General features: G+C 71.6%; 40 protein-coding genes (1 of these 40 only partly in view). 16 read left to right on the forward strand and 24 right to left on the reverse strand.

Annotated features, from left to right (window positions below; all coding sequences use genetic code 11):
* The 3 genes in view from purH to ACFVSU_RS13870 are tightly spaced (at most 26 nt apart) and all read right to left on the reverse strand, a layout consistent with a single transcriptional unit that may run on beyond the window.
* Nucleotides 1-1,245 carry the 5' portion of a bifunctional phosphoribosylaminoimidazolecarboxamide formyltransferase/IMP cyclohydrolase gene (gene purH / locus ACFVSU_RS13860; protein ID WP_387143819.1) on the reverse strand. The gene continues 360 nt to the left of window position 1, outside the view, so 1,245 of the gene's 1,605 nt are visible here — the first part of the coding sequence; its start codon is at nucleotides 1,243-1,245; the stop codon falls past the left edge of the window.
* A 26-nt stretch (nucleotides 1,246-1,271) separates the two neighbouring features.
* Entirely contained in the window at nucleotides 1,272-1,874 is a 603-nt protein-coding gene (gene purN / locus ACFVSU_RS13865; RefSeq protein ID WP_310288985.1) for a phosphoribosylglycinamide formyltransferase, read from the reverse strand.
* A gap of 4 nt (nucleotides 1,875-1,878) precedes the next feature.
* Complete coding sequence (locus ACFVSU_RS13870; RefSeq protein WP_387143823.1) at nucleotides 1,879-3,519, reverse strand: DUF6350 family protein; 1,641 nt, start codon at nucleotides 3,517-3,519, stop codon at nucleotides 1,879-1,881.
* Between the two features lie 128 nt (nucleotides 3,520-3,647).
* Here ACFVSU_RS13870 and ACFVSU_RS13875 point away from each other — a divergent pair, with 128 nt between their 5' ends.
* Nucleotides 3,648-5,132 (forward strand): NCS2 family permease, encoded by a 1,485-nt coding sequence (locus tag ACFVSU_RS13875; RefSeq protein ID WP_387143826.1) that lies wholly within the window; start codon nucleotides 3,648-3,650, stop codon nucleotides 5,130-5,132.
* Nucleotides 5,133-5,189: 57 nt separating this feature from the next.
* On the opposite strand, the gene ACFVSU_RS13880 is transcribed toward ACFVSU_RS13875, so the two are convergent.
* The 4 genes from ACFVSU_RS13880 to ACFVSU_RS13895 all read right to left on the reverse strand — a co-directional run bounded on the left by ACFVSU_RS13880 (nucleotide 5,190) and on the right by ACFVSU_RS13895 (nucleotide 8,579).
* Entirely contained in the window at nucleotides 5,190-5,933 is a 744-nt protein-coding gene (locus ACFVSU_RS13880; protein WP_387143829.1) for a formylglycine-generating enzyme family protein, read from the reverse strand.
* A gap of 37 nt (nucleotides 5,934-5,970) precedes the next feature.
* Nucleotides 5,971-7,539, reverse strand: coding sequence for a polysaccharide deacetylase family protein (locus ACFVSU_RS13885; RefSeq protein WP_387143832.1), 1,569 nt, complete (start codon nucleotides 7,537-7,539; stop codon nucleotides 5,971-5,973).
* A complete protein-coding gene (locus tag ACFVSU_RS13890; RefSeq protein ID WP_387143835.1) occupies nucleotides 7,536-8,063 on the reverse strand; it encodes a hypothetical protein in 528 nt (175 codons plus the stop codon). The genes ACFVSU_RS13885 and ACFVSU_RS13890 overlap by 4 nt, the downstream gene beginning before the upstream one ends.
* A 75-nt stretch (nucleotides 8,064-8,138) precedes the next feature.
* Nucleotides 8,139-8,579: a nitroreductase family deazaflavin-dependent oxidoreductase gene (locus ACFVSU_RS13895; protein WP_387143838.1), complete on the reverse strand. Its 441-nt coding sequence runs from the start codon at nucleotides 8,577-8,579 to the stop codon at nucleotides 8,139-8,141.
* A gap of 85 nt (nucleotides 8,580-8,664) precedes the next feature.
* On the opposite strand from ACFVSU_RS13895, the gene ACFVSU_RS13900 reads away from it, so the two are divergent.
* Nucleotides 8,665-8,898, forward strand: a complete 234-nt coding sequence (locus ACFVSU_RS13900) for a tautomerase family protein (protein WP_387143841.1) — start codon at nucleotides 8,665-8,667, stop codon at nucleotides 8,896-8,898.
* Between the two features lie 59 nt (nucleotides 8,899-8,957).
* Here the strand turns inward: ACFVSU_RS13900 and sucD are convergent, their stop codons facing one another.
* From sucD to ACFVSU_RS13915, 3 genes are all read right to left on the reverse strand, one after another.
* Nucleotides 8,958-9,860: a succinate--CoA ligase subunit alpha gene (sucD, locus tag ACFVSU_RS13905; RefSeq protein WP_387143844.1), complete on the reverse strand. Its 903-nt coding sequence runs from the start codon at nucleotides 9,858-9,860 to the stop codon at nucleotides 8,958-8,960.
* A gap of 34 nt (nucleotides 9,861-9,894) precedes the next feature.
* On the reverse strand, nucleotides 9,895-11,058 hold the full coding sequence (gene sucC / locus ACFVSU_RS13910) for an ADP-forming succinate--CoA ligase subunit beta (protein ID WP_376009514.1): 1,164 nt from the start codon (nucleotides 11,056-11,058) through the stop codon (nucleotides 9,895-9,897).
* An 88-nt stretch (nucleotides 11,059-11,146) separates the two neighbouring features.
* Nucleotides 11,147-12,745 (reverse strand): FAD-dependent oxidoreductase, encoded by a 1,599-nt coding sequence (locus ACFVSU_RS13915; protein ID WP_387143847.1) that lies wholly within the window; start codon nucleotides 12,743-12,745, stop codon nucleotides 11,147-11,149.
* Nucleotides 12,746-12,872: 127 nt separating this feature from the next.
* Here ACFVSU_RS13915 and ACFVSU_RS13920 point away from each other — a divergent pair, with 127 nt between their 5' ends.
* The 4 genes from ACFVSU_RS13920 to ACFVSU_RS13935 all read left to right on the forward strand — a co-directional run bounded on the left by ACFVSU_RS13920 (nucleotide 12,873) and on the right by ACFVSU_RS13935 (nucleotide 17,983).
* Entirely contained in the window at nucleotides 12,873-13,562 is a 690-nt protein-coding gene (locus tag ACFVSU_RS13920) for a TetR family transcriptional regulator (protein WP_311292706.1), read from the forward strand.
* A gap of 63 nt (nucleotides 13,563-13,625) precedes the next feature.
* Nucleotides 13,626-16,346, forward strand: coding sequence for a cation-translocating P-type ATPase (locus ACFVSU_RS13925; RefSeq protein ID WP_387143851.1), 2,721 nt, complete (start codon nucleotides 13,626-13,628; stop codon nucleotides 16,344-16,346).
* A gap of 81 nt (nucleotides 16,347-16,427) precedes the next feature.
* The gene (locus ACFVSU_RS13930; RefSeq protein ID WP_387143854.1) at nucleotides 16,428-17,540 is read left to right on the forward strand and encodes an alcohol dehydrogenase catalytic domain-containing protein; all 1,113 of its coding nucleotides are present in this window, start codon (nucleotides 16,428-16,430) and stop codon (nucleotides 17,538-17,540) included.
* Between the two features lie 53 nt (nucleotides 17,541-17,593).
* The gene (locus tag ACFVSU_RS13935) at nucleotides 17,594-17,983 is read left to right on the forward strand and encodes an MmcQ/YjbR family DNA-binding protein (protein ID WP_387143857.1); all 390 of its coding nucleotides are present in this window, start codon (nucleotides 17,594-17,596) and stop codon (nucleotides 17,981-17,983) included.
* Here ACFVSU_RS13935 and ACFVSU_RS13940 read toward each other — a convergent pair.
* Genes ACFVSU_RS13940 through ACFVSU_RS13955 form a run of 4 tightly spaced genes read right to left on the reverse strand, consistent with a single transcriptional unit; the run spans nucleotide 17,980 to nucleotide 21,538 of the window.
* The gene (locus tag ACFVSU_RS13940; protein ID WP_387143860.1) at nucleotides 17,980-18,402 is read right to left on the reverse strand and encodes a DUF1801 domain-containing protein; all 423 of its coding nucleotides are present in this window, start codon (nucleotides 18,400-18,402) and stop codon (nucleotides 17,980-17,982) included. The genes ACFVSU_RS13935 and ACFVSU_RS13940 overlap by 4 nt on opposite strands.
* 43 nt (nucleotides 18,403-18,445) lie before the next feature.
* Complete coding sequence (locus ACFVSU_RS13945) at nucleotides 18,446-18,853, reverse strand: ester cyclase (protein ID WP_387143863.1); 408 nt, start codon at nucleotides 18,851-18,853, stop codon at nucleotides 18,446-18,448.
* Between the two features lie 7 nt (nucleotides 18,854-18,860).
* Complete coding sequence (locus ACFVSU_RS13950; RefSeq protein ID WP_387143866.1) at nucleotides 18,861-20,603, reverse strand: Dyp-type peroxidase; 1,743 nt, start codon at nucleotides 20,601-20,603, stop codon at nucleotides 18,861-18,863.
* The gene (locus tag ACFVSU_RS13955) at nucleotides 20,600-21,538 is read right to left on the reverse strand and encodes a hypothetical protein (protein WP_387143869.1); all 939 of its coding nucleotides are present in this window, start codon (nucleotides 21,536-21,538) and stop codon (nucleotides 20,600-20,602) included. The genes ACFVSU_RS13950 and ACFVSU_RS13955 overlap by 4 nt, the downstream gene beginning before the upstream one ends.
* A gap of 147 nt (nucleotides 21,539-21,685) precedes the next feature.
* Here ACFVSU_RS13955 and ACFVSU_RS13960 point away from each other — a divergent pair, with 147 nt between their 5' ends.
* The 6 genes from ACFVSU_RS13960 to ACFVSU_RS13985 all read left to right on the forward strand — a co-directional run bounded on the left by ACFVSU_RS13960 (nucleotide 21,686) and on the right by ACFVSU_RS13985 (nucleotide 29,108).
* The gene (locus ACFVSU_RS13960) at nucleotides 21,686-22,924 is read left to right on the forward strand and encodes an acyl-CoA dehydrogenase family protein (protein ID WP_387143872.1); all 1,239 of its coding nucleotides are present in this window, start codon (nucleotides 21,686-21,688) and stop codon (nucleotides 22,922-22,924) included.
* Nucleotides 22,925-23,087: 163 nt separating this feature from the next.
* Nucleotides 23,088-23,282: a hypothetical protein gene (locus ACFVSU_RS13965; protein ID WP_387143875.1), complete on the forward strand. Its 195-nt coding sequence runs from the start codon at nucleotides 23,088-23,090 to the stop codon at nucleotides 23,280-23,282.
* 127 nt (nucleotides 23,283-23,409) lie between these two features.
* The gene (locus tag ACFVSU_RS13970) at nucleotides 23,410-23,625 is read left to right on the forward strand and encodes a hypothetical protein (protein WP_387143879.1); all 216 of its coding nucleotides are present in this window, start codon (nucleotides 23,410-23,412) and stop codon (nucleotides 23,623-23,625) included.
* Nucleotides 23,626-23,662: 37 nt separating this feature from the next.
* Nucleotides 23,663-26,620 carry an AAA family ATPase gene (locus ACFVSU_RS13975; protein ID WP_387143882.1) on the forward strand — a complete coding sequence of 986 codons (2,958 nt, stop codon included), beginning with the start codon at nucleotides 23,663-23,665 and terminating at the stop codon, nucleotides 26,618-26,620.
* Nucleotides 26,621-26,787: 167 nt separating this feature from the next.
* Nucleotides 26,788-27,834: an ATP-dependent DNA ligase gene (locus ACFVSU_RS13980; protein ID WP_387143885.1), complete on the forward strand. Its 1,047-nt coding sequence runs from the start codon at nucleotides 26,788-26,790 to the stop codon at nucleotides 27,832-27,834.
* Nucleotides 27,835-27,932: 98 nt separating this feature from the next.
* Nucleotides 27,933-29,108, forward strand: coding sequence for a serine hydrolase domain-containing protein (locus ACFVSU_RS13985; protein ID WP_387143888.1), 1,176 nt, complete (start codon nucleotides 27,933-27,935; stop codon nucleotides 29,106-29,108).
* Between the two features lie 40 nt (nucleotides 29,109-29,148).
* Here ACFVSU_RS13985 and ligD read toward each other — a convergent pair whose 3' ends face one another.
* The 6 genes from ligD to ACFVSU_RS14015 all read right to left on the reverse strand — a co-directional run bounded on the left by ligD (nucleotide 29,149) and on the right by ACFVSU_RS14015 (nucleotide 33,437).
* On the reverse strand, nucleotides 29,149-30,192 hold the full coding sequence (gene ligD, locus ACFVSU_RS13990; RefSeq protein WP_387143891.1) for a non-homologous end-joining DNA ligase: 1,044 nt from the start codon (nucleotides 30,190-30,192) through the stop codon (nucleotides 29,149-29,151).
* Between the two features lie 42 nt (nucleotides 30,193-30,234).
* Complete coding sequence (locus ACFVSU_RS13995) at nucleotides 30,235-30,831, reverse strand: dihydrofolate reductase family protein (protein WP_387143894.1); 597 nt, start codon at nucleotides 30,829-30,831, stop codon at nucleotides 30,235-30,237.
* Nucleotides 30,832-30,834: 3 nt separating this feature from the next.
* Nucleotides 30,835-31,311, reverse strand: a complete 477-nt coding sequence (locus ACFVSU_RS14000) for an SRPBCC family protein (RefSeq protein ID WP_387143897.1) — start codon at nucleotides 31,309-31,311, stop codon at nucleotides 30,835-30,837.
* Nucleotides 31,308-31,679, reverse strand: coding sequence for an ArsR/SmtB family transcription factor (locus ACFVSU_RS14005; RefSeq protein ID WP_387143900.1), 372 nt, complete (start codon nucleotides 31,677-31,679; stop codon nucleotides 31,308-31,310). The genes ACFVSU_RS14000 and ACFVSU_RS14005 overlap by 4 nt, the downstream gene beginning before the upstream one ends.
* Before the next feature lie 86 nt (nucleotides 31,680-31,765).
* On the reverse strand, nucleotides 31,766-32,953 hold the full coding sequence (locus tag ACFVSU_RS14010) for an SseB family protein (RefSeq protein ID WP_387143903.1): 1,188 nt from the start codon (nucleotides 32,951-32,953) through the stop codon (nucleotides 31,766-31,768).
* Between the two features lie 67 nt (nucleotides 32,954-33,020).
* Nucleotides 33,021-33,437, reverse strand: coding sequence for a hypothetical protein (locus tag ACFVSU_RS14015; RefSeq protein WP_387143906.1), 417 nt, complete (start codon nucleotides 33,435-33,437; stop codon nucleotides 33,021-33,023).
* Nucleotides 33,438-33,516: 79 nt separating this feature from the next.
* On the opposite strand from ACFVSU_RS14015, the gene ACFVSU_RS14020 reads away from it, so the two are divergent.
* On the forward strand, nucleotides 33,517-34,125 hold the full coding sequence (locus tag ACFVSU_RS14020; RefSeq protein ID WP_387143909.1) for a MerR family transcriptional regulator: 609 nt from the start codon (nucleotides 33,517-33,519) through the stop codon (nucleotides 34,123-34,125).
* A gap of 40 nt (nucleotides 34,126-34,165) precedes the next feature.
* Here the strand turns inward: ACFVSU_RS14020 and ACFVSU_RS14025 are convergent, their stop codons facing one another.
* Entirely contained in the window at nucleotides 34,166-36,619 is a 2,454-nt protein-coding gene (locus ACFVSU_RS14025) for an ATP-dependent helicase (RefSeq protein ID WP_387143912.1), read from the reverse strand.
* Nucleotides 36,620-36,696: 77 nt separating this feature from the next.
* On the reverse strand, nucleotides 36,697-37,578 hold the full coding sequence (locus ACFVSU_RS14030; RefSeq protein ID WP_387143915.1) for a CHAD domain-containing protein: 882 nt from the start codon (nucleotides 37,576-37,578) through the stop codon (nucleotides 36,697-36,699).
* Between the two features lie 68 nt (nucleotides 37,579-37,646).
* Here ACFVSU_RS14030 and ACFVSU_RS14035 point away from each other — a divergent pair, with 68 nt between their 5' ends.
* Together ACFVSU_RS14035 and ACFVSU_RS14040 are read left to right on the forward strand one after the other, a co-directional pair.
* A complete protein-coding gene (locus ACFVSU_RS14035) occupies nucleotides 37,647-38,036 on the forward strand; it encodes a YccF domain-containing protein (protein ID WP_387143917.1) in 390 nt (129 codons plus the stop codon).
* Nucleotides 38,037-38,044: 8 nt separating this feature from the next.
* Nucleotides 38,045-38,734 carry a GntR family transcriptional regulator gene (locus ACFVSU_RS14040; RefSeq protein WP_387143919.1) on the forward strand — a complete coding sequence of 230 codons (690 nt, stop codon included), beginning with the start codon at nucleotides 38,045-38,047 and terminating at the stop codon, nucleotides 38,732-38,734.
* Nucleotides 38,735-38,779: 45 nt separating this feature from the next.
* Here the strand turns inward: ACFVSU_RS14040 and ACFVSU_RS14045 are convergent, their stop codons facing one another.
* Nucleotides 38,780-39,460 (reverse strand): LuxR C-terminal-related transcriptional regulator, encoded by a 681-nt coding sequence (locus ACFVSU_RS14045; RefSeq protein WP_387143921.1) that lies wholly within the window; start codon nucleotides 39,458-39,460, stop codon nucleotides 38,780-38,782.
* Nucleotides 39,453-40,745: a PspC domain-containing protein gene (locus ACFVSU_RS14050; RefSeq protein WP_387143924.1), complete on the reverse strand. Its 1,293-nt coding sequence runs from the start codon at nucleotides 40,743-40,745 to the stop codon at nucleotides 39,453-39,455. Before ACFVSU_RS14050 ends, ACFVSU_RS14045 begins: the two co-directional genes overlap by 8 nt.
* A gap of 116 nt (nucleotides 40,746-40,861) precedes the next feature.
* Here ACFVSU_RS14050 and ACFVSU_RS14055 point away from each other — a divergent pair, with 116 nt between their 5' ends.
* On the forward strand, nucleotides 40,862-41,647 hold the full coding sequence (locus ACFVSU_RS14055; protein WP_387143927.1) for a PspC domain-containing protein: 786 nt from the start codon (nucleotides 40,862-40,864) through the stop codon (nucleotides 41,645-41,647).
* The last annotated feature ends 4 nt before the right edge of the window (nucleotides 41,648-41,651 follow it).

Consider the following 41,651-nt stretch of genomic DNA (forward strand, 5'->3'; position numbering starts at 1 on the left):
CTCGCCCGACACCAGCTGCCAGTCCTTCGCGACGGACTCGATGTCGTCGGGGAAGCGGTCGGCGTCCTGCAGCAGCAGACCGCCCGAGACCAGGCGCACGTCCATCCGCTCCTGCTGCCAGTCGGCGGGCAGCTGCAGCAGACGCAGGTTCTTCTTCGCCTTGAAGACCTCGAGGGCGGCCGGCTCGAACGACGGCGCCACGATGACCTCGGTGAAGATGTCCTTGAGGTTCTCGGCCATCTTGAGGGTCACGGTGCCGTTGGCGGCGATCACGCCGCCGTACGCCGACACGGGGTCGCATTCGTGGGCGCGCAGGTGTGCGCTCGCGATGGGGTCGAGGGCGTTGGGCGCCGTCACCGCGATCCCGCAGGGGTTCGCGTGCTTGATGATCGCGACGGCGGGCTTGACCATGTCGAAGGCGGCGCGGAGGGCGGCGTCGGCGTCGACGTAGTTGTTGTACGACATCTCCTTGCCCTGGAGCTGGATCGCCTGGGCGATGCCGTGGCCGCCGTTGCGGGTGTAGATCGCCGCACGCTGGTGCGAGTTCTCGCCGTAGCGGAGGGTCGCGAGGCGCTCGGCCTTGATCGTGAGGTGCGCCGGCAGGGCCTCTTCGAGGAGCGTGCCCTCGGTGAACCAGGTCGCGACCGCGCGGTCGTACTCGGCCGTGTGCGCGAAGGCACGGGCCGCGAGCTCACGGCGCTGCACCAGCGTCGTGCCGCCCGCGCGGACGGCGTCGATGACCGCCGGGTACGACGACGGCGAGACGACGATCGCGACGTTGGCGTAGTTCTTCGCCGACGCGCGCACCATCGCGGGGCCGCCGATGTCGATCTGCTCGACGACGTCGTCGCCCTGTGCGCCCGAGCGCACGGTCTCGACGAACGGGTAGAGGTTCACCACGACGAGCTCGAAGGGGGCGATGTCGAGCTCGGCGAGCTGACGCTCGTGGTCCTCGAGGCGGAGGTCGGCGAGGAGGCCCGCGTGCACGCCCGGGTGGAGCGTCTTCACGCGGCCGTCGAGCGACTCGGGGAAGCCCGTCACGCTCGACACGTCGGTCACGGTGTAGCCGGCCTCGCGCAGCAGCGTGGCGGAACCGCCCGTCGACACGATCTCGACACCGGCCGCCGCGAGCGCCTCGCCGAGCGCCAACAGGTCGGTCTTGTCGCTCACCGACACGAGTGCGCGGCGCACCGGGACGACGTCGCGGTGGCGGTACAGGGCGGGGTCGTGGCTCGGTCCGGCCATGCGGGTCTCCTCGGTGGGGTGGGGGGTCAGAGCTGGGCGCTCGCGGACACCGCCGCGAGGTCGAGGTCGCCGGTCGCGACGCGGCGCACCACGTCGATCAGGAGGCGGCGTTCGACGGGCTTGATGCGCTCGTGCAGGGCGTGCTCGTCGTCGCCGGGGAGCACGGGCACGCGCTCCTGGGCGAGGATCGGCCCCGAGTCGACCCCGTTGTCGACGATGATGACGCTGGCCCCGGTCTGCGCGACGTCGGCGGCGAGCGCGTCGCGCACGCCGTGCGCACCGGGGAACTCCGGCAGGTACGCCGGGTGGGTGTTGATGATGCGGGGCGACCACGCGTCGACGAGGTCGGCGGGCAGCAGGCGCATGAGGCCGCTCAAGACGACGAGGTCGGGCTGCCAGACGTCGAGCTGGGTGGCGAGCTCGGCGCCCCACTCCTCGCGGCTCGCGAACTGCGCGAACGGCACCATGAACGTGGGGATGCCGTACTCCTCGGCGTGCGCGAATCCGTCGGCCTCGCGGTCGGCGCCGACGACGACGATGCGGGCGGGGAACTCGGGATCGGCCGCCGCGTCGAGCAGAGCGCGCAGGTTGGAGCCTGTACCCGAGATGAGAACAGCGACCGTCAGCACCGCATCAGTCTAGCCGCGGGAGTTCGATCGGCTCGGTCGTCGCTTCCGATGTGACGCCGCCGGCGGCGTCCGGCAGCGGTGTCGGCCGCGCTCCACGCACGGGAGGGGACGGATGCCGCTCCTCGGCGTCCTCGGCGGGCACCGCGCCCGATCGCCGGGCCGTGAACGCCGCGACCGCGGCGAAGGCCGCAGCCTCCGGCGGTTCGGGGTTCGGCTCGTCGTCCGCCACCGGCTCGACCCCGGCCGTCGCGGGCGCGGAGTCCTGCGCGGCGGAGTTCCCGCCCCCCGCCGACCGCGGCGACAGCAGCAGGATCGCCGCGCCGAGCAGCACCTCGAGGCCGACCGCCAGCGCGACGGGCCCGGCATCCGGTCCGAACTCGGCCAGCCGCCCCGGTCCGATGGACCCCGACGCCGCCCAGGCCAGCAGCGCGGCGGCCCCGCCCGAGAGCAGCGCGATGCCTGCGGTGACGACGAGACGTGCCGCGATCGGATCCTCCGGCGCCTCGACGGGCTCGTCGACGTGCGCCTCGGCGCCGGGCTCCTCCGAGGGGGCGCCCGACAGCAGTCCGCTGAGCGCCGCGGTCTTCCCCGCATCGAACCGTGACGACGCCGGGCCGCCCGCGGGCGCGGGCTGCAGCATCCGCTCGCGGAAAGATCCACGGGCGTGCAGGAGCCGCGACCGCGCGATCCACCCGGCCAGCGCGCCGAGCGCGATCGGCAGCAGGGCGAGCAGCAGCAGCCACGACGTCGTCGATTCGGGAACGGCACCGAGCGCCGGCAGACCCGGGATGACGCCGACCTGGGTTCCGGCGGGCGAGACCGCCGTGCCCGTGCCGACGGCGAAGCCGGGGCCGGCGACGAAGCTCATCCCCCACACCGCGAGCGTCGGCACGTAGGCGAGCTGGACGAGGGTGATGACGGTGGCGCCGATGGGGTCGACGTCGCCCGCCTGGAACAGCGCGACGATCTGCCCCGCGCGGGCGAACAGCGCGACGGCAGCCACCGCGGCGCCGATGCCGACGACCCCGACCACGACGACGGCGGTCCCGCGCGCGACGAGCGCGGGCACCTCTCCCCAGCCGTGCGGCGCCGCCTCGACGCGGTCGCGCAGGCGCGCGATCGCGCCGGATCCCGCCTCGGACCACTCCGTCACGACCGCCGCGACCAGGGCGGGAAGGGCGAACACGAGCGTCGGCACGAGGATCGCCTGCCACGTCTCGGCGCGCGCGACGTCATTCGCGCCGGTCAGCGCGGCGCCGGTGGTCAAGAGGGCGAACACGGCGCTCGAGGTGAGCACGCCAGTGAGCCACGCGTCGGCGTGCGAGGCGCGGGCACCGGAGCGCGCGGCGAAGATGGCCGTGAACCCGGCGAAGGCCAGCGGGGCGAGCGAGAGGACGAAGGATGCCGCGCCCGCATCGATCCCCGTCGCGGCGAGGTAGTCGGGCGGCAGCGTGATGCTGAGCGGCACGAGGTTGCCGAGCTGCCACACCGACACCGCCGACGGCCACAGCACTCCCCAGTCCGCACCGCCGCCGAATCCGAGCACCCACAGCAGGGTGAGCGGAGCGAGCGTCACGGCAAGGCCGACGGCCGCCGCGATGACGGCGTCGACGGAGGCGAGAAGGGCGACGATGAGGCGATGCATGCGCCATCGACCCTACTTCGGCGCACCGCCCCGGCCGAGGCGCCCGCGCGCGGGGCCGAGGCATCCGTCCAGCGAATCCTCAGGTTGGGGCAGGAGCGACTAACGTTTCACCTCGGAGGTCCCCCCACATGAGCACAGCCGAGTCCACGGCGCCCAACGCCCCCGACGAGACCGAGAACACCGAGACCCCGGAGCCGAAGAACGGCTTCGACAGGTTCTTCGAGATCACCAAGCGCGGATCGACGATCCCCGCCGAGATCCGCGGCGGTGTCGTCACATTCGTGACGATGGCGTACATCGTCATCCTGAACCCGATCATCCTGTCGAGCGGCACGGATGTCGCCGGCGACACCCTCGGGTTCACGCAGGTCGCCGCGACCACCGCGCTCACCGCCGGTGTGATGACGCTGCTGTTCGGCCTGGTGACCCGCCTGCCGTTCGCGTTCGCAGCCGGCCTGGGCATCAACTCGTTCCTCGCCGTCTCGGTCGTCGGGCAGGTGACGTGGCCCGAGGCGATGGGGCTCGTCGTCATCAACGGTCTGATCATCGTGCTCCTCGCGGCGACCGGCCTGCGGCGCATGATCTTCGACGCCGTGCCGATCCAGCTGAAGCTCGCCATCACGGTGGGTATCGGCCTCTTCATCGCGTTCATCGGCTTCGTCGATGCCGGCTTCGTCACGGCGACCGGCGCGTCCTCTCCCCCGGTGGGACTGGGCGTCAACGGGTCGGTCGCGACGGTGCCGACGCTGATCTTCGTCTTCACCCTCCTGCTGACCGGCATCCTGGTCGCCCGCAAGGTCAAGGGCGGCATCCTCATCGGCCTCGTGACCGGAACGGTCGTCGCCGTGATCGTCGAGGCGATCTGGAACATCGGCCCGAAGTTCTCCGGCGACGACGTCAACCCCGGCGGATGGGGCCTGTCGGTCCCCGAGCTCCCGTCGTCGCTCGTGAGCGTGCCCGACCTGTCGCTCGTCGGCCAGGTCTCGTTCGGCTCGTTCGAGCGCATCGGCGTGCTCGCCGCGCTGATGCTCGTCTTCACGCTCGTCTTCACCAACTTCTTCGACGCCATGGGCACCATGACCGGCCTGTCCAAGGAGGCCGGCCTCGCGAACGAGAAGGGCGACTTCCCGCGCATCAAGTCGGCGCTCATCGTCGAGGGTGTCGGCGCCGTCGCGGGTGGTTTCACGTCCAGCTCGTCGAACACGGTGTTCATCGAGTCGGGCGCGGGCATCGGCGAGGGCGCTCGCACGGGCCTCGCGAACGTCGTGACCGGTGGCCTCTTCCTCGTCGCCATGTTCTTCACGCCGCTCGTGTCGATCGTCCCCACCGAGGTCGCGGCATCGGCCCTGGTCATCGTCGGTGCGCTGATGATGTCGCAGATCCGCTTCATCGATTTCTCGGACTTCTCGATCCTGCTCCCGGTGTTCCTCGCGGTCACCGTCATGCCGCTCACGTACTCGATCGCGAACGGCATCGGCGCCGGCTTCATCTCCTGGGTCGTCGTCCGGTCGCTGTCGGGCAAGGCTCGCGAGATCAGCCCGCTGCTGTGGATCGTCGCCGCCGGCTTCGTGCTCTACTTCGCACGCGGACCGCTGGAGACCCTGCTCGGCTGAGCCGTCAGATCAAGGACGGAAGCGGATGCCTCGGCCCGAGGCATCCGCTTCCGTCTTTCAGCGCAGCGGGGTCCAGCCGGGCGGTGTCGGGCCGTCGTAGGCGGCGCGCTCGGCGTCGGCCCGGGCCGACCAGCCCTGCGCGGCATCTGTCCCGTCGAAGCCGCCTCGTGCGACGCGGAAGCCGACGTCGTCGTGGTGCATGCGCGGAGCGCCGCCCCGGCGGGTCGAGGCGCGCACACTCCACGCGTCGTCGGCGAACCCGCCGCCGCGGAACACTCGATAGTCGGCGTAGCGGGCGGGGTCGAGCAGGTCCCAGGTCCACTCCCACACGTTGCCGAGGGTGTCGAACAGGCCGTTGAGGTTGGGCAGCCTGCCGCCGACGTTCTGCGGGGTGCTGACACCGTCGGCGCTCGTCCACGCCACCTCGGCGAGGAGTCCGTAGTGCGGGCCCGTGGAGCCGGCGCGGCAGGCGTGCTCCCACTCGGCCTCGGTGGGAAGGCGGAATCCGTCGGCGTCGACGTGCCACGTGACGTCCTCGCCGTCGAACGAGTACGCGGGATCGAGCCCCTCCCACTCCGACGCCGCGTTGCAGAACCGGATCGCGCGCAGCCAGCTGACGTCGGTCGCGGGGCGGCGCGGGTGCGATGCCGGCTCGCCGAGCAGCTCCGCGAGCTGCTCCTGCGTCACGGCGTACACCCCGATCTCGTAGGGCTCGAGCTCGACGCTCCAGCGCGCCTTGCGGCGGGCGTCGTGCAGGGTGACCGTTCCGCCGGCGATGCGGGCGAGTTCGATGTCGGTCACCGCGGAAGTATCCCACGCGGGGGTGGGGGCGGGGCGCTCAGGGGGCGCGACGCCAGGAGCCCGAAGCGGGCAGCTCCCCGCCGAACAGCTGCCGCACGGTGACGAGCTGGAACCCCCGGTCGAGGAGGCCGTCCAGGACGGCGCCCGCGGTGCGCGCCGTGACCGCGTGGACGTCGTGCAGCAGGACGATCGACCCCGCGCGGGGCTGCTCGACGGCGCGCGCGATCAGCACGTCGTCAGAGGGGCCCTGCCAGTCCAGCGTGTCGACGTCCCACAGGATGGCGGGCATGCCTGCCGCGGCGAGCACCCGCGGGTTGAACTCGCCGTAGGGCGGGCGGAACACGGTGATGTCCTGGCCGGACACCGCCTCGAGGGCGCGTGTGGAGTCGACGACCTGGGCGGTGACCTGCGCATCCGTCAGCTGGGGCAGATGCGGGTGGTTCCACGTGTGACCCTCGACCTCGTGCCCCTCCCTCGTCATGCGGGCGAGCGTGTCGGCGTAGCCCTGCGCGTTCTGACCCATCGCGAAGAACGTCGCCGCGGCGTCGTGAGCCGCCAGTTCGTCGAGGATGCCGGGCGTGTATGACGACGGACCATCGTCATACGTGAGTGCGACGCAGGGCACGAGGTCGCAGTCGACGGTGCGGGTTCCCGCGGGCGCCGCGACGGGTCCGGCGTAGGGCTGGGCGGAGGAGGCCAGCACGCGCGCGCCGAGCGGCGAGACCAGGTCGGCCGCGACCTCGGCCGGAATGGCGAACTCGACGGGCTCGGTCGTCGGCGGGGCGCCGAGCCTGGCCAGGTCGGGTGCGGTGAAGCCCGGTGCGAGGGTGATCACGAGGCCTTCGTCGGACGGCACGGTCGTGGACAGCGCGACCTGGATCGCCGCGATCTGGGCCTCGTCGCCGACGACGACGGGCCGGTGGCTGAGCGCACCCGCGTCGCGTCGGAGGGCGTCGACGATGTGCGCCCCGAGCGCAGCGGCCGCCCCCTCGGCCCACAGGCCGTCGGCCGCGGCCGTCTCGCCGGTCGCGACATCGGTGTACAGCGTGGTCGTCGTGTCGGAGTGGACGCCGGCCGCATCTCCGCTGAGCACCCGGACGCGCTCCCCCACGATCGTCCCGCCGGCGGCGACGATGCCGCACACGACGGCGGTCCCCGCGCCGCCCGCGGGCCCGAACGCGGAATCGGCGAGTAGGTCCGCGGCGGGGCGCCGCGTGCTCTCGGCGGCGCAGCGCCGATCCCCGAGGCCGGACCCGACGGATGAAGGCGTCGGGACGAACGCGGTCCCCGACGCCACCACGCGGTCCGCGATCGCGCCGCGGACGAACTGCTGCACCTGGGCGTTGAACCCGTCGGTGGTGGCGCCGGCCGGGAGGAGGGCGACGCGGGCCTGGAGGCCGACAGCGTCGTTGCGCACGCGCAGGGGGATGATGCCCGCGCCCAGCGGGCCGTTCGCGGCGGCGGAGATCTCGGGGACCGGATCCGTCGCGTGGACGACCTCGGGTGCCCACGCCGAAGGCTCCCAGCCCCCGCGCGACGCCGGCGCGCACGCCGACAGCGCGAGGACCGCCGCGGCGAGGGCGGCCACCGTCCACCGCGCCCTCATCGCCGGATGCCTTCCAGCAGATCGCCGATGGCGGACCGGTACGCCGCCGGCTCATCGCCCTCGGCCGGCGCGACCTGCACCGTGACGCGCACGCTGGGGGCAGCATCCGGTTCGCCCACCCCCGCGACGACGCCGCCGTCGTCGAGGTCGACGTGCACCGCGGTGAGACCGGAGGCGAGCAGCTCCGAACGAGGGGTGCCCGCAGTGGCGTCGGCGACGACGTCGCCGGGCTTCTCGTCGACCGACTCGAGGCTCGCGCGCAGCGCGCCGTCGGGCGTGCGCACCGTGATCGCGTCCCCCGAGTCGCGCGTGATCACCCAATCGGCGGGGACGACGACCGAGGCGGCGCCGAGGTCGGTCGGGTCGCTTCCGTCGGAGACCTCGCTGGAGAGGTTCGCGATCGTCGGCGGGACGGCCACCAGGGCGGCGACGGCGACGGCCGCCAGCACGAGCGCCGCGGCCACGCAGGCGAGCGCGATCTCCCACCGCCGCGCGGCGGATCCGACCCGTGCATCCCCGGTCACGGTCACCCCCTGACGGAGCCGAGTCTAGGAGGGCTGCGCGCGCGGATCGCTCAGGAACGCCTCAATATCCCGAGATCAGTGCTCGTGCGGCTCCAGCACGAAGATCGCGATCTGCCGGTCTGTGCGCTTCTGGTAGTTGTCGTAGTCGGGCCAGACCGCCGCGGCACGCGCCCACCATTCGACACGCTCGTCGCCGGCCAGCTCCCGGGCGGTGTAGTCCTGCTTCGCGTCGGCGTCCTGCAGCTCGACATGGGACTGCCGGCGCATGTTCTCGGCCCACTTGGGCTCGTCCGGGGCGCCGCCCTTGGACGCGACGACGGCGTAGCGGCCGTCGTGCTCGACGCGCATGAGCGCGGTCTTGCGCAGGGCACCGGACTTTGCGCCGACCGTGGTCAGCACGATGATCGGCACGCCCCGCAGGGTGTTCGCCTTCTCGCCGTTCGACGCTTCGAACGCCTCGGCCTGCGTGCGGGCCCACTCGGACGTGGACGGCTTGTACTCTCCGGTCAGCGGCATCCCCCCAGCGTACGACGGCCCCGACCGGGGTCGGGCGACGCCGCACGTGACGCGCGCACGGCGGCCGACGAGCTAGCGTCGGTGCATGCCCAACATCAGAGTCGAACTCCTCCCCGGACGCACCGTCGACCAGCGCCGCCGCTTCGCCGAGGAGGTCACGCAGGCCGCCGTCGATGCGCTCGGCGCCCGCCGTCAGGACGTCCGCATCATGTTCGAAGAGGTCGCCGCCGATTTCGTCGCGAACGGCGGCGTGCTCGCCAGCGAGGACTCCGACCGCGCGGGCCAGGTCGCCCGCTTCGGCGGTTCCGTCGCCGACTGAAACGACGAGGGACGGATGCTGCAGCCCGGGGCTGCGGCATCCGTCCCTCGTTGAAGGCTTTACAGGCTCTCGATGATCTCGCGCATCAGGGCTGCGGTCTCGGACGGCGTCTTGCCGACCTTGACGCCGGCGGCCTCGAGGGCCTCCTTCTTCGCCTGCGCGGTGCCCGCCGAGCCCGACACGATGGCGCCGGCGTGGCCCATGGTCTTGCCCTCGGGGGCGGTGAAGCCCGCGACGTAGCCGACGACCGGCTTGGTCACGTTGGCCTTGATGAAGTCGGCCGCGCGCTCCTCGGCGTCGCCGCCGATCTCGCCGATCATGACGATCGCCTTGGTCTCGGGGTCGGCCTCGAACGCGGCGAGCGCGTCGATGTGCGTCGTGCCGATGATCGGGTCGCCGCCGATGCCGATGGCCGTCGAGAAGCCGATCTCGCGCAGCTCGTACATCATCTGGTAGGTCAGGGTGCCCGACTTCGACACGAGGCCGATCGGGCCCTTGCCGGTGATGTTGGCGGGCGTGATGCCGACCAGCGACTCGCCGGGCGTGATGATGCCGGGGCAGTTCGGGCCGATGATGCGGGTCTTGTTCCCCTTCGACTGCGCGTACGCCCACGCCTCGGCGGTGTCGCCGACGGGCACGCCCTCGGTGATCACGACGAGGAGGGGGATCTCGGCGTCGATGGCCTCGACCATGGCGCTCTTGGTGAACGCGGGCGGCACGAAGGCGATCGAGACGTCGGCGCCGGTGGCCGCGATGGCCTCTTCGACGGACGCGAAGACGGGGAGCTCGACGGGGTTGCCGTCGGCGTCGGTGTGCAGCACGGTGGTGCCGGCCTTGCGGGCGTTCACGCCGCCGACGACCTGGGTGCCGGCCTTGAGCATGAGCGCGGTGTGCTTGGTGCCCTCGCCGCCGGTGATGCCCTGGACGATGACCTTGGAGTCCTTGTTGAGGAAGATCGACATGTCTGGTTCTTTCCTAGTTCCGGATGTCTGCGGTTCAGGCGTTGGCGAGCTCGGCGGCCTTGTCGGCGCCCTCGTCCATCGTCTCGGCCAGGGTCACGAGCGGGTGGTTGGCGTCGCGCAGGATCGCGCGGCCCTCCTCGACCTTGTTCCCGTCCAGGCGCACGACCAGCGGCTTCGAGGCGGACGAGCCGAGCTCGGCGAGCGCGCCGACGATGCCCTTGGCGACCGCGTCGCACGCGGTGATGCCGCCGAACACGTTGACGAACACCGACTTCACCTGCGGGTCGCCCAGGATGACGTCCAGGCCCGCGGCCATGACCTCGGCCGAGGCGCCGCCGCCGATGTCGAGGAAGTTGGCGGGCTTCACGCCGCCGTGGTTCTCACCGGCGTAGGCGACGACGTCGAGCGTCGACATCACGAGGCCCGCGCCGTTGCCGATCACGCCGACCTCGCCGTCGAGCTTGACGTAGTTGAGGTCGTTGGCCTTGGCCTTCGCCTCGAGCGGGTCGGCGGCGTCCTTGTCTTCGAGCAGCGCGTGTCCGGCGTGACGGAAGTCGGCGTTCTCGTCGAGCGAGACCTTGCCGTCGAGGGCGATGACGTCGCCCTCTTCGGTGAGGACGAGCGGGTTGACCTCGACGAGCGTCGCGTCCTCACCCTTGTAGACGTTGTAGAGCTTGACGAAGACGTCGCTCACCTTGTCGACCAGGTCGGCCGAGAAGCCGGCGGCCTCGGCGATCTCGACGGCCTTCGCCTTGTCGATGCCCGATCCCGGGTTGACGTCGATGCGCGCGAGCGCCTCGGGGCGCTCGACCGCGAGCTCCTCGATCTCCATGCCGCCCTCGACGCTCGCGAGCGACAGGTACGAGCGGTTGGCGCGGTCCAGCAGCACCGAGAAGTAGTACTCCTTGTCGATGCGGGCACCCTGCGCGACCATGACGCGCTTGACGACGTGACCCTTGATGTCGAGGCCGAGGATGGCCTTCGCGGCCTCGTAGGCCTCGTCGGGCGTCTTCGCGACCTTCACGCCGCCGGCCTTGCCGCGACCGCCGGTCTTGACCTGGGCCTTGACGACGACGACACCGCCGATCTTCTCGGCTGCGGCACGCACCTCCTCCGGCGTGTCCGCGACGATGCCGGCGAGCACCGGCACCTCGTACTTCTCGAAAAGGTCTCGTGCCTGGTACTCGTACAGATCCACAGTGATTTCCTTCGCAGGTGGCGAATGGGGGTGGGGACGACGCTCAAAAGCGTCTCGACGTCGAGATATCGACCAGTCCCCCAGCCTACTACCGGTCGATGTCCGGTTCTGACCGCAGCGACGCGCCGGGCTCGTCCGCCTCTTCGACTTCTTCGCCGGGCACTCGGGGCAGGCGCGCGAGGTCACGAAGCGCGGGTCCCTCGATGCGGCGTCCGTCCGCGGTGAACCGTGACGAGTGCAGCGGGCAGTCCCACGTGAGCTCGGCATCGTTCCACCGCAGCACGCCGCCCAGGTGCGTGCACACCGCGCTCACCGCGCACGTGTGACCCTCGACCGTGGAGATCCCCACCGGCTGCCCGGCCCGGCTCGCCACGACCCCCTCACCCTCCACCGGACGGCGCACCGGCGTCGGTGCGGCCTGCGCGCCGATCCACCCCGCTGCGGCCTCCCACCCGATGCGCAGGTTCTGCACGCCGCCGCGGGCCAGGTCGGCGGGCATGGTGAAGCGCGTCGAGATGACATTCATCCAGTCCGGGCGTTCTCGGCGCGGCACCCGCGTGATCTCCGCCGTCAGCCGCAACGCGGCGGCCGGCGCGTTCGAGAGACCCCACTTCGCATAGCCGGTCGCGAAGCGGATGCGGCCGAGCCCCCGCGGCATCGCTCCGACGAAGGGCATGAGGTCGTGCGACTCGTAGTCCTGCGCCGACCAGGACGCCACCGGCTCCGCGCCGGGGAAGTGATGCTGCGTCCACGCCACGAGCCCATTCACCTCGGCCAGCGGAGAGGGCGATCGCCCGACCGCGAAGCCGTTGCCGCCGACGACGAGCTGCGCCGCATGCGCCGGGCCGTCGTTCGCGGTGATCGACCGCACCGACTTCGTCTCCCCGTCGACGGCCAGGTAGAGCCCCTCGAGGAGGGGCCCTTCGGTCGCGAAGGCGACGCCCGACGAGCGCAGTCCCCGCACTTTGGCGAAGTACAGCCCCCGGTCGGTGATGGGTGTCGCGGTCGCCAGCACGACATAGTCCGCGGCGACGTACCCCGCCTCGGTCTCGACGCCCGCGCGCGGCACGGTGTGCACCCGGGTCACACGCACGCCGGTGTGCAGCGTCCCGCCCTCGCGCAGCAGCGCGTGTGTGAGTGCCACGAGCAGGCGCTGCGGATCGATCGCGACCTGCCGATCGAGCGCCACGGCGTCGACCATGTCGAACGGCGTCTGGGCGAGCAGGTCGGGCTCGACGCGCCGCACCGGCAATCCCGCCTCGGTCGCGGCGTGCAGCTCGGCCTCGATGGCCGCGACGCCTGCGGGCGTCTGCGCGTACGAGTAGGCCGTGCGGTGCGAATACGACACACCGAGCTCATCGGCGATGCCCGTGAGCCAGCGCGCGCCGTCGATGTTCGACTCGACGTAGGCGCGCACGAGGCGCGCCGGGTGGTGGCGGCGCAGCGCCGACAGCACCGATCCCTGCAGCAGCGTCAGCTTGCCGGTGTTCGCGCCCGAGGCGAGGCCGCCCACCTCGTCCGCCTCGACGACGGCGACGTCCAGTCCCTGACGCGTCAGCAGCAGCGCGGTCGACAGGCCGGTGAGGCCGGCGCCCACGACCACGACATCGCGCCTGCGGCCGGGCTCGAACGGCGTGCCCGCGACGCTCTCGGCATCCTGCTTCCAGATCGGCGTCATCGGCGTCATGGAGCCCAGTGAAGCCCTCGAGCGCGCCTGTGTCGACCCCGTTGACAGCCGCAGAGGGGGAACCGGGGCGTGGCGCGCGACGGCATGCCGCGCTCGCGCGGGCGTGCGGACTAGGCTCTCCCCCGAGATGTCCGACACCGCTGCCGCTTCCGCCGCCCAGGCCGCCTCCCGCGCGGCCGTGGTCGCCGCCGCGCTCGAGCTCTTCGCCGAGCAGGGGTTCGACCAGACCTCGGTCGAGCAGATCGCGCAGGCCGCCGGGGTGTCGCGCTCCACCTTCTTCCGGCAGTTCGGCGGCAAGGACGACGTCGTCTTCACCGACCACGAGCTGCTCCTCGAGCGCCTGCGCGAGTTCCTGGCGCAGCCGCATCGCGATCCGTGGGCGGCCGTGTGCGAGGCATCCGTCTTCGTGTACGCGCACTTCGCGGCCGACCCCGAGCTCGCGCGGCGACGCTATGCGGTCGTGCGCGGCGTGCCGGCGCTGCGCGATCGCGAGATCGTGACGGTGTTCCGGTACGAGCGGCTCTTCGACGAGTACCTGCGCGCGTCGCTGCCGGGCCTCGACCCGCTGGACGCCGTCGGATTCTCGGCGCTCATCACGGCGATCCACAACCACGTGCTGCGCCGGCTCATCCGCGGTCCGAAGAAGGTGCCGGTCTCGGTGCTGCGCACGGCGCTCGACGACGCCCGCCGTCGTTTCGGCGTGCTTCCGGACGGCGAGGCGGATCCGGCCGCCGACCAGGTGGTCGTCGCGGTGTTCCCGCGGTCCATGCCGACCGCCGAAGTGGCCCGCCGACTGCGCGAGCGGCTGGACGACTGACCGCCGCGGCGCGTCGCTGAAATTCGTCGTCGCACGGTCTCGGTGCGGCGGTATGTTCATGCCATGAGCACCGTGGACACCTCGCCGGACACGGCAGGAAAAGCCCCCTGGTACACACAGGATCCCGATGCCGTGGTCGCCGCCCTGCGCAGCGACCGCGACCGCGGCCTGACCGCCGCCGACGCCGCCCAGCGGCTCGCCGAGCACGGACCCAACTCGATCGCGGCCGAGAAGCCGCCGTCGACGTGGCAGGTCGCGCTGCAGCAGCTCGCGGATCCGATGAACGTCATGCTGGTCGCCGTCGCGATCATCAGCCTCTTCATCAACCAGGTCAGCGTCGGCATCCTCGTGGGCGCGCTCGTCGTGCTGAACATCGTGCTCGGCACGCGTCAGGAGGTGAAGGCGAAGGCATCCGTCGACGCCCTCGCCAAGATGCAGATCCCGCAGGCGAAGGTCGTCCGCGACGGATCGCTGGTGCAGGTCGACGCCACGACCCTGGTGCCCGGCGACATCGTCGCCCTCGAAGCCGGTGACATCGTGCCCGCCGACGGACGCATCGTGCGCTCGGCGACGCTCGAGACGCAGGAGGCGGCGCTCACCGGCGAGAGCGCGCCGATCCCGAAGGATGCCGGCACCCTCGCCGACGCCGAGACCACGCTGGGCGACCGCACGAACATGGTGTTCCAGAACACCCAGGTGACGCGCGGCACGGCGTCGGTGGTCATCACCGACACCGGCATGCAGACCCAGATGGGTCAGATCGCATCGATGCTCTCGGCCGTCAAGCCCGCCAAGTCGCCGCTGCAGCGCGAGCTCGACTCACTCACGGGCGTGCTCGGCTGGATCGCGTGGGGCGCTGTCGCGATCATCATCATCACCGGCCTGCTGCGCGGCCAGGAGATCGCCTCGGTGATCCTCCTCGGCATCTCGATGGCGATCTCGGCGATCCCGACCGGCATGCCCTCGTTCGTGCAGGCCATGCTCTCGTACGGCTCGCGCCAGCTCGCCGAGCACAAGGCCGTCGTCAAGAACCTGACGGACGTCGAGACGCTCGGCGCGACGAGCGCCATCAACTCCGACAAGACCGGCACGCTCACGATGAACGAGATGACGGTCGAGTCGCTGTACTACCGCGGCGAGTGGTTCACCGTCGCGGGCTCCGGCTACGAGAAGTCGGGCGAGGTGCGCCACGTCGCGGGCCTGCCGGTCCCCCAGTTCAACCAGCTCGCGCTCGGACTCACGCTCTGCAGCGACGCGACCGTGTCCGACGACGGTGCCGTGATCGGCGACCCCACGGAGGCCGCGCTCGTCGTGCTCGCCGCGAAGCTCGGCGCCGATGCGGAGCTCACGCGGGCGAAGTTCCCGCGCGTCGCCGAGGTGCCGTTCGACTCCGCCTACAAGTTCATGGGCACGTTCCACGAGATCCCGGTGGAAGGCGTCGAGACGCTCGTCGGCTACGTCAAGGGCGGACCCGACGTCGTGCTCGACCGCTGCAGCTCTGTCGCGACGATGGAGGGCGTCGTACCCATCGCCGACCGCCGTGACGCGATCCTCGAGGCGAACCGCTCGCTCTCCGAGCAGGGCCTGCGCGTCCTCGCGTTCGCCTTCCGCCGCTTCGCGCCGGACGCGCCGGTGGTCGACGATCCCATGGCCGCTGTCTCCGACCTCACCTTCGTCGGTCTCGTCGGCATCATCGACCCGCTGCGGCCGTCCTCGAAGGAGGCCGTGCGCATCGCGCGCGAGGCGGGTATCGAGGTCCGCATGATCACCGGCGACCACGCGATCACGGCCGCCGCGATCGGCGCGAAGCTCGGGCTCGGCGACGGCGCGGCGAGCGGTGCCGAGATCCAGGCGATGAGCGACGACGAGCTGAAGAAGGCGCTCCCGCACCTGCACATGTTCGGCCGCGTCACCCCCGAGGACAAGCTGCGTCTCGCGCGCCTCATGCAGGAGGAGGGCGCGGTCGTCGCGATGACCGGCGACGCCGTGAACGACGCCGCCGCCCTCAAGCAGGCCGACATCGGCGTCGCGATGGGCTCCGGCAGCGACGTCACGAAGCAGGCGGGGAAGATGATCCTCGTCGACGACAACTTCGGCACCCTCGTGACGGCGGTGCGCCTGGGTCGCTCGATCTACGAGAAGATCGTCAGCTACGTCCGGTTCCAGATGTCGCAGCTGTTCTCGCTCGTGCTGCTGTTCCTCGTCGCGAGCATCTTCGACATCAACAACGGCGTGCCGCTCACGCCGATCATGGTGCTGTTCCTGAACTTCTTCATCGCCATCTTCCCGGTCATCGTGATCCTCCTCGATCCGGTGCCCGACGGCATCATGCTGAAGCCGCCGCGCGACCCGAAGAAGACGATCGCCAACCCGGCGGCGGTGACGCTCTGGTTCGTCTACGGCGGCCTGATCTTCGTCACGACGCTCGTCCCGCTGCTCCTGTACCCCGACCTGCTCAGCTCGACCGTGCCCAACGTGCCGGTCACGATGGCGTTCGTGGTCTGCGCGCTCGGCTCGATCTTCGGCGGACTCGTCATGCGCCGCGACCCCGAGTCGGGCCTTGCCGCACCGATCATCGACGCGGTGAAGTGGCTGTCGATCCCGCTGGCCCTCACGGTCGTCGCGGTCGAGGTGCCGTTCATGCAGCGCCTCGTCGGGACGGTGAGCCTCTCGGGCAACGAATGGCTCACCGCCCTCGGCCTCGCCCTGCTCGTCCCGGTGCTGATCGAGCTCGAGAAGTGGATCCGCCGCGCGCGGCTCCGTCGCCGCGCCGCGCAGGCCTGACACCGACGCAGAGGACGCGCGCCACCCGAATGGGGGCGCGCGTTCTCCGTTCGGGGTACGGTCGCACGACGAGGAGGTCGCATGAGGATCACCGGAGCAGTGCTCGAGGTCTCGGGCGCCGAGCCGCCGTTCGCCGGGACGCGCCCGTTCACGGTGGGCGAGCTCGAGCTGGACCCACCCGGACCCGGCGAACTGCTCGTGCGGATCGAAGCCGCGGGGGTGTGCCACTCCGACCTCAGTGTCGTCGACGGCAACCGCGTGCGACCGGTGCCGATGCTGCTGGGCCACGAGGCCGCCGGCACCGTCGAGCAGCTCGGCGACGATGTCGACGATCTCGCCGTCGGCGATCGCGTGGTCATGACGTTCCTTCCCCGCTGCGGCGAGTGCGACGGATGCCTCACCGACGGGCGCCTGCCGTGCATGCCGGGTTCGGCGGCCAATGCCGCGGGCACGCTGCTCGGTGGCGGCATCCGTCTCCACCGCGGTCGCGAGGGCGAGCTGCAGGACGTGCACCACCACCTCGGTGTCTCGGCCTTCGCCACCTACGCCGTGGTGAGTCGCGCATCGGTCGTGCGCGTCGACCCCGACGTGCCGGCCGAGATCGCCGCACTGCTCGGGTGCGCGGTGCTCACCGGCGGCGGCGCGGTGGTCAACGCCGGTCGCCCGGCACCCGGCGACCGGGTCGTCGTGGTCGGGCTCGGCGGCGTCGGCATGGCGTCGCTCCTCGTCGCCGTCGCACTCGGGCACGAGGTCATCGGGGTCGACACGGTGCCTTCCAAGCTCGCCGCGGCCCTGGAGTGCGGGGCGAGCGGGGCGCTGACTCCCGCGGAAGCCGTGGACCGCGGCATCCGTGCCCCCGTCGTCGTGGAGGCGGCCGGCGCCGCGCGCGCGTTCGAGACCGCCCTCGCCCTGACCGCGCCGGGCGGCACCACGGTCACGGTCGGGCTGCCGGCGCCCGACGCGCGCGCGAGCGTGTCCCCGCTGCTGCTCACCGCCGAGGCCCGGACCGTCATCGGCAGCTATCTCGGCTCCGCCGTGCCGAGCCGCGACATCCCCCGCTACGTCGAGCTGTGGCGGGCCGGACGCCTCCCGCTCGAGCGGCTCGTCTCGTCCCGCATCGGCCTCGACGACCTCGACGCTGCCATGGACCGGCTCGCCGCAGGCGGCGAGCTGCGCCAGCTGATCACGTTCTGACCGAACGGCGCAGGGGCCAGGGGCGCGTCGGAGGTGCGCCGTAGGCTCGGGGCGTGGCCACCCTCGACGATCTGCGCGGCACCGCGGCCGGGCTCCCCGGGAGCGAGGAGCGCGCGACGACGGGCGGCGCCGCCTGGTTCGTGCGCAACAAGCTGTACGCCTGGGAGTGCCATCCGTGGCCGAGCATCCCCGACGACGTGCGGGCCATCATCGCGTCCGAGCTCGTCGTCGGGGTCAAGGTCGCCGACCCGATCGACGCCCTGGCCCTGGTCGAGATGGAACCCGACGTGTTCCTCCGCACGACGACGCCCTGGGGCGAACCGAAGATCGCGTTCCGCATGGCCGGCATCGACGGTGACCACCTCGCCGAGCTGGTCACCGAGGCGTGGCGCGTGCAGGCGCCGAAGTATCTGCGACGCGAGTTCGACGAGCAGGCGGGTTAGGGCAGCGGGTCGTCGCCGCGCCCCCACGCGATGGCGATCAGCCGCCGCAGGACGCCGAGATCGATGTCGTCGAGTTTCTTGACGTACACGCAGCCCGCACCCTCGGTGTACTTTCCGAGCTCCGGCAGCAGCTCGGCTCCGTCGGGCAGGTCCTTCAGCCCGTAGAGCGAGAGCTGCGCCTTGCGCGGCGAGAACGCGGTCTTCGGCCACTGCCCCTGCCGCTTGGGGTCGGACGGAGACACGTACCGATAGCTGCCGTAGCCGACCATCGACGGACCCCACATCACGGGCTCCACCCCGGTCACCTCGCGGAAGATCTCCGCCAGGGCCATTCCGTCGTCGCGCCGTCGCTGCGGCGTCGCCGCTTCGAGGAACGCCGACACATCCGCGTCCGTCGCCTGGGTCTTGATCTCGCTCACGCCGCCATTATGGCGGCCGACCCGGGCACGGGACCAGAGGCTGTCAGCGGCCGGCCGGCGATCCGCTCAGCTGGTCCAGAAGCTCGAATCGCGCATCCGAGCCGGAGTACTCGGTGATGCGCCCGCTGACCACCCGGTACATCGAGAACTCGGCCACGTTGACGTGCCGGCGGGTCGGCGCGACGCCGCGGAACGCCCCCACCTGGGTGCCGCTGCCGCGCACGTGGGCGGCGAGGCGGTCGTCTTCGGCGACGAGCTGGATGCGCCGCCACCGCCAGTCCGGGAACGCGTCGAACAGGTCCGCCAGGTCGTCGATCCAGGCGTCCGCGCCCGCAGGCAGGTGGGCTCGGCGCACCGAGGGATCGAGGAACGAACGGATCGCATCGAGGTCGTGGCGGTTGCACGCATCGAGGAAGTCGGCGTACCACTCGCGCATCTCCCACGGCTCCACCTCCTCATTATCCGGGCGGCCGGACCGACCCTCGTCCCTCCGCGCCCGTGGCGAGGTGCCCACCCACGGCCGAGATGGCCGGGGCGAAGAAGTAGCCGCCACCGGTCGGCGTCACCCACTCGCGGTCGAGGACGAACCTCTTCGCCTCGCCCGACGGCGTGCGCATCTCGAACGAGCGGTCGCGATCGCCGTGGACGTCCGCCTGGCCGATGATCGGGTCGTGGCCGCCGGCGTTGGGCTGGAGTGCGGAGTTCGCCCACCGCCGTGTGACGAACTCGAACTGGTCCTCGATCGACGCCATGTGCGCGACGAACATGAGTCCGCGCTCGGCGGCGACCAGCTCCGGTGGCGGATCGGCGACGCCCGCGAGCACGGGTCCGTACGGGATGCCGCGCCGCAGCATCAGCCGCAGCATCGTGTCGGCGGGGGCGCCGAAGTCTGTGCCGCTGTCGCGCGGGTTCACCTTGCGGATGTGTCCCGCCATCGGGCACACGTCGCCGAAGACGTCGGCCCGTGCCTTCGCGTGCCCGTCGCCGCCGTAGCCCCCGTCCAGGAGGCCGGCCTCCGGCGTCCACATCTTCGTGTCGTCGTCGAACTGGAAGTGGTTGTTCGCGAACTCGTCGCCGGCGAGGCCGAGGTCGTCTCTCTCCGGGGTTCGGGAGACGGGGGCGCCGCTGGGCCAGCGGCCGACCATCAGCGCGGCGAAGTGCACCGGGTCCGTGCCGAACTCGGCGCTCGCGGCGGCCGCGAAGTCCCAGAAGGCGGGCACGTCCTGCGCAAGTCGCCGGCAGACCAGGTATGAGCCGAGGCGCGTCCAGCCGGGGAACACTCCGTCGTCGACCGCCGGCACGAGCGGGTCGGCGGGGTTCTGCCGAGGCATCCCGAGCACGAACTGGCCCGGCCAGACGAGCGGCTGACCCGCCTTCCCGAACAGGCGCGCGTGCGGGTCGCGCGGGTCGAGGTAGCGCGGGGCGAGCAGTTCGCCGTCGGCCGACGCGCCCCGCACACCGGGCTGCGAGACGCCGTCCTTGAAGCCGAAGTGCTCGTGCCCGCCGAGGTTGCCCGGCAGGTTCTCGCCCGCCTGAGCGAAGAGCACCGACACCCCGTTCCGCGCACCCTCTTCGAGGATCACGGATGCCTCGGCGTCGGCATCCGCGGCGGAATCGGCGGCGACCGTGACGAGGAAGTCGGCCTCCGATTCCTCGCCTCCGACGCGCCAGCCGGCCCGGTGTCCGGGCTTCGCGGGGTCCGCCGGATCACCGAGATAGGTCGAGCGCGCGGCGAGCCCCTGCCGGAACGCCTCATCGCTCATCGCGTCCCGCGCCTCGTCGCCCAGGAGCTTCGCGACCGCCGCGCCCGAGAGCGCGAATGCGACCCAGGTGGCGGGTGTCGCGGGCACGGTGGCGCCCGTCCGCAATCGCTCCCGCCGGAACTCGCGACGGAAGTCGAGCACCTCCTGCATGCTGCTGAGGCGCGGCGCGAGCCATGCGAGCCAGGCGCGGGAGCCTTCGACGTGTTCGATCCGCAGGAACAGGAACCGCTGATGGTCCTTGTTGAACCCGGGGATGACGTTGCCCTGGATGTCGGCGGTCGTCGCCGGATCGAACCGCGGCTCTCCCTCCGGGAACGCGTCCGCCGCGAGCGCGCGTGCGACGGGCCCGGGCTCCGGCGCGGGCAGCTCGATGCCCGAAAGCCGCGGGACGCCGCCCGCCATGAGCCCCGCGAGCGCGTGCGCTCCCTCGCCGCTCATGATGCTGCGCCGCTCACGACGTGCGCCGACATGGTGATGTGCTCGGCGATCTGGCCGCCGAACTCGATCGGCCGCCCGCCGATGCGGATGTCGCCCACCAGGAACCCCTCCCCGTCGGGCACTTCGTAGGTCACCCGGAGCGCCGCGCCCGGCGCGCCGCGCTCGATCGTCCAGTAGTCGCCGACCGGCGTGCCGTCGGGCTTCGTCCAGCCCGAGTCGTCCCAGCCGATCATGTAGAGCCCGGGCGGATCAGCCGTGGCGACCGACAGCCCCTGCCGCGACATCGCCCAGACGTCGAAGTTGATGCGGGCGTCGGCGCCGGTCGCCCGCGAGTACGGCAGGGCGTCGTAGCCGTCGACGGCGTGCTGCGACGGCTCGCTCTCCTGCGAGACGCCGAGCAGATCGCCCATCGAGTTGATGGGCATGACATAGTGCACGATGCCGTCGGTCGTGTTCCACCGGTTCCGGGGGTTGTACTCGCCGCCGTCGGGGAAGAGGTCCTGCGCCGCGACAGCCGGCGAGACGAGTCGCCGGTAGAGCGCGAGCACGGTGTCGGGGTGCACCTCGGCGAGCAGCATCCAATACTCCGGCGTCTCGGTGGTGAAGGTGACGCGCGCGATCCTGCCGTCGACCTTCTCGACGTGCCACTCGAGGTACTCGATCTGCACCTCGCGCGATTCCGCCGCCGCGTACGCGGCACGACGATCGTCGCGATGCTCCATGAGCAGCGGCCTCGAGAGCCCCGTCCAGGTGATCGCGCGCTCGCGATCGCGTTTCCCGGGACGCAGCACCGGGTTCACGTACGCGCCGCGCCCGCTCACCTCGGTCGACGCGGCGATCAGCCCGCTCACGAGGTCGTGCCACCGATCGGGGAAGTCCGACCCCGGCCCCGCATCGTCGAGGTGTGCGGGCGCCGAGAACCGGACCAGTTCCATGCTCGAGAAGCTAGCAGCGCGGGCGGGCGGTGCGCACGCAGACATTCCGGGCGCGGCACATGACACTGAGTACTATTGATCGTGGGATTCAGTTCCACGAGAATCGGATACCGCATCACCGCACACCCACACGCCAGGAGTCCGATCGTGACCGACTTCCAGCCCCGCCCCGGCCAGCGCGTCGAGGGCTACGACGTCACCCGCCGGCGCGGCACCGACTACTACGCCGTGTTCGCCGATATCCCCGCCGCCGATCGCGAGGTGTGGGAGCGCGCGCAGGCCTACGTCGACGAGGTGGGCACGCGCATGCAGGACGCCTGGGACACCGGGGAGTACCCGCTCGACATCGCGATGCGCGGCGGCGAGCTCGACCTGTTCAACGACGGCATCGTGCATCCGGCGCTCACCCGCTTCTCGCCCCTGGCGGCGGGCCTGGTGAACATGGAGATCTCCCGCGGCGACGGGTCGCTCGGCACGGTGCTCGCCGTCCAGGGCGGTCTCGCCCTCCGCACGCTCGCGCTGTTCGGCAGCGACGAGCAGCAGGCGCGCTGGCTGGTGCCGGTCGCCAGAGGCGAGGTCGCGGCATCCTTCGCCCTCACCGAACCCGACCACGGGTCGGACTCGGTGTCTCTCGAGACCGTGGCCCGCCGGGACGCCGCAACGCAGGAGTGGGTGATCGACGGCGCGAAGAAGTGGATCGGCAACGGCGCCTCGGGCGGCATCACGTTCGTGTGGGCGCGCGTCGAGGCGGACGGCGACGAGTTCCACGGTGCGGTGCGCTGCTTCCTCGTCGAGCAGGACACCCCGGGGTACACGGGCACCGTGATCGCCGGCAAGGCGTCGCTGCGCGGCATCCATCAGGCGCATATCGTGCTCGACGGCGTGCGCGTGGCGTCCGATGCGGTGCTTCCGGGCACGAAGAGCTTCAAGGATGCCTCGACCGTGCTGTACTCGACCCGCTCGGGTGTCGCGTGGTCGGCCCTGGGCCACGCGACCGCCTGCTACGAGGCGGCGCTCGCGTACTCGCAGCAGCGCATCCAGTTCGGCAAGCCCCTCGCGAAGTTCCAGATGGTGCAGGAGCGCCTCGCGAACATGCTCGAGGAGCTCACGGCGATGCAGCTGTACTGCCGCTGGATGGCCGATCTCGAGGAGCGCGGCGAGCTGCGTCCGACGCAGGCCTCGCTCGCGAAGTACCACAACACCCGCGCCGCGCGCCGGATCGCGTCGACCGCCCGCGACATGCTCGGCGGCAACGGCATCCTGCTCGAGAACGGCGTCATGCAGCACCTCGCCGACATCGAGGCGATCCACACGTACGAGGGCACCGAGAGCATCCAGGCGCTGCTCATCGGCCGCGACATCACGGGCATGAGCGCCTTCGCCTGAGGCGTTCGACGCCCGCTTAAGACACCGGGGGGCCGGACTAAGGTACCTGCGGCCGTCAAGACAAGGCGATCGCCCGATGAGGGACACCCGCCTTAGCGAGGAAAGTCGTACCTGTCAGCACAACCGGAACCGATCCGAGTTCCGCCGCAGACAGGAGAGACCCATGAACGACACGACTTTCACCGGCTACATCCTCGACCAGCACCGCGCCGAAGACCTCGTCCGCCAGAACGAGATGATGCGCGCCCACCGCGAGCGCGGGCAGTCGCCGGCTCGGCCTGCCGGGCAGTCGCTGGCGGCCTGGTTCCGCGGGGTTCTGCACCACGGTGCGGGTGCCACGGCCATCGCGGGTCACTGACCCGAACCCGATCTGAGGACGTGGATGCCGCGAATAGGGCATCCGCCCGATGAGCGGCCGACCCCTTAGCGAGGACAGTCGTATTTGTGAGAAGCCCGCAGCAGCGGTCGCTCGACAGGAGACGCACATGAACGACACCACGTACCTCGCCTCGGTGCTCGACGCGCATCGCGCGGAGGACCTGCGTCGGGAGGTGGCGCTGCTCGCGCAGCACGCGGAGCACGACGCCGAGGCCCCCTCGGCGCCGGCCGCACGCCGCGCGTCGGCGGCGGCATCCACTCATCACCACTCCTGGTGGCCGCACCGCTCCGGCCGGCGCTCGACGTCCGTCGCCACACGATGAGGGTCCGCCGACGCGGCGAAGGTGCCACGATATGACCATGCCCGCTCTCCCCTCGAGCCCGCGCATGGTCGGCCGGCACACCGAGCTCGCCGCCCTGCTCGAGGCGTACGACGCCGGCGTGGGCGGAGTCCCGCGCACCGTCGTCGTGCGCGGTGAGGCGGGGGTCGGCAAGACGCGACTGGTGCAGGAGTTCCTCGCGCTCGTGACCGCCGATCCACTCGGCGCGCGCCCCGACGACGCACCCGTCATCGCGTTCGGACAGTGCGTCGACCTCGGGCCCATCGGCGCCGCGTTCGGCCCGGTGCGTCGTGTGCTGCGCGACCTGCACGCCGCGGTCGGCACCGACGCGCTGCGCGACGCCGCGGGCTCGGCCGCCGCGATCGCGAGCCTCGCCGCGCTGGTGCCCGGCATCGCCGACGAGTCTCCCGAGGGCGATGAGCCGGCCGGCGAGTTCGCCGAGGCCATCGAGGTGCTGCTCGAGCGCCTGTCTCAGCGCCGCCACGTGGTCGTCGTGCTCGAAGACCTGCAGTGGGCGGATGCTGCCACCATGGCCCTGCTCAAGACGCTGGCCAGTACGCTTCGGGGCCGCCGGCTGACCATCGTCGCGACGTACCGATCCGACGACATCGACCGGTTCCACCCGCTGCGGCCCGTGCTGGCCGAGCTCGACCGCACCCGTTCCGTCGTGCGCGTCGAGGTGGTGCCGCTCACGCCCGACGAGGTCGCCGAGCAGGTCGCCCAGCTGGCGAGCGGCCTCGACCCGCGCGTCATCGAGGCGCTCGCGGAGCGCAGCGGCGGCATCCCGTTTCTCGTCGAGGAGCTCGTCGATCTCGGCGACCGCGCCCTGCCCGACACGCTGCGCGAGCTGGTGCTCGCGCGCTACGCCCGGCTCGGCGACGAGGCGCAGCAGGCCGTGCGCACGATGGCCGCGGGCGGCGTGCACGTCGACGACGACGTGCTCGCGGCGGTGACCGCGCTCGACGAGAACGCGCTCGATCATGCCGTGCGCGAGGCCATCGACACCCGGGTGATCGTCGCCGACGGTCCCGGCTACTCCTTCCGACACGCACTCACGCGCGAAGCGGTCGAAGCGGAGATGCTCCCGAGCGAGCGCGTGCGCGTGCATCGCCGGTACGCCGAGCATCTGCGCGACCACCGCGGCGACTCCCCCGACGACGCGTCGGCCGTCGCCGAGCATTGGCTCGCGGCGCGCGACCTACCCGCAGCCTTCGATGCCACCGTCGCCGCGCTGGAGCGGTCCAGATCGCGATTCTCGCCGGCGACGTCGGCGAAGCTCGCCGAGCGCCTCACGGAGCTCTGGGACCAGGTTCCGGATGCCGAGACCCGCGCCGGCACGACCCTCCCCGAGCTGCACCTCGCTGCCGCGCAAGCCTGGCACGACCTGGGTGACGCCGAGCGTTCGCTGCGATCGGCGAACGAGGGTCTCGCGGTGTGTCCTGACGACCCGCTCACGCGAGCGGCGCTGCTGCGGCAGCGATTCGTGCAGACGTACAACGCCGAGCACCGAGGGCGTGCCGAGGATCTCGAGAAGGCCGTCTCGTTGCTGGAGGGCCTCGATGACCCCCGCGCGCGCATCCTGCTGTCGCGCGTGCTCACCAACATCGCGCTCGAGGAGCATGGAAAGGATGCCGCCGCCCATGCGGCGCGCGCGATCGCACTGGCCGAGGAAGCCGGGGACGACGCCGCGCTCTCCGTCGCGCTGACCGTCGAGGCGTGGCGCATCGCCGGCGACGAGGACGACGAGCCGCGGGCATTGGCGCCGCTGCAGCGCGCGGTGACGCTGTCGATCGACCCGCCGATGCGGGCGTACGCGGGTGCGGCCCTCACCGACATGCTGGCGCGCGTCGGGCGATTCGACGAGGCCGTCGTCGTCGGCACCCAGCATTACGAGGACGTCACCCGAGCGGGCATCGAACGGGGGTCGGGCTCGGGGCTCGCGTACTCACTCGCCGTCGCGCTGTTCGCGACCGGACGCCCCGAGGGCGCACGGCGCTACGCGCTGCGGGCTCGACGGCTGATGAAGAACCCGCTCCATGGCGCGTCCATCGTCCGGCTGCTGGCCTCGCACCTGACGTGGGATGATCGCGACGCCGAGCGGGCAGAACTGCTGCTGGCCGAACGCGCCACGATCGAGGACTCGCGGCGACGGTTCCCCGACAAGCGCGGGTGGTGGGCGGTCGAGCGCGCGGAGGCGCTGCTCACCCTGCGCGGGGCGAGCGCAGACGCACCGGCGGATGTGCTCGCCGGGGTCCTCGCCGACGTCTTCGACATCGCCGACGCCGAGACGGGCGCGGCGGCGGTGCGCCGCTACGCGGTGGTGACAGCGGCGCTTCTCACCCTCGTCCCGGGCCGCCCGGCCGACCGGGAGCTCCGCGACCGGCTGGCCGCGAAGGTCGAGACGTGGCCCGACCACGTGGCGGCCGAGGCGCACGCCGACCTCGTCCGGGCACTTCTCGCCGATGCCGACGGCACCCCCGAGCACAGGGTCGCCGTGTGGCGCTCGCTCATCGGCGCGCCGGCCGACGACCTCCTGGCCGTGTGGCACCGGCAGCTCGCACGCTGCCGCCTGGCCCTCGCCCTTCTCGACGCCGGGGACCGCGACGCGGCCGCGGAACTCCTCACCGAGATCGTCGCGACGGCGACCTCCGAAGGGGTGGCTCGCGTGGGCCGGTGGGCGGCGGAGCTGGCCGCGCACGCCCGCCTCACGCCCACCGCTGCCGACGAGGTGAGCGAGGGCGGCGTCATCGCGACCCTGACGCCGCGCGAGCTGCAGGTGCTCGAGCTCATCGCGGAAGGCCTCACCAACCCGCAGATCGGGCAGCGCCTGTTCATCAGCCCGAAGACCGCGTCGGTGCACGTGTCGGCGATCCTCGCGAAGATCGGCGCCGCCAACCGCGCCGAGGCGGCCGCGCTCTACGCCGCGTCCGGGTCGGCTTCGGCCCCGAGGTCCGCGTCGGCCCCGACGTCGGGCTGACCCGGGCTCTGCCCCGGGTCCGCAGCATCCGTCCCCGCCTGCACTCATGACCCTCGAGTCGCCACAACGCGCCGGGTGGGCCCGTGCCGTTCCGGCGTGTTGTGGCGACTCGGCAAGATGCCGGCGCGGGGTGTCGGGTGTCGGCGGGGAACGGCAGGATGAGACGCATGCCGTACGAGATCCCAGCGCCGATGCTCGCGAAGTCCGTTCCCGACGTTCCCGATCCGGCGAAGGCGGCGGGCGGGCTGAGCTACGAGCCGAAGTGGGACGGGTTCCGCGCCCTCATCTCCTGGGACGGCGAGAACGTCGAGATCGGGTCGCGCGGCGCGAAGCCGCTGACGCGGTACTTCCCCGAGCTCGTCGAGGCGTTCGCACGGCTCCTGCCCGAGCCGTGTCTTCTCGACGGCGAGATCGTCGTGCCGATCGACCGCGACGGGCGACGCCGGCTCGACTGGGAGTCGCTGTCGCAGCGCATCCACCCCGCGGCATCCCGGGTCAACATGCTCGCCGAGACGACGCCGGCGATGTTCATCGCGTTCGACCTGCTGGCCGTCGGCAACCGCGACCTCCAGAACGAGCCGTTCCAGACGCGGCGGCAGACGCTCGTCGACCTGTTGCGCGATGTGCCCGACCCCGTGCACGTCACGCGCACGACCGACGACCCCGACCTCGCCCGCCGCTGGCTCGCCGAGTTCGAAGGCGCCGGGCTCGACGGCGTGGTCGCGAAGCCGCTCGATCAGCCCTATGCCCCGGGCAAGCGCACGATGTTCAAGATCAAGCACGCGCGCACGGCCGATGTCGTGGCGCTGGGCTATCGCATCCACAAGTCCGGCGAGGGCGTCGGCTCGCTGCTCGTCGGCCTGTACGGCGAGGACGGCACGCTCTATCCCGTCGGCGGCGTGGCCGCGTGGAGCAACGCCCGCCGGCTCGAGCTCATCGACGAGCTCGCCCCCCTGGTCGAGCGCGACGCCGACGGCGAGGCGCTGCGCGGCGAGGGTGAGAAGTCGCGCTTCCAGGCGAGTCGTGCCGACTCGTCGTTCGTGCGGCTGCGCCCCGAGCGCGTCCTCGAGGTGCGCTACGACCAGCTCGAAGGCTGGCGCTTCCGCCACACCGTGCAGTTCGAGCGCTGGCGCCCCGACCGCGACCCGCGCTCGTGCACGTACGAGCAGCTCGAGGTGGTCGCCGCGTACGACTTGGCCGACGTCCTGGTCTGACGCCTCCGGCGGCGAACGGATGCTGCGGGCCGTGCTCTGTTCGCCTGCTCGGCGCGGGTGTACCGTGCGGTCAGGGTCACTGCTGACGGAGGCATCCCATGGCCCGCCTCGACCACCGGCGCTCTCGCGGTCGATACGGCACGCGAGTCGGATCGATGTGCGTCGTGATCGTGGCGCTGCTGGTGGCGGGATGCTCGTCCCCGGCGTCCTCACTCCCCGAACCGACGCCGCCGGCCGACGCGATCCGTGAGGACATCGACTCGGTCTTCGGCACGCTCTACGGCGAGGATGCGGTCCGGGCGGTGCTCGTGCAACAGCACGGCGAACTCGTCTACGAGCAGTACCAGCAGGGCACTGCCGACGACACGTGGGACGTGCGCGGCGTCACGCGCGCGGTGACCTCGACCCTCATCGGCATCGCCATCGATCGCGGACTCATCTCCGGCGTCGATGCCACCCTCGGTCAGCTGCTGCCCGGCTACGCGGCCGTCCTCACACCCGAGACCGCGGCCATCCAGCTCAAGGCCGTGCTCACCCATACTGCGAACTTCGCCCCGACGTCCGAGGAGCGCGACATCCGCGGCACCCCCGCCGACCTGTACGCGCAGCCCGACTGGGTCGCCACGATCCTGGCGGATCGCGCGGCCCGCGGGCCGGGCGACGGCCGGTTCCTGTTCTCGGACATGGGCACGCACATCCTCGCCGCCGTCGTCGCGCAGGCAACCGGGACGTCACCCCTCCGATTCGCACAGGCGGTGCTGTTCGACCCGCTCGACATCGATGTCGCGCCGCTGTGGGAGGAGCGGTTCTCGCCCGGAAGCGACCCTGCGGTCCTGCTTCAGGAGTACCAGCAGGCGGACGTCGCGTGGCCCGCCGACCCGCAGGGGGTGAACCTCGGTTACACGCATCTGCGGCTCCACGCGACCGACCTCGTGCGCATCGGCCAGCTCATGCTCGACGAAGGCGTCTGGGGCGATGAGCAGATCGTGTCGGCGACCTGGGCGGTCCAGGCGACCACTCCCGTCGTCGCCACGATCGGGTACGGGACGATCAGCTACGGCTACCAGTGGTGGGTCGACCCGCAGCGCGGCGTGTTCTACGCCCAGGGCGAGGGCGGGACGGCGGTGGTCGTCGATCCCGTCAGGGACGCCGTGGCCGTGATCGCGTCCGAGGTCGCGATCGACGATCCGCGGGGCAATCACGGCTATGCGAGCTCGACGGCCGTGGGGCTCGCTGCCCTGCTCCTCGCCGACCTGCCCAAAGACTCCGGGTGAGGTCGGCCGACCGCTCTGCCTCGTGACCGGGTGTGGCCCCTCAGCCCTCGTCCTTCGGCCAGTTCGCCTCGTTCTTGCGGCTCGGCTGCACGCGCGGCGGCTCGCCGGGCATCTTCGGGAAGTCCGGAGGGAACGGCAGTTCGCCGAGTCCGTCGTCGAGGTCGCGCTGCCACCACTCCAGCAGCGTGTCGATGCGCCCCGGCTTCGCGAGCAGGTCCGCCCACGGGTCGCCGACGTCGGCCAGGCGCTGCGGAACCGTCCGCACCGTGAACGCGGACGGGTCGACCCCGGCCTCCAGCTCGTCCCACGTGAGCGGCGTCGACACGGTCGCGCTCGGCAGCGCCCGCGGGCTGTAGGCGCCGGCCATCGTGCGGTCGCGGTTCGCCTGGTTGAAGTCGATGAAGATGCGCTCGCCGCGCTCCTCCTTCCACCAGTTCATCGTCACCTTGTCGGGCAGGCGCCGCTCGAGCTCGCGGCCGGCGGCGATGACCGCGTGCCGCACGTCGAGGAACTCCCACTCCGGCTCGATCGGGCAGAACACGTGGATGCCGCGATTGCCGCTGGTCTTGAGGAACGCCGTCAGACCCGCCTCGGCGAGCACGTCGCGCATCGCGGGGGCGACGGCGGCAGCATCCCTGAAATCCGTTCCGGGCTGCGGATCGAGGTCGATGCGCAGCTCGACCGGGTTGTCGGTGTTCGCCGTCAGCGACGCCCACGGGTGGAAGACGATCGTGTTCATCTGCACGGCCCAGACGGCCGCGGCGATCTCGGTGAGGATGATCTGCGGATGCCGCCGCCCGCTGTTGTACGTCACGGTCTGGGCTTCGACGAAGGCCGGCGCCCCTTTCGGGGGGTTCTTCGAGTAGAACCGCTCACCGTCGACGCCCTCGGGGAACCGTTCGAGCGAGACCGGGCGGTCGCCGTTGGCGGCGAGGAAGGGCTCCCGCACCGCGACGAGGTACTCCGCGAGCTCGCGCTTCGTGATGCCGACCTCCGGCCAGATCACCCGGTCGGGATTCGAGATCCCCACCTCGCGATCGCCGTCGGGGCCGGGCACGGTGAGGGTGATCCGCGGGGACGCCATGGATCAGACGCTAGCGGGCGTCCGCGACATCCGTCACCCCGCTCACCGCTCGACCGGGAACACCATGTGCGTCACGCGCGTGCTCGGCACGATGACCGTGGGGTCTCCGAGCTTCACGGCGGCGGCATCGACCTCTGCGAAGTACGCGTGACCGGTGCCGAGCACGACCGGCACGAGGTCGATCGCGACCTCGTCGACGAGCCCGGCCGCGAGTGCCTGGCCCGCGACCGTGCCCGCGGCCACCGCGACCGTCTTGTCGCCCGCCAGCTCCCGGGCCTTCGCGACGGCGGCCTCGATCCCGTCGGTGACGAAGTGCGCGTTCCCCGTGTGGGCATGGGCCCAGCCGGTCGGCGCCTCGTGCGTGAGCACGACGAACGGCACGCCGAGCGGGTGCACGCCGCTCCACCCGTCGGTGATGTCGAACAGCAGGCGGCCGACCACGAGGCATCCGAGCTCCCCGATGAAGCTGCGCCAGTAGTCGGCGCTGGTCTCGGTGAGGTGGAACGCGGCCGGCTCACTCGCGGTGAGCACTTCGACGTCGCCGGCCTCGTACCAGTCGAACAGGCGCCCCGGATCGTTGTTCTCGTGCGCGACGAAGCCGTCCAGCGACATCGACGCCGACGTCACCACCTTGCCCACGGGTCAGCCCTCCGCGGCGAGGATCTCGTCGAGCTTGTCGTAGCCCTCGCGCATGCCACGCTCCATGCCCTCGGACTGCATGTTCTCGAGCACCTCGACGGTCGAGAACACGCTGTGGTCGACGATCCGCGACCGGCCGCCCTCGAGCGCCTCGAAGCGGATGCAGTCGACGCTGACCTCGTCGGGCCAGCCCTCGAACTCGAACGTCTGGATGATCAGCTCGTTCTCGCGCACCGTGTGGAAGACGCCGCGGAACGCGTACTCGCCATCCTTGTCGCGCTGCACGAAGCGGTAGCCGCCGCCGGTGCGGAAATCCCAGTGGGTGATCTCGGTGCGCTCCTCGCCCGGTCCGATCCACTGCTGGAACAGCTCGGGATCGGCGTGCGCCCGGAACAGCGCCGCGACGGGAGCGTCGAACTCCCGCGTGATGTCGGCATACGACGTCCCCGGAACGGCTTCGATGATGAGCGGGTTGCTCATGATTCCTTCTCCTTCGTGTCGGTCGTGCGAGGGGGTTTCGAGTGATCGGATGCTGCCGCCGCGAGCACCGCGTCCAGCCGCCGGTACGCGCGCTCGGCGTCGATCCGGTAGCGGTCGATCCACGCGGTGAGCTGCTCGAGCGCCGCGGCGTCGAGGTGAACCGGCCGGCGCTGTGCATCGCGCGACCTCGTCACGAGCCCGGCGTCTTCGAGCACCCGGATGTGGCGCGAGACCGCCTGCATCGTGATCGGGAACGGCTCGGCGAGCTCCCCCACCGTGGCCGGGCCGCGGCTCAGGCGCGCGATGATCGCACGGCGCACCGGGTCGCCGAGCGCCACGAACGCTCGATCGAGTCGGTCATCGTCCATTGCTCAACGCATCCCTTTATCAACGTTTATGTTGAATAGAGTACGCACGGACGAGCGCGTGTCAACCCCTCGCCCGACGGGAACCCTCAGTCGGCGAGAGCGAGCACCGGCGCGAGGTCCTCGCGGCTGAGCCGGATCCAGGGCCCCGCGGGGTCGACGACCACCCCGGTGATCCCGTCGTCGCTGCGCAGCGCCTTCGCGAGCTGTGCCCCGGTGATCGGACCGGCGTTGTCACCACGACCCATGACGGCGATCTCGAGCGGGTGCGAGTACACCTCGAGGAAGCGACGCCCCTCCGCATCGCGCCCCTCCGCCAGGCCGGGCGCGCCGCTCTCGGCGACCCCCACCGCGACCCACAGCGGCACACGGGTGAGCGCCTCCGCCACCTTCCCGTTCATCTCGGGGGTGCGCTCCGCCGCGAGCAGGGTCTTCACCGTCAGCTGCGGATCGGCCTGCTCGACGGCCCGCTCGAGGAGCTCCTTCGGGAGCACGGCGCGAGACGGCGCGGACGCGGGGTCGATGATGATCCCGTCATAGGAACTGGCGAACACGTGCCGCAGCACCGTGAGCACGGGCTGACCCATCGCCGACGTCTCGACGTCGCCGTCTGCCTTGACGCTCGCCTGGAGCGCGGCGCCGCTCGAGTAGACCAGGGCGAAGGTGCGCTCCCCGGAGTTCGCGATCGCGAGCGGAAGCCCCTTGCCTTCGGCGAGGAGCGCCCGGGCGTCGCCCTTGACCCGCAGGAACAGATGCCCCTGCATCAGCTGCCGCGCGACGTCGAGCAGCGCCTGCGACGCCGGAGCGTCGCCGATCCGCCCGAGCGCGGCACGCAGCAGAACGTTGTCGCGCAGCCCCGGCACCGTCTCGGTCTGCTCAGGCGCCGTGCGCATCCACTCCCGCACACCCATGCGCGGCTGCGGTCCCGGCGGGACGGTCTCGTCGGCCTGCGGCTCGCGCGGCTGGGCCGGCTGAACCGGCTGAGACGCCGCAGGAGACACCCCGAGCCCGCCGAACGATGAGACGGAGATGGACACGGAGGCTGCAGCATCCGTCGCCGCGTCCTCAGCGGGCGCTCCGGGCGCGGTGCCGGCATCCGGGGTGGCAGCCTCCGCCTCGGAAACGGGCGCATCCGTTGCCGGAGCCTCCGCAGATGCGGAGGGAGCGACCGCTCCATCGGGTGCGATCTCGGCCGCGACGTCCTCAGCCTGTGCGGGCTCGGGGGAGGTCGGCGGCTGCTCGGCGGGCTTCTTCGGACGGCGCGAGAACAAGGCCATTGTGCGAGCCTAACCCGCCGCGGCGACGCGTCCCTCCGGATCAGATGCGACTCGGCACCTCCACAGGTCAGCTCAGCGCGGAGACCCCGGCGACGATCACCCCGATGCCGACGGCGAGAAGGGATGCCGCGAGCACGACGACGCCGCCCCACAGGAGAGCGATCGCGCGACCGGGGCGCTGCGGATCGCGTCCCAGCACCGACAGGAAGAATCCGCCGGGGATGAGAAGCGCGCTCGCGAGCACGCCGACCGACGCCCACTGCCACGGCATGGGGACGCCGACCGCCGACACCAGGAGGAGGCTCACGAGCCCCAGGATCACGAGCACGCCGGCGTGTGCGTGCCCGGCGCGGAAGAAGGACTTCTGCAGCCCGTTGAAGGGCAGACCGCGCGTCGCGATCCGCAGCAGGAAGGTGCCGCCCGACATGATGCCGATGACGGTGAGGATCGTCGCTCCGGCGACGATCGTGAGGATCGGATCCATCGTGACCTCCGTTGGATAGTTTCGCTCTCCAATATTGGATAGCTATAGTATCCAATGTCAAGACCTAGGGGGCCGCCTCATGAAGATCTCGGAGCTGTCGGAGCGCAGCGGGGTCCCCGTGGCCACCGTGAAGTTCTACATCCGCGAGGGCATGCTGCCGCGGGGCGAGGCGCTCTCGACGACGCGCGCCGAGTACGGCGAGGAGCACCTGACTCGCCTGAGGCTCATCAGCGCCCTCGCTGACGTGCGCGGACTCCCCCTGTCACGCGTGCGCGACATCCTCGCGCTCATCGACGCCCCGGAGGACGACCCCATCGCGACCCTCGGGCGCGCGGTGAGCGCGCTTCCCCCATACGTCGAGTCCGACCGCGACGACTATCCGCGAGCACGGGCGGCCATCGACGAACTCGGCCTCACGTATGACCCCGACTTCACCGCGGTCCCCCAGCTCGACGAGGCGCTGCGAGCCCTGGAGGCGGCGGGATTGGATGCCTCCCCCACCGTGCTCCGCCGTTACAGCGACGCGATGCGCCAGGTCGCGACCGAGGAGCTCGCGCCGATGGCCGGCATGTCCCGCGCCGAGGCGGTTCCCTATGCGGTGCTCGGCACCGCGCTGTACGAGCCGGTGATGCTCGCGCTCCGCCGCCTGGCCCACCACCACCTGCTCGTCGAGGGCAGCGATCGCTGATCAGCCCACCCCGGGTTGCACCCGAGAACGAGCCACCGCGTCAGAGCTTCGAGATCGGGGCGATCTTGATCAGCAGCTTCTTCGGGCCGGCGGAGTCGAACCGCACGTGGGCGACGCGCTTCGCGCCCTCGCCGGTGACGGCGTCGACGCGGCCCTCGCCGAAGTCGTCGTGACGGATGCGGTCGCCGGGCGCCAGCTCGAGGTCGCCGTTGTCGCGCACCTTGGCGGGGATCTTGTTCGCGAACCGCTCGAGGTTGCCCGACGGCTCGCGCCGTGCCAGCGGCACCAGGTCATCACCGTAGCGCCGACCGCCCGAACCGCCGAAGCCGGAGCCCGACCCCCGGCGCGCGTTCAGCGCGCGCGACTGCGTTCCGCCTCGCGAGTTCACGTCGCCCGGCGACTGGCGCCAGTGCAGCAGCTCGGCCGGGATCTCCTGCAGGAACCGGCTCGGCATCGCCACCGTGACCTCGCCGAACTGCGCGCGGGTCATCGCGAGCGACAGGTACAGGCGCTTGCGGGCACGGGTGATGCCCACGTAGAACAGCCGACGCTCCTCCTGGGGACCGCCAGGCTCCCCCGCCGAGATGCGATGCGGGATGAGGTCCTCTTCGACACCGGTGACGAACACGGCGTCGTACTCGAGGCCCTTCGCCGTGTGCATCGTCATGAGCGACACCGAGCCCGAGGCGTCCTCGAGGTCGTCGGCATCCGACACGAGGGCCACTTCGGTCAGGAAGTCGAGCAAGGTGCCCTCGGGGTTGTTGCGCGCGAACTCGCGCGCCACGGCCACCATCTCGTCGAGGTTCTCGATGCGCGCTTCGTCCTGCGCGTCCTTGCTGGCGCGCAGCGCGTCGTAGTAGCCGCTCTTGTTGAGCAGCAGCGTCAGACCCTCGGCGACTGCGGTCGGCGGGGGGAGCTCGCCCGACGCCGGAAGCATGATCTCGGATGCCTCGGCCAGCACCGCGTCGAGATGCGCGACGGCCGCCTGGATCTTGGGGCCGACGCCCAGCGCCGATGAGTTCGCGAGCGCGTCGCGGAACGTGATCTGCTGGTCGGCCGCGTACCGCGAGATCGTCTCGATCGTCACGTCGCCGATGCCGCGGCGCGGGCGGTTGATGATGCGGCGCATCGCCATCTCGTCGGCCGGGTTGGCGACGGCGACGAGGTACGCCAGGGCGTCCTTGATCTCGGCGCGCTCGTAGAACTTCGTGCCGCCCATGATCTTGTAGGGCAGCGCGGAGCGGATGAAGATCTCTTCCAGCGCACGCGACTGCGAGTTGGTGCGGTAGAACACCGCGACCTGCGAGTAGTCCACGCCGGCCCGGCGCAGGGCCTCGATCTCGTCGGCGACGAACTGCGCCTCGTCGTGCTGCGAGTAGCCCGTGAAGCCGACGATCTGCTCACCCTCGCCGACGTCGGTCCACAGCTTCTTGTCTTTGCGGTCGAAGTTGTGGCTGATGACGGCGTTCGCGGCCGACAGGATGTTCTGCGTCGACCGGTAGTTCTGCTCGAGCAGCACGACCTTGGCGCCCGGGTAGTCCTTCTCGAACTCGCTGATGTTGCGGATGTCGGCGCCGCGGAACGCGTAGATCGACTGGTCGGAGTCGCCGACGACGGTAAGCGACGCGCCCTCTTCGGCGGCGGGCTCCGGTTCGAAGATCATCATGCCGCCCGATGCGGCGAGGGGCGCGGCATCCGATCCGGGTGGACGCGTCAGCTCATGGATGAGCGCGTACTGCGCGTGGTTGGTGTCCTGGTACTCGTCGACCAGCACGTGCCGGAACCGGCGCCGGTACACATCGGCGACCTGCGGGAACGCGCGGAACAGGAACACCGTCTGCCCGATGAGGTCGTCGAAGTCGAAGGCGTTCGCCTTCTGCAGCTCCCGCTGGTACGCGCCGAACAACTCGACGAACACACGCTCGGCAGGGTCGCTCATGTTGGCCGTGCGGGCGTAGGACTCGGCATCCGCCAGCTCGTTCTTGAGCCGCGAGATCTTCGACTGCGTGGCCGCGGGTGTGAGGCCGAACGCGTCGGCCTCGTGCTCCTTGACGAGGCGCTTGATGAGCGCGCGCGAGTCGCCCGAGTCGTAGATCGTGAAGGACTTGGTGAAGCCGAACTGCTCGGCCTCGCGCCGCAGGATGCGCACGCACGCGGAGTGGAAGGTCGAGATCCACATGCCGCGCGCCGAGTCGCCGATCAGGTGCTCGACGCGCTCGCGCATCTCACCGGCGGCCTTGTTGGTGAACGTGATGGCCAGGATCTGACTCGGCCACGCCTCGCGGCCTCGCAGCAGCGACGCGATACGCCGCGTCAGCACGCTGGTCTTGCCCGAGCCCGCGCCGGCCACGATGAGCAGTGCCTGCCCGCGGTAGGTCACGGCCTCCCGCTGCTGCGGGTTGAGCCCTTCGAGCAGGTCGTCGTCGGGGCGTGCGCCGGGGGCCCGAGGGCCGATGTCTCTGCCGACGATGCTGGGGGTGCTGGCGTCCGTCATTGCCCGTCAAGTCTAGGCGCGCGCGCCGACACCCACGCCGTCCGCTTCCCGCCGCGAGGGCGGAAGGATGCTGTGCGTCACGGCAGCCGCGACGCAGCCTCCTTCAGCTTCCGCAGCGCGGAGGGCACCTCATCCAGTCGCTCCTCCGCCTCCTCGCGTGCGAGGCCGGCGATCGTCTCGTACGCGTCGGACAGCTCGCCGGCCCGGCCGGCGAGCGCGCCCTCGTGGGACACCCGGCGCGCGAGGAGCATCGCGTCGCGGTGCGCGCCGAGCGCGTCGTGCAGGTCGTCGCCGGCGTCAGCGATGGCTTCGACCTGCTGGGGGAACAGGTCTGGTGCCACGTCGGCGATCGCCTCGGCGACATACCGGGTGCGGCGTGCGGCCTTGCGCAGCTCGTGGTGCGCCTCGTCCGAGCCGTCGAGGCGGCCCTCGGCCTTCTCGACGCGCCGCGCTTGCGTCGCGAGCACGGCGGCGAGCACGTCGGCTGCGGACCGATCCGGCTCGGCGACGACCGCCGAGTCGACGAACTCCCGCAGCAGTCGCGCGCGCTTCTCCGCCCGCGGCGAGCGCGCGAGCTCCACGAGTCGCTCGTGAGCGACGGGGTAGGCCTCGCGCTGGCTCTCGACGAGCCGATGCACGACCGCCGGGTCGTCGATCTCGGCGCGCTCCAGCAGATGCTCCGCGACGTCGGCGCGCACCTCGATGTCACGCACGACGCCGAGCTCACGCCCCCACTCGGCGTAGGCGACCCGGACGCGCTCGGCAGCCCGGGCGTCGAGCGCCTCGCGGAATCCCCCGAGCACGCTGCGCAGCCGCCGCACCCGCACGCGGTGCTGATGCACGCCGTCGGGCTCGTCGGCCAGGGCTGCGGCGGCGCTGTCCTCGACCTCGGCCGCCGCGCGGCGCAGGATCTCTCCCAGGACCTCCCCGACGGTGGGGTTCTTCCGCGACCTGCGCATCCCCCGAGCCTAAGACTCGGGGGCTGGCCGGGGAGAGCTTTCAGCCGGGAGTGGGCAAGATGGACCTCATGCGCACCCTCCTCAACATCATCTGGCTCGTGCTGTCGGGCTTCTGGATGTTCCTCGGCTACATGCTGGCGGGGGTGGTGCTGTGCATCCTGATCCTCACCATCCCGTGGGGCATCGCCTCGTTCCGCATCGGCCTCTACGCCCTCTGGCCGTTCGGCCGCACGATCGTCGACAAGCCGACGTCGGGCGTCGGCTCGTTCCTCGGCAACGTCGTCTGGGTGATCCTGGCCGGCTGGTGGCTGGCGATCGGCCACATCATCACGGGCGTCGCGCTGTGCATCACGATCATCGGCATCCCGCTGGGCATCGCGAGCTTCAAGCTCGTCCCGATCTCGCTCATGCCCCTCGGCAAGGTCATCGTCGACAGCCGCTCGCTGCAGCCGGTCTGAGCCCGCCCGTGACTCCCCAGCCCTCATCCGCCGGCACAGCGGCCGACGCCACGATCGGCGCGACGCATCAGCCGCTGCGCGAACGCGTGCGGGATCTCCTCCGCGACCGCATCGTGCGCGGCGACTTCGTCCCGGGCGACCGCCTGGTGGAGCGGGTGCTCGCCGAGGAGATGGGCGTTTCACGCGTCCCCGTGCGCGAAGCGCTCACCCTCCTCAAGGGCGAGGGGTTCGTGCAGGAGGTGCCGCGGCGCGGCGTCATCGTCACTGTGCTGGCGAAGGAGGACGTCGACGACCTGTTCGACGTGCGCGTCGCCCTCGACGTGCAGTGCGCGCGCCTCGCGAGCGCGCGGGCGACGGATGCGGAGATCGAGGCGCTCGCCGCCATCGCCGACGACGCCGACGCCGCGCTCGCGCGGGGCGACCTCGGTGCGATCGCCGAGCTGAACCAGGCCTTCCACGACGCCCTTCCGCGCATGGCGCACAACCGCATCCTGGCGTCGACCCTCGAGCCGCTCGAAGGCCGGCTCCACTGGGTACTCCGCCAGAACCGGTCACCCGAGATCCTGCTCCGCGAGCATCGGGAGCTGGTCGAGGCCCTCGCCAAGCGCGATGTCGAAGCGGCGGCCGACGTCGCGCTGCGCCACGTGGACACGAGCCGCGCCCTCTGCCACGAGATCATGTTCGGCGACGAGGACTGAAACGCCGGAGGGGACAGGATGCCGCGGCCCGCAGCATCCGATTCATCACAGCAGTCGGCGTGCCGACGCCCAAGCCGTGAGCTCGTACCGTGACGAGAGCTGCAGCTTGCGCAGCACCGCGGAGACGTGCGATTCGACGGTCTTCATCGAGATGAAGAGCTCGGCGGCGACCTCCTTGTAGGCGTAGCCGCGGGCGATGAGCCGCATCACCTCCTGCTCGCGCGAAGACAGGCGGTCGAGCTCGTCGTTGGTCGTCGCGGTCTCGCCGACGGCGGCGCCGAAGGCGTCGAGCACGAAGCCCGCGAGGCGCGGTGAGAAGACGGCGTCTCCGTCGGCGACCGCGTGGACCGCGCTGCTCACCTCCGCGCCAGACGACCCCTTCGTGATGTACCCGCGGGCGCCGGCGCGGATGACGCGCACGACGTCCTCCGCGGCATCCGACACGCTGAGAGCCAGGAACCTCGTGGACGGCACGGACGGGGCAGCCTCGCGGATCACGGCTTCGCCTCCGGCCGCATCGGGACCGGATGCCGCGCCCGCCCCGGCCGGCAGGTGCACGTCGAGCAGCACGACATCGGGAGCCGTCGCTGCGATGACGGCCACCGCGGACGCTGCGTCGGCCGCCTCGCCGACCACCTCGACCGACGCGTCGAGGTCGGCACGCAGGCCCGAGCGAAAGATCGAGTGGTCGTCGACGATCACGACGCGCACGGTGCGTTCAGCCACGGCTCCCCTCCCGGGAGTATGCGGGCCCGGTGTCGGGCGAGGGGTTCGTGGAGAACCGCAGGTGCACCTCGGTGCCGCCGCTCGCTCCCCGCCGGATGGTCGCCGAGCCGCCCGCCCGGCGCATACGGCCGAGGATGGATTGACGGATGCCGAGCCTGTCGTCCGGGATGTCGTCGAGGTCGAACCCGGGGCCGCGGTCGCGCACGTACACGTCGACGGCGTTCGCGTTGCCCTCGATGTAGACCGACACGTCGCCGCCGGCGTGGCGGGCCGCGTTCAGCATCGCCTCGCGCGAGGCCGCAGCGACCTCGCCGCTCGCGCGCTCGGCCGGAAGCCCCGCCGAGACGACGTCGATGCGCACCGGATAGTCGAGCTCGAGCGCCGCGGCGTAATCGCGCAGGTCGGTCGGCAGATCGCTGTCGGCGGGGGCGTCGCCGTCGTAGAGCCACGCGCGCAGCTCGCGCTCCTGGGCGCGGGCCAGGCGTGCGACCTCGCTCGACGCACCCGCGCGGTTCTGGATCAGGGCGAGCGTCTGCAGCACCGAATCGTGCAGGTGCGCGGCCATCTCGGCGCGCTGCTCCTCGCGGATGCGCCGCACGCGCTCCCCCGAGAGCTCGCGCCAGCGGTCCACGAGGATCGACGAGTACACGAGCAGGATCCCCACGATGGGCACCAGCGCGATCACGAACCCTGCGACGCCGGTCTGCCGCAGCGCCGAGAGCTGCGTGAGCAGCAGCAGGATCAGGGCCACCGTCACCACGATGCGCACGACGTTCTCGTGCCGCGGGCCGCGCGCGGGGTCGCGCCGGTCGACGAGCGTCGCCCAGGCGCCGGCCGCGACCGCGAGCGCGGTCGCGAGGACCACACCTCCCACCCATCCGGGCAGCGACGCCCCGACGACGCCGTTCGCCCCGAACAGGACGATCGCAGCCATCGTCACCAGCGCGACCGCGATCGCGGCCCCGGTGAGCAGCCAGGCCACGGGCACTCGACGCGTCGGCACGTCGTGCGCGGACGCGGCCGGGGTGGCAGCACCCGTCCGCGGGTCGTCCCACGGCACGAACACCCACAGCCACGCGTAGAGCAGCGCGCCCGCGCCCCACACGACGGTCAGCACGACGAACGCGGCGCGCACGACCCACAGCGGCCAGCCCAGGTGGCGGGCGAGTCCCGCCGAGACTCCGGAGACGGCGCAGTCACGCGGACGACGCAGCGGCGGCGGCTCCGGCGGTGTCGGCGACGGCGCCACGCCCGCGGCGTGCGTCGACGTCGTGGGGAGGGGCATGCCGACAATCCAATCATCGTGCCCGACCCCCGAGCCACGATCCCGAGCGGAGATCAGGGACGCATCAGGGGATCACCCCATAGCGAGCCTCTCGCGGCGGCCGCCAGGGTGGAACCATGACCGACACGACCACCGCTCCCCCCACCGATCCGGGACCGCCGCCGACCGCCCCTCCGGGGCTGCCGACTGGCACGGACCGGTTCTTCTCGTGGGTGGAGGGCCTCGGCATCGTGCGGGCTGACGGCTGGCTCGGCGGAGTTTGCGGCGGCCTCGCGGCGCGGCTGCGGATCGACCCGATCATCGTGCGCGGCATCTTCGTCGTGGTGGCGCTCTTCGGATTCCCGGCGCTGCTGGTCTACGCGATCGCGTGGGCGCTGCTTCCCGACACGAGCGGGCGCATCCACCTGCGCGAGCTCTTCCAGGGCCGCTACGACGCCGCGATGACCGGCGTCTTCATCCTGGCCGTCGTCGGGTTCGTCCCCGTCGTGCCGTGGCTGCGCAACATCCTGATGTGGCCGCTGTGGGCGCTCACCGGGTTCGCCCCGTGGGCGTGGGACGGCTCGGGCATCTGGGACCTCGGCTCGCCGTTCGGCGGCATCGGAGTGATCCTCGCCCTCGCGCTCATCGGCACGGCCGTGTACTTCATCGTCCGGGCGGCTCAGGCCGGCCGGCCCTCCCGGGCGGGTGCGCCGATGGCTTCCGCGCCGCCCGCCCCGGTCGCGTCGCATTCGGGTGCGGACGCGGCCTCCCCTCTCGCGGCCGACGCCGCGGGCATCGCGGGTGCCGCCGGGGGGGGGCCCGCCGGGTCCCCGACCCGTCCCGGGTCGGTTTGGGGTGTGTGTTATAAAAAAAAACCAGCCCACCAGACAAAGTTCCCAAGCGTATTCCCTGGTGGGCGTTGAAAAC

The sequence above is a fragment of the Microbacterium sp. NPDC058062 genome (assembly GCF_042885375.1).
GTDB classification, from domain to species: Bacteria; Actinomycetota; Actinomycetes; order Actinomycetales; family Microbacteriaceae; genus Microbacterium; species Microbacterium trichothecenolyticum_C.

Bases quoted from the DNA above. Each gene is read 5' to 3' on its own strand.
- ACFVSU_RS14035 (WP_387143917.1), top strand. From the start codon at position 37,647: ATGCGCACCCTCCTCAACATCATCTGGCTCGTGCTGTCGGGCTTCTGG.
- ACFVSU_RS14005 (WP_387143900.1), bottom strand. From the start codon at position 31,679: ATGGACGATGACCGACTCGATCGAGCGTTCGTGGCGCTCGGCGACCCG.
- ACFVSU_RS13965 (WP_387143875.1), top strand. From the start codon at position 23,088: ATGAACGACACGACTTTCACCGGCTACATCCTCGACCAGCACCGCGCC.
- ACFVSU_RS13925 (WP_387143851.1), top strand. From the start codon at position 13,626: ATGAGCACCGTGGACACCTCGCCGGACACGGCAGGAAAAGCCCCCTGG.
- sucD (WP_387143844.1), bottom strand. From the start codon at position 9,860: ATGTCGATCTTCCTCAACAAGGACTCCAAGGTCATCGTCCAGGGCATC.
- ACFVSU_RS13970 (WP_387143879.1), top strand. From the start codon at position 23,410: ATGAACGACACCACGTACCTCGCCTCGGTGCTCGACGCGCATCGCGCG.
- ACFVSU_RS13870 (WP_387143823.1), bottom strand. From the start codon at position 3,519: ATGCATCGCCTCATCGTCGCCCTTCTCGCCTCCGTCGACGCCGTCATC.
- ACFVSU_RS13950 (WP_387143866.1), bottom strand. From the start codon at position 20,603: ATGAGCGGCGAGGGAGCGCACGCGCTCGCGGGGCTCATGGCGGGCGGC.
- ligD (WP_387143891.1), bottom strand. From the start codon at position 30,192: ATGGCGTCCCCGCGGATCACCCTCACCGTGCCCGGCCCCGACGGCGAT.
- ACFVSU_RS13985 (WP_387143888.1), top strand. From the start codon at position 27,933: ATGGCCCGCCTCGACCACCGGCGCTCTCGCGGTCGATACGGCACGCGA.
- ACFVSU_RS14055 (WP_387143927.1), top strand. From the start codon at position 40,862: ATGACCGACACGACCACCGCTCCCCCCACCGATCCGGGACCGCCGCCG.
- ACFVSU_RS14000 (WP_387143897.1), bottom strand. From the start codon at position 31,311: ATGAGCAACCCGCTCATCATCGAAGCCGTTCCGGGGACGTCGTATGCC.
- ACFVSU_RS14050 (WP_387143924.1), bottom strand. From the start codon at position 40,745: ATGCCCCTCCCCACGACGTCGACGCACGCCGCGGGCGTGGCGCCGTCG.
- ACFVSU_RS13930 (WP_387143854.1), top strand. From the start codon at position 16,428: ATGAGGATCACCGGAGCAGTGCTCGAGGTCTCGGGCGCCGAGCCGCCG.
- ACFVSU_RS14010 (WP_387143903.1), bottom strand. From the start codon at position 32,953: ATGGCCTTGTTCTCGCGCCGTCCGAAGAAGCCCGCCGAGCAGCCGCCG.
- ACFVSU_RS14015 (WP_387143906.1), bottom strand. From the start codon at position 33,437: ATGGATCCGATCCTCACGATCGTCGCCGGAGCGACGATCCTCACCGTC.
- ACFVSU_RS13900 (WP_387143841.1), top strand. From the start codon at position 8,665: ATGCCCAACATCAGAGTCGAACTCCTCCCCGGACGCACCGTCGACCAG.
- ACFVSU_RS14020 (WP_387143909.1), top strand. From the start codon at position 33,517: ATGAAGATCTCGGAGCTGTCGGAGCGCAGCGGGGTCCCCGTGGCCACC.
- ACFVSU_RS13895 (WP_387143838.1), bottom strand. From the start codon at position 8,579: ATGCCGCTGACCGGAGAGTACAAGCCGTCCACGTCCGAGTGGGCCCGC.
- ACFVSU_RS13875 (WP_387143826.1), top strand. From the start codon at position 3,648: ATGAGCACAGCCGAGTCCACGGCGCCCAACGCCCCCGACGAGACCGAG.
- ACFVSU_RS13955 (WP_387143869.1), bottom strand. From the start codon at position 21,538: ATGGAACTGGTCCGGTTCTCGGCGCCCGCACACCTCGACGATGCGGGG.
- ACFVSU_RS13885 (WP_387143832.1), bottom strand. From the start codon at position 7,539: ATGAGGGCGCGGTGGACGGTGGCCGCCCTCGCCGCGGCGGTCCTCGCG.
- ACFVSU_RS13920 (WP_311292706.1), top strand. From the start codon at position 12,873: ATGTCCGACACCGCTGCCGCTTCCGCCGCCCAGGCCGCCTCCCGCGCG.
- ACFVSU_RS14025 (WP_387143912.1), bottom strand. From the start codon at position 36,619: ATGACGGACGCCAGCACCCCCAGCATCGTCGGCAGAGACATCGGCCCT.
- ACFVSU_RS13980 (WP_387143885.1), top strand. From the start codon at position 26,788: ATGCCGTACGAGATCCCAGCGCCGATGCTCGCGAAGTCCGTTCCCGAC.
- ACFVSU_RS13915 (WP_387143847.1), bottom strand. From the start codon at position 12,745: ATGACGCCGATGACGCCGATCTGGAAGCAGGATGCCGAGAGCGTCGCG.
- ACFVSU_RS14030 (WP_387143915.1), bottom strand. From the start codon at position 37,578: ATGCGCAGGTCGCGGAAGAACCCCACCGTCGGGGAGGTCCTGGGAGAG.
- ACFVSU_RS13975 (WP_387143882.1), top strand. From the start codon at position 23,663: ATGCCCGCTCTCCCCTCGAGCCCGCGCATGGTCGGCCGGCACACCGAG.